This window comes from Clostridium intestinale (assembly GCF_035905475.1).
Lineage (GTDB): Bacteria > Bacillota > Clostridia > Clostridiales > Clostridiaceae > Clostridium_T > Clostridium_T intestinale.
In genome coordinates, this window is record NZ_CP121166.1 from 2,188,569 (window position 1) to 2,246,239 (window position 57,671).

Sequence of the window (57,671 nt, forward strand, 5' to 3'; positions counted from 1 at the left end):
GAGTGATGTCATTACTCTTAACTTCAACATATTTGTACACGCTAAAATAATCATCATACTTACTTGTAAGAATTTCTCCACTTATATTTTTGTATACAACAAGCGCTATCATTGGATAATCTTCTTCACAAGTTATCTTATCACTTTTACCATGTATAACATCATACATATCTATAAATCTTTGAATAACATTGCTATCCTCACTCTTATGTAAAATATAACTTGCTAAAGCTAAATAAGAACTTTCCCTAAAATTCTTAGATACTAACTCCTGCTCTATCTCTATAATCTTCTCCATTTTTTCATCTAAATCCTCTTCAAAAGAAAGGATTATTGATATTGTATAAAGTCCTGTCCCTCTAAAAGATGAATGCCACGCTGTTCTATCTGAAAAAAATCTTCTTATATATTTTATTTTATCATAATTAATTATATTTTTATTAACAGTAGAAAGTATTGAAGCAAAATAATTTAAATATTCTCCATCAAATCTTAAGTTATTTTTGATCTTGTTATATGTATTTATAATATTCTCTATCTTACTCATCTTATCCCATCCCAGTTAATCATATTATTTTAAAGGTTATCTTATACCTCATATTATGCCATAATTCCTACTTTTGGTCAATGTATAAACTATTAACTTCTAGTGTGAACTTAATGGGATAATATAAAAACTGCTACTACAACAAAATTCTATGAAGTATTATTAGGTTGAATTATTGAAAGCTTAGGAGTATACTGCTGTATATACACTAATAAAATATTTAGTTAGGAGTTTAACTTATGAATCTAGTAGATGAAATTAAAAATCTTAAAAAAGAAAAAAATGCTTTGATTTTAGCCCATTATTATCAAAGGGATGAGGTTCAAGATATAGCTGATTATGTAGGTGATTCATATTATTTAAGTAAGATAGCTATGAACAGTCCTGAGCAAGTTATAATTTTTTGTGGCGTAAAGTTTATGGCTGAAAGTGCTAAAATTTTATCTCCAAATAAAAAAGTATATTTACCAAACTCAGATGCTGGTTGTCCTATGGCTGACATGGCAGATGTTCAAAGCTTAGCTAAACTAAAAGAGAAACATCCTAATGCTTTAGTTGTAAGCTACATCAATTCAAATACAGATGTTAAGGCATTGTGTGATGTTTGTGTTACTTCATCTTCTGCACTAAACATCATGAGAAACATACCTAATGAAGAAATTATTTTTCTACCTGACAAAAATCTTGGAGAATATATCGCAGAACAGTTTCCAAATAAAAAGTTCTATCTTTGGGATGGTTATTGCATCACTCATAAGAAAGTAAAAAAAGAAACTGTACAAGCCTTGAAAGATTTACGTCCTCTTGCAGAAGTATTAGTTCATCCAGAGTGTGAAAAAGAAATAAGGGATATGGCTGACTTTTTAGGAAGTACAGGTGAAATTATAGATTATTCAGTAAGCTCCCCTAAAGATGAATTTATAGTGTTAACTGAATCTGGAGTTCTTCATGAAATGAAAAAAAGAAGTCCTCATAAAAAATTTTATGTTCCTGGAACTACTATGACTTGTATTAATATGAAGAAAACCACATTAGAAGATATCTATATTACATTAAAAGATGAAACCAATGAAATAACTTTAGATGAAGATATAAGAATGAAGGCTTATAAAGCGCTAGAAAACATGCACAAATTGTCTTAAGTTCCTTACACCTATTATCTTAAATTAAATTCATTACACCTATTGTCTTAAGTTCATTACACCTATTATCTTAAATTCAATACACAAATTATCTAAAAGAAGGGATTAATATGGAGTTATTCACTGATGTTTTAATAGTTGGTAGTGGAATTTCAGGGCTTTATCTTACTTTAAATTTAAGAAAAGATTTAAATATAACTATTGTATCAAAAGAAAGTATAACAGATACAAACAGTTTTTTAGCCCAAGGAGGAATTTCCACTGCCTTATCTAAGAAAGATATACCTTTATTTATTAAGGATACCCTAAAAGCTGGACAATATAAAAACAATACAGAAGCCGTGAAGGTTTTAGCAGAAGAATCCATGGAAAACATTCATAAGCTAACATCTTTAGGAGTTCCTTTTGACCTTAAGGAGGATTCTTCTTTTGAATTCACAAAGGAAGGAGCTCATAGTGTTAATAGAATAGTACATGTAAAAGATACTACAGGTAAATCAGTTCAAGAAACATTAATCAATAAGGTAAAAGCCTTAAGTAATGTCACTATCTTAGAAAAAACTACTCTTATAGATTTAATCGAAAATGAAGAAACTTGTATAGGTGGCATTTTTCTAAAGGATAATTCTCAATTGTTTATTCATTCAAAGATTGTGATTTTAGCTACTGGTGGTATAGGTGGTTTATTTGTAAATTCCACAAATCAACGTGCATTAACTGGAGATTCTATAAGCATAGCTTTAAAACACAATATAAAACTTAAAGATCTAGAATATATCCAGATCCACCCCACAGCTTTATATGAAAAGAATGCCTCTCGAAGAAGATTTTTAATCTCTGAATCGGTGCGCGGAGAAGGAGGAATCTTACTAAACTCTAAAAGAGACCGATTTGTAAATGAACTTTTACCTAGAGATGTGGTATCAAAAGCTATATATGAGGAAATGAAGAAGACAAATAGTTCTCATGTGTATTTGGATATATCTTTTTTAAACAGCAATTACTTAATAAATAGATTCCCAGCTATCTATGAAAATTGTTTAAATAAAGGAATAGATATTACTAAAGAACCAATACCAGTATCTCCAGCACAGCATTACTTTATGGGAGGAATAAAGGTTGATTTAAATTCCCATACTTCTCTTAAAAATCTATATGCTGTAGGGGAAACCAGTTGTACAGGAGTTCATGGTGCAAACAGGCTTGCTTCAAACTCTATTCTTGAAGCACTTGTGTTTTCTAGAAGAGCTGCTAACTCAATTAATCTTTCAATAGATAGTATGTCTCTTATAAATTTCAATCCACCTAAAATAAAAGGTACACCTATGGAAATATTATCAAGAAACCGAATAAGTACAATTGAGGAATTTAAAAGAAAGGCAGGAAATATAAATGTTGAATTTGCTTACACTGGATAAAATAATAAAGGATGCTTTAATAGAAGATATTCCTAATGGAGATATTTCTACAGAAGCTATTATACCCCTTGAATCAAAAAGCAAAGTTGATTTAATTGCAAAAGAAGATGGGGTCTTAGCTGGACTTGAGGTTTTTAAAAGAGTATTTGAACTTCTTTCTGTAAACTCTAAATTTTCAGTTAAAGTTGATTTATATAAAAAAGATGGAGATAAGGTCTATAATAAAGAAAAAATAGGTGAACTTACTGGAAGCACACGAATTATTTTATCTGGTGAAAGAGTTGCTTTAAATTTCTTAGGAAGAATGAGCGGTATATCAACTTATACCGATAAAGTTGTATCCTTAATAAAAGATTCAAAAACAAAGATATTAGATACAAGAAAAACCACTCCTAATCTAAGGGCCTTAGAAAAATATTCTGTAAAAATTGGAGGTGGACAAAATCATAGATTCAATTTATCTGATGGAATACTTTTAAAAGACAATCATGTTGCTTTTGCTGGGGGAGTTAAAGCTGCTGTAACTAAAGCTCGTGAAAATTCTTCTTTTGTTAGAAAAGTTGAAGTTGAGGTTGAAACCTTAGATATGGTAAAAGAGGCCTTAGAAGCAAGAGCAGATATTATAATGCTAGATAATATGTCCCCTGATAACATAAACGAAGCCTTGAACTTAATTAAGGACAAGGCTCTAGTTGAATGTTCTGGGAATATAACCTTAGATAATATTTCTAGATACGCTTCTTTAGGAGTGGATTTTATATCCTTAGGCGCACTTACTCATTCTGCTCCATGTTTAGATATAAGCATGAAAAATCTTGTTCCATTTAGTTAACTTTAAAATATCTATAACTTTTTAATCATTGATTTTATCCTGATGCATGAGGCAGTTTCATAGCCATGTCTTAAAATCAACTTAAATTCTTCAGAAGTTGGAGCTACTAGAGTTGTAGGATAATTCATTGCAAGTATTACTCTCTCATGAGAGAGAGATGTTTCACCAAGTTTTATTTTGATTTTGTGGGCAATAGGTAGCTTCTTTAGAATATCCAAAACAAAAGTACCTGTTTTTAAATAAGCGCCTTTCCCCTTATTTATTACATCTCTAAATAAGCTTCTAACTACTAATTCATTTAACTTTTTAACACTGATATCCCAAATACGTTGAAGATTTTCCAATCTACTCTCCTTAGAGTATTCTTGTTCATAAATTGGAGAAGATGCATCACTTACAATTAAAAAATCAATTCCTTTCTTAAGTCCAAATCCTGGCCTATATAATACTTCAAGACCAAGATTATCATAAACACCACCATCCCACAAATTGCAAAAATCCCTTGGATCAGTTAAAGGAGTATTTCCTAAAGCATCTTTATACCACTTATATAAACTCATATCTAATCTATATGTTCCTATAATCTCTGGAAAAGCCGCTGAAGCAGCAACAGCATTTGAAATTAGAAAATCTGGATTCATTGTATAACCCAATAAAGGATCTCCCATACATCTTTTGCTAAACCTAAAATTTTTTGTAGTTTCAAAAGTAGCACAATTAATTTCCCAATTAAGTGAAGAAGGGATAACTTGCAAATCTCCATGCACTCCCCACTCTTCTTCTAATGCCTTTGCCAATAGCATTACTGTATCATACTCAGGATACTTCTCCTTAAGCCTCATCATTCCACTAGTAATATCATTATTAAGAACTATAGCTTCACATTTTGGCAAAACCTTTTCTAAATATTCCTTGCTGGTTGGCCACTTGTAATCATTTATAGATAATATAAGCCCTATACAAATGCTTCCACCAGATACTGTAGAAATTGTCTTAACATTTTCAAGATCATCATTTTCAGCCAAAAACTTTAAAATACCCAAATGAAAAATAAGAGCACGAATACCTCCCCCAGAAAGAGCTAATCCAATTCTTGTTTCTTTTTTAAACACTTTTTTCTCCAAACAAATTAATTTATTATCATATATAATATGCTATCTTTATTTTTCTGTTTTATAAATGTAGAATTTGTTTAGAACTTTTCTAAAAACTTCTCTAGAGCTACAGCTAATACTTTTCCATGATCTCCTGCCATATTATCATTTTTTATCTGTGTATATTTCTTTTTTGCTATATATTTACCTTTAGATTCACTTACTTTAATTTCTGGATTTAATTCTAAGTCATCACTTTTAAGTCTTATATCTAATATGTATTCTCCTGAGTTCTCTATGTCTATTTTTTCATAATCAAGAGAAAACCATTTTGCATCCCCAGCATCATCCCCTGCTACTGCTTTCTTTTTTTCCTCAATTACAGCAAAATAAACTACAGTAATTATCCTGTCTCTCTTATCTCTATCTACATCTCCAAAAGTATGTAACTGTTCAAACTCAATTCCTTCTAAATTTGTTTCTTCTTTTAACTCTCTAAGGGCTGCAACTTCAAGATTCTCATCCATCTCTATAAATCCACCTGGAAATGCCCACTTATTTATATCTGGATGATTTCCTCTTTTAATTAATAAAACCTCTATATTATTTTCTTTTACATAAAATATTACGTTATCCGTAGTTACTGATGGCTTTTTATACTTTGAACTATCATATTCTTTTAAAAACTCTTCTTCCGTTTGCCCTAAGCTATTCCTTGCTCCCATTTAATCACCTGTTTCTAAATTATTTTAATCTTATTTTACTACAGTAAAGGTATTTTATGAAGCCTTAAGAGAAGCTTCCACATAATAGTAGTAAAAGTCTTTAATTTAAAGTTAACAAATAATAACTATTGACTGATATCAACTCTCACTTTATAATTGCTTTATATTAACTTTAATTTATGGAGGATTTATAAATGGCACTACATTTTTGTGAAAACAATGAATATACAGATGCAGTAATAGAGGTATTAAAAAAGGATATACCTGAAAGCGATATTAATGTTGAAGGATGCCTTGGAAGATGTGGAGAATGTTTCTGTAGTGGAATAGCGATCGTAAATGGTAATGATGCTACTGGAGATTCTTTAGATGAGCTTCTAGAAGATATTAGAAAAAACTTAAACTAATTAAAAAATCACCTGCTTTCGGGTGATTTTTTTAATTAAATCAGTCCTACTAAAAATTTTATTTGAATAGATATGTTATTATGTTATAATTAATTTGTATTTTTACGTTTAATCAATATATGTCATAATATTATAAATACAAAGGAGTTATAATTATGGGTTTTAAAGAAAAGATTTCAAAATATTATACTGATTCTTACATAAAGAAATATGGCGATAGAATGACGCAGTTTCAAGGTAGCGTTTTATCATCTAAGATAGAAACAAAAACTATTCTTTGGATTTTTCACAAGATCACTGCAACTTTAATAGTTAAACCTGATGCAGGTAAAATGGTTATTAAATGCGTTTATAAGAAAAATTCTTGGTTTAAGAAACCTTCTTTTATTCAAGTTAATCAAGGACATAAAGTTATTGTTATGGGTCTTAAAGGTGATAAAGAAAAGAATGAACACATCTCTATCATGAATGTATTAAATCTGACTAATAAAACAGATTTAGTTCCAATAGACCATTCTCAATTAAAGAAAATGAAGCAACCTACTCCTAAGAGTAGAGGATAAAATTTAAGAAGCTATCTCAAAATATTTTGAGATAGCTTCTTTTTTAATTTAGCTTCTTTGTTCAATCATAGCCTTAACCTTCATAAGTCTAGTTAAAGCTCCTCTTTCATTTTCATCAAGCTTCATTCTAATATACTTTATAGTCTCTTGAAGTTGAGGAATTGTCATATATTCTAATGCATTAACTCTTCTTCTAGTTTTCTCAATTTCGTCAGCCATGAGTTGACAACTCTTTTCAACTTCAGCTAACTCTAGAAGTTTTGGTAGTATCTCATACAATCCTTTTATAGAGTCATCTAGCTCTGAGGAAGTGTTTGCAAACCCATAAGGGTATATACTTCCTGTATCACCCTCAAGTTTCCTTTTAAACGTCATAAGTGGTACATTAACACTCATTATGTTTTTGTTTCCTACTTCCACAGATATACTTTCTTTTGGATAGACAATAGCTTCTTCTAAAAACTCAGAACTCATTAATGCTCTTGCCATAACAAAGTCTTTCAATGAACCATGAAGTTTATCTTCTACATCTTTTCTTAAATCATTGTTATATTTCACAAGACTTATAAATTGCCTCATTAATTCATCTTGTTTATCTTTTAAGAGCTTATGACCTCTAACAGCAGTGGTTAATCTCTTCTTAAGTTTTGTTAACTCCATTCTTGTAGGATTAACATTTAACTTTGCCATATGCTATACTTCCTCTCTAGCTTGCATATACTTTTCAAGGAATTCATCTCTGATTCTCTTAAGTTCTGTTTTTGGTAGTATTTTTAGAAGCTTCCATCCTAAATTTAGTGTTTCTTCTATGGATCTATTAGTAGTGAAACCTTGATTAACATACTGTTTTTCAAAAGCTTCAGCAAACTCAGCATATTTTTTGTCTGCATCTGATAGAGCTGATTCTCCTAATATAGCTGCTAATTCTTTTGCCTGTTTTCCCTGTGCATAGGCAGAGAATAATTGGTTCATAGTATCAGCATGATCTTCTCTTGTTTTACCTTTACCAATACCCTTATCTTTAAGTCTTGATAGAGATGGCAGTACATCTATTGGAGGAGTGATACCTTTTTTGTATAACTCTCTAGATAATATTATCTGCCCTTCTGTTATATATCCAGTTAAGTCAGGAATAGGATGAGTTTTATCCTCTTCTGGCATAGTTAATATAGGAATTTGTGTTATTGAACCTTCTTTTCCTTTTAGTCTTCCTGCTCTTTCATATAAAGTTGAAAGGTCAGTATACAAGTAGCCTGGATATCCTCTTCTTCCTGGAATTTCTTTTCTAGCTGCAGAAACTTCTCTTAAAGCTTCACAATAGTTAGTTATATCTGTCATTATAACAAGTACATGCATTCCTTTTTCATAAGCTAAAAACTCTGCTGTAGTTAAAGCCATTCTAGGTGTTGCAATTCTTTCTATTGCAGGGTCTGATGCAAGATTCATAAATAGAACTGCTCTATCTATTGCTCCTGTTTTAGTAAACTCCTCTACGAAGAATTCAGCTTCTTCGAAAGTTATTCCTATAGCGGCAAATACAACCGCAAACTTTGAATCAGAATTTAAAACTTTTGCCTGTCTTGCTATTTGAGCTGCAAGTTCAGCATGAGGAAGTCCTGAAGCTGAGAATACTGGAAGCTTCTGTCCTCTAACTAACGTATTTAATCCATCTATAGCGGATATACCAGTTTGAATAAACTCTGATGGGTAGTTTCTTGCTACTGGGTTTATAGCCTCACCATTAATATCATTTCTTTTTTCAGGAAGTATTTTAGGACCATTATCTTTAGCTCTTCCCATTCCATCAAATACTCTACCTAACATATCCTCAGATACTCCAAGTTCAAGAGGTCTACCTAAAAATTTAGCTTTAGTTCCCTTTAGGTTTATTCCTGAAGATCCTTCAAAAAGCTGTACCATAGCTTTTTCTCCATTAACTTCAAGAACCTTTCCTCTTCTTTTTTCACCTGTTTGCATCTCTATTTCAACTAGTTCATCATACTTGACTCCACTTACACCATCAACAACCATAAGTGGTCCTACTACTTCTCTAACTGTTCTATATTCCTTAAGCATTTAGAACCCCTCCTTCGTTGATTAAATCAGTTACTGCTTTATTTAACTCGTTAGAAATATCATCTATTTTTGCTATTTCATCTTCTGCTATATACTTACTTCTTGCTATTTTGTCTCTTACTTCTAGAGCAAGTATTTTATCTAAATAAACTCCAACTTCTAAAGCTCTATTTGCTTCGTCATAAAACTTAAGTATAAGTTTTAACATCTTATATTGCTTACCTAATGAAGCATAAGTATCTACTTCATGGAAAGCATTTTGTTGCAAGTAATCTTCTCTAATAGACTTTGCAACTTCAAGTTTTAATCTATCTTTCTCTGAAAGGGCATCTATTCCTATAAGTCTTACTATTTCATCTAAACTTGCTTCTTCTTGTAGAAGTGCCATAGCATCAGTTCTAAGTGCTGACCAATCTGGTGCAACATTATCATTCATCCATACTCCCATCTTTTCTAAATATAAGGAATATGAACTTAGCCAGTTAACTGATGGGAAATGTCTTCTATATGCAAGTTGTGCATCTAGTCCCCAGAATACTTTAACTATTCTTAAAGTAGATTGTGTAACTGGTTCAGATATATCTCCACCTGGAGGGGAAACTGCTCCTATTGCTGTAATAGCACCTTGTCTCCCCTCATTACCTAGACATACAACCTTACCTGCTCTTTCATAATAATCAGCAAGTCTTGATCCTAAGTAAGCTGGGTAACCTTCATCACCAGGCATTTCTTCAAGTCTACCTGACATTTCTCTTAAAGCTTCTGCCCATCTTGATGTAGAGTCAGCCATTATAGCTACAGAATATCCCATATCTCTAAAATATTCAGCTATAGTTATTCCTGTATATATAGAAGCCTCTCTAGCTGCAACAGGCATGTTTGATGTGTTAGCTATAAGTACTGTTCTCTTCATTAAGCTTTCACCAGTTCTTGGATCTTTAAGCTCTGGGAACTCATTAAGAACATCTGTCATTTCATTACCACGTTCTCCACATCCAACATAAACAACAATTTCGGTATCTCCCCACTTTGCTATTTGATGTTGAACTACAGTTTTACCTGCTCCGAATGGTCCTGGAACAGCAGCTGCTCCACCTTTTGCTACAGGGAAAAATGTATCTACAACACGTTGTCCTGTAACCATTGGTTCTATTGGATTTAGCTTTCTCGCATAAGGCCTTCCTTTTCTTACTGGCCATTTTTGTAACATTGAAACTTCTTTATCACCTTTTTCAGTTTCAAGAACACAAACAACATCAGTAATAGTGAATTCCCCTTCTTTTATTTCTTTAACTTTACCTTTAAGTCCATATGGAACCATTATTTTATGAAGTACTACAGGAGACTCTTGAACTGTTCCTATAACATCTCCAGCGTGAACTTCATCTCCTACGTTTACTTTAGGATTAAAGCCCCAAACTTTTTCTCTATTTAAACTTGGTATTGAAACACCTTTAACCAAAAATGATGAGTTCGCAGCTTCCATGAATGCATCAAGAGGTCTTTGTATTCCATCGAACATTGACTCTATTAATCCTGGTGCAAGTTCAACTGAAAGAGGTTCTCCGGTAGTTATTACTGGATCCCCTGGCCCTATTCCTGACGTTTCTTCATATACCTGTATAGATGCCTTATCTCCTCTCATTTCAATGATTTCTCCGATAAGGCCTTTTGCTCCAACTTTACATACATCATATACATTAGCTTCATCCATTCCTTCAGCAACTACTAAAGGACCTGAAACTTTTATAATACTTCCAGTTTTCACCTTCTAAAACCTACCTTCCTATAAAATATTAACGCCAACTGCTTTTTCTACGTTGTCACTTATTCTTTGAATTCCTATATTTAATGATCCTTGATTACTTGGAATTAATATTACAGCAGGTAGAAGCATTCTGTTATATCTTTCAATAGTTTCTTGAATATCCTTTGCAACCTGCTCCGTTACAAATATAACTGCGTAATCAGTCATAGCTAACCTATCGATAGTTTTTCTAGCTTCTTCTTTTTCGACAACAGGAAAAACTTCAATTCCTAACGCCTTGAATGCTAAAACTGAATCTTTATCTCCAACTACTCCTATCTTCTTATACATAACTATCACGCAGCCTTTCTCTTATTACTTCACTAGCAATATTATTAAGCTTGCCAACCATAATAATTCTAAGCAACTTTATTTCTGTTTCTTTAGCATAAACATACGCTAAAATAGGTTCTACTCCAAAACTTACATATTTAGCATTTTTCATAAGCTTCATAATATAGTCTTCACTTAATTTTTCAAAAAGTGCAGAAGAACCATTTTTAACATAGGCCTCAATTCCAATCTTTAAAATCTCACTATAATCTGTGTAGGAAAGTTTTGAGCTTATATTTTCAGCAGAATCATTTAATAAAGCAAATAATTTATCTTTATCAATAGTTCCCCCTAAAACTAATACTTCACTAAAGAATTCTCTTCCCTTACCTTGTTTTTTAACTCTAAGCAAAGTCTTTAAGTTAGTTGTATCAATTAGCGTAGTTATATATTTGTGTAAAAACTTATCTTCTATTTCTTTATCTAAAATAAGAAGTTCTTCAAACATACCTTTATCTAATATAATATCTATTCTCTGAGGATCTTTTGTGTTTTCGTAATCTTTAAAAACCTCTTCTATATATTTTCTCATTACAGAATTTAAGTCTCTATAATAATCATTATCTATAGCATTTTTAAGTTTAGAAATATCAACTTTTCCTACTGGAACTAACATATTTGAAAAATCTTTATTTAATATCTTTTCTTTAATAAGCACCTTAATGTTATGGTAATCATATTTTATACTCATAACATCTACTACAGATTTTATAGGAGATATTTCATATAGAAGTTTATAAACTCTCTTTAACTCTGAGCTTAATATTTCTTCATAATCTTCTATTCTTTTGACATTTCCCATAACGTTAGAGTACTCAGTTTCACCAAGTATTTTTAAAGCTTCTTCCCCTGAACTTGAATCTATAATTCTTTCAAGTTTAGTTTTATCAAGAAGTTTAGTCTCTAACACCCTAATTCTAGGTATAACTTGGGTAAATACCATTGAATCCATACGCTAAACCTCCTTAATTAAATAATGCTTTAGATACTTCATACTCTAGTTCATCTTTCATAGAGTCCATTAGAGATTCAAAAGTGCTATTTATTTCAACTCCATTTTTCTCTACAATAAATCCACCTTTAAAGTTTCCATTTTCTTCTCTAACCTTTAACTCTCCTTTTTTATTTCTAGCAAGGAAAATAAAGTTTAAATCTTCTACAAATTTATCATCAACTTTTGATTTTCCATCTTCATTGAGAATTATTGTTTCATCACCCTCTATGTCTAAATCTAAAATTGTATGTTTTATGAAGTTTTTTAATTTGCTAGAATTCATTGAACAAAGTTCTTCTAATGCCTTATCAAAAACTTCACTAATAAGCTTTTGTTTAATTTCAAGTTTTTCATTTCTTACCTTTAAAGTTGTGCTAGATATAATTCTTTCTTTTTTAGTTTTAGCCTCTTCTTCTGCTTTTAAAAGAATTAATTTTCTTTCATCTTCAGCTTCCTTTATCTTTGAAGAAAGAATTTTTTCTTTTTCACTTTCTGCATAAGCAGCTATTTCTTTTTCTTTATGCTTTGCTTCTTCCAGAATCTTTTCTGTAAGATTTTTAATATTAGACATTTGCCATCACTCCAAACTATTTTATGAATAGTACCATGAATAATGAAGCAACGAATCCTAAAACTGCATATGTTTCAACCATAACAGCATATATAACACCCTTCATTACATCATTTGGTCTTTTAGCTAATATTTGAATACCTGCTGCTGCAACTTTTCCTTGAGCTATAGCTGATTGCCATCCTGCTAATGCTACTGGAAGACAAGCCATTAAGTATTTTAATCCTAATTCAAAAGTTGGTGCATCCCCACCAAATATTCCTATTTTAGTGAATAATAGAAGTGCTATAACGAATCCGTATAACCCTTGAGTACCAGGTAATGCAACTAATATAAATGTACTACCAAACTTTTCTGGTTCTTCAGTCATTAACCCTGAAGCAGCTTCTCCAGCTATGCCTATACCTTTAGCTGATCCTATACCTGATAAACCTACTGCCAATGCAGCTCCTAATAATGCAAAAACTAATCCACCTTTATCAATAAAAAATTCTATCCAAGTCATGTTTTAAATCCTCCTAATTATTTAGTTATTTTAATAAAAATATCGCTTAATTTAAATGGAGTGAACTTTCGTCCCCCACCTTCATAAAATTTACTAAAGAACTCTAGATACTGCAATCTAGCTGCATGTACGTATGATCCTAATGCATTTATAAGTAGATTAAATAAATGTAATCCTACAAATAAAATTGGTGATAATATATAGCTAACTGGAGATGGGATTAAATCAACAATTAGATTCAATGCATTTGCTATAAATCCTGTAGCAAGTCCTAAAGCTAAAAGTCTAGAATATGAAACAATATCACCTAAATATCCAGTTATTCCATATACTCCATAAACTCCTCCACCTATTTTACCACCTATACTTTCTGATGCTCTTCCTTGGGTTAACAATAAAGCTATTAATCCACCAAAAAGAAGAACCTTACCTAATACTCCTCCAATACCAAGAAGCATAAGCACAGCTCCAATTAGCGTTGAATACCAAGTTAAAACATCATATACCATATCCTTTATAGCACCTGCACGAATAAGTATATATGCTTTTATACCTAATCCTACAAATACATGCACAAACCCAAAAACTAAGGACATTATGAAAATCTCCATTATTCCAGTTGTTGGATTTAATAAATATGGAACATTTATTCCAAAGTATTCTGGGAATAAATCACCAAACCAAGAACCATATATTGCTCCCCAAATCACCGTAGAAATACCTGCAAATAAAAACAACTTAAAAGTTTTTCTCTTTTCTGGATCTTTAACCTTCCATAACGCATATGAAGTTGCACAAACTATAATTAATCCATATCCAGCATCTGAAAGCATCATCCCATAAAATAGAAAGTAAAAGATTGATAATATTGGAGTTGGGTCAACTTCTGAATATTTAGGTAAACTATACATTTCAACTAAACCTTCAAAATTTGATGAAAATGTCCCATTTTTAAGTTTAATAGGAACTTTTTCAATTTCCTTATCCTCAACTTCACTAAACTTAATATAATAACTATTATTTAATGTGCTTTTAGCTGTTTTATCTAATGTTTCATTAACTTCTTCTTTAATCCAACCAGATATAGCAATTATTTTATTAGTCTTTAAGAAATTATTAGATGCTAATTCCCTAACTATTAAACTATTAAAAAATTCAAAAGCTATTTCTAATTCTTCAATTTTATTATTATAAGCTATTAATGATTCTTTAATACGCTTTTCCTCATCTAAGAGGTTTTTATGATTACTATTTAAACTATTTATCTTTTCTGAAGCAGTTTCATCATAGATTACTGGGAAAGCTGAAAATCCTACTTGCTTTAACTCTTCTGAGATGTTTTCTCTATTTTCAGCATTAGTTATAACTAATATTGAAACATCCGAATTATTTTTACTTATTACTTCGTAATAATTTGGATATTCAGACTTATTAAGTTTATCAATTAATTCCTCTTCATATTGTTTAGGAAATGACCCTAAAAAATATGCACTTTTTAAATTCTTTAGAAGTTTAAAAGGTGCATCAAAATTAATCCAAGCTTTTAATAAATCTATTTCAGACTCAATTTTAGTTAATTCATTATTAATTGAATTTAACCTTTCTTCTTTTCCCTTTATTTCATTATAAATTACTTTCCATGAGCTATTAGTCATATATTTATTAATTTCCTCATAAGACATCAGCTTTTTATCTGAAAGCATCTCTCCAAGTCCAGATTTTTTTGAAATATATGGCTTAAGGAATTCCATAGTGAATTTAATCTTTGATAAATCTTCTTCAAACTTTGCATAACTAGAATCTAATGAAACTTTATCTAACCCAACAAAATCTTCTTGATCTTCAAGTACGTCTTGTGATTGAAGGTTTATAAATTGTACCTCCTCAAGTTTCTGAAGTTCTTCTAATAGTTTTTTTCTATCAGATTCAAAGGCCAGCAAAGTAAATTTATTCATTTTAACTATTGCCATGAATATTCACTATCCTCTCAATTACTAAATTTATAGCCTTCCCTTTTTCTTCTTCAGAAATATTTAAAATTTCATCGATTTCTTTTTTACCCAGTTCTAGGATAGGCATAGCTCTTTTATTTGCCTCATTTGTAGAAGTTTCAATTAATTTATCCGCATCATCTTTAGCTAAATTTATGATTTCATCATACTTTTCTTTTGCCTCTTTTTGAGCTTTTAAAATAATATCCTTTTTTCTAACTTCTGCATCTTTAATAACTTTTTCTGCTTTTTCTTCAGCTTCCTTAATTTCTTTTAATGCTTCTAATGCCACGTTATCACCACCTTTAATAGTTCTCGAAGCTATTTTTTAATGTTTTATATAGTATTTATTACTTGTTATTATCTTCTATTATGTGAATTTTGTCAATATTCTACAAATTATTTGTTAACAATGTTTACACTTTAACATACTTTAGATTTCTCCTTTTTTCTAAGTTTTTATTCTATTTTTATTTTCGTAAAAAATTCAAAAAAATTTAATAATTTGGATAAAAAATAACAGAATATCGATAAAGCTGATACTCTGTTACTAATTAACTGTATTACGAATTACTAGCTATTACGCTTTCTGCTATATTCGTTGCATGATCCCCTATTCTCTCAAAGTTACTTAATACCTCTAAAAAGAACGCACTAGAATATGCATTACATTGTCCTCTATTTAATCTTTTAATATGGTTATCTCTATATTCTTTTTCGTATGAATCAATTTTAGATTCATATTCCATTATGGTTGAAGCTTTTTCTATATCTCTAGTTGCATAACTCTCTATTGCAATATCTAATGCAAGTAGTGTGTAATTATACATATTTTGAAGTTCTTCTATTGCTTCGTCAGTGTATTTTAATTTTTTATGTATTTTTTGGCTAGCTAAATCCGCTATGTTTTCAGCATGATCTCCAATTCTCTCTATGTCATTTATTACATGATAGGTTGCCGCCAAAAGATTTTTTTCTTTATCTGACAACTCAATTTTTGATAATTTAACTAAATAAGAAGTTATAGCTTCTTCTAATACATTTATTATATTTTCATTTTCCATAACCTTTGATATTAATTTTTCATCATCTTTTAATAAAGCATCCATAGAAATTTCTAAGTTTTTTCTAGCCTTATTAGCCATTCTTAATGTTTCTTTTGCAACTTGACCAGCTGCTATAACTGGAGTTTCTAAAAGTCTATCATCAAGATATTTAGGTGCTGCCTTTTCTATTTCATCTTCACCTGGAATAATCTTATTTACTATCATTATTAACAGTCCAGTAAGAGGCAACATTATAAAGGTATTTATAATATTAAATATAGTATGTGCATTTGCAATTTGTCTTTTTATATCTCCTGGTGTTAACCCAGTAACTACATCCCCTAATATAGTTATAAAAGGAATAAATATTAGAGTTCCAAAAGTATTAAATATTAAATGTATAAGAGCTGCCTTACGTGCCGTTTTATTAGTTCCTATAGATGCTAATAACGCTGTAACACATGTACCTATATTACATCCAAATAATACTGGAATAGCTAATTTTATATCTATTGCTCCTGTTGTTGCTAAAGCTATAAGTATTCCTGTCGTAGCAGAGGAACTTTGTATTATTCCTGTCATTAATAATCCTGCTAATATTCCTATATACCATCTATCACCTATTGCTAAAATTAATTGTCCAAAAGCTGGTGAATCTGATAAAGGCTCTAATGCAGAACTCATTATTCCCATACCCATAAATAGTATACCGAATCCAAGTATTATGTTTCCTATTTCTCTTCTTTTTTTACCTTTAGCAAACATAACTACAGCTGTACCTATACCAACAAATACTGGCGCTATTGTATCTAATTTAAATGCAACTAATTGAGCTGTTACTGTTGTACCTATATTAGCTCCCATTATAATACCAGTTGCTTGAATTAAATTCATTAATCCTGCATTTACAAAACCAACTACCATTACTGTAGTTGCGGATGAACTTTGAATTACTGCGGTAACAGCTGTACCTACTAATACTGCTATTATTTTATTAGAAGTAACTTTTTCTAAGATACTTTTTAATCCTTCTCCTGCAGCATTTTCTAATCCATCTCCCATAAGTTTCATACCATAAATAAATAAACCTAATCCACCTATTACAGATACAATGATTTCTACACTACTCAAGTTAATCTCCTCCGAAAAAAATATTTTTTTGCCCATTGATTAGCTTACTATATTTATTAACAATTGTTAATAGACTTTCAACATTTTTTACACATTCTTAACATAAACCATAAAAACAACAAAAAAAGATTCCTCCATAACCGGAAGAATCTTTTATTATATATGTTATTTATTAAACTGTGGCAAATAATTTTTATGAGCTTCTATTAGTTCGTCTACTAACATTTTTGCTGCTTTGTCATCAGCTACTAATGGATTTATTGTTAAAGCTAGTACAGCTTTATCATAACTTCCTTCAACAGCTGCTTCCACTACAGTTCTTTCAAAAGATTTAATCTGTTGTATTAATCCATTTACCGCTACTGGTAAATGTCCCATGTTTATTGGTTTAGGGCCATCTTTAGTAATTATACAACTTATCTCAACTGCTGAATCTTGTGGTAAATCTGCAATTGCACCGTTGTTTCTGGTATTTACAGGTTGTATATCTCCCGTATCATTGTATATAGATGTAATTAAACGACAAGCTGCATCGCTGTAATAAGCTCCTCCTCTTTTTTCAAGTTGAGGTGGTTTAATATCAAGATTAGGATCTTTATAAAGTTCAAATAAAGAATCTTCTAATCTCTTAACAACTTCTGCTCTTGTTTCACCCTTCTCAAATTCCTTTAGTTCTTCTTCAAGCATCTTTTTGTTTTGGAAATAATATCTATGGTAGGCACAAGGCATTACTCCTAAAGCTTTAATAAACTCTGGAGTCCATGGCATATCTTTAATGTTTTTAGCTATACCACCTGGATTCCCATTTACCATGGATTCTATTATTTCATCTGTAACATTTCTTCCATCTAGATATATGTTTAGTCCAAATACCATATGATTTAAACCAGCAAAGTCCATTCTCACTCTGCTATGTTCAACTTCAAGCATGTTAGCAACAGCCATCTCCATACCTATAGGACCATTACATAGACCTATTATTTTTTTATTTTTTCCATGTCTAAGAAGTGCTTCCGTAACTATACCTGCTGGATTTGTGAAGTTTATAAGCCAAGCATTAGGACAAAGTTCTGACATATCTTTATCAATGTCTAATAATACAGGAATTGTTCTTAATGCTTTAAACATTCCACCTGCACCATTTGTTTCTTGTCCTATAAAACCGTGACTAAGTGGTATTCGTTCATCTTTTATTCTAGCATCCAATAAGCCAACTCTTAATTGAGTTGTTACGAAGTCGGCACTCTTCAAAGCTTCTCGTCTGTCTAGAGTTGTATGAACTTCTATTGGAAGACCTGCCTTCTTAACCATTCTCTTAGCTAAGTCTCCAACAATTTTTAGTTTTTCTTCACCTTCTTTTATGTCCACAAGCCATAATTCTCTTACAGGTAATTGTGAATATCTTTTGATAAACCCTTCAATCAATTCAGGTGTATAACTTGATCCTCCACCTATAGTAACTATTTTTATACCATCCATAGCTTACCCTCCTTGCATGGTTTTAGTGTACAATTTAATAATATCTCAGTAGGATAATGTTTTCAATTATGATAAAATGGAACTGTACCAGTACAGTTCTTATTCTTTAATAATGGTAACCTTTGTGGAATAGGCTGTTCGTATCCCTTTACATTTTTATAATCATGGAGGAAATTATGGACATATATAAACAGATAGCTTTAGATATAAAGTCTGATATTTATAATAAAAAATACACCTCATCTAAAAAACTTCCTTCTATAAGAAGTTTGTGTAGTGAATATTCCTGCAGTAAAAGTACTGCTATAAAAGCTTATGAAAGTTTAATTAATGAGCACTTAATATATTCAATACCCCAAAGCGGATATTATGTAGTTGAGGAACACTTAAATAATTTATCCTATCCTAATATTATAGACTTTTCTAATGGTAATCTTAATATGGGCAGGATTTTAACGCCTGATTTAAAACATTGTTTAGATAGGGCTGTTGATATATATGGTAATCAACCTGTAGACTTTCATCTTATGGGAATTGATTCTCTAAAGTCTCTACTTCCAAACTATTTGTCAAACTTTCAAGTTTTTGTACCTAAAGAAAATATCTTTATCAATTTAGGAATACAACAGATATTAAGTTTACTTACAAACATGCCTTTTCCTAATGGAAAAACAAAAATTTTACTTGAAAACCCAACTTATAAATACTTTTTAGACTTCTTGAAATACTCTAAGATAGACTTTCTTTCTATAGATAGAACTCCTAGTGGAATTGATTTAAATGAACTAGAGAATTTATTTAAAACTGGAGATATAAAGTTTTTTTATACTACTCCTAGAAATCACAATCCTTTAGGAACTAAGTATTCAAAAACTCAAAGAAAGGCTATAGCTGAGTTAGCTATAAAGTATGATGTGTACATAGTTGAAGATGACTACTTTGGAGATATAGAATTTGATTCTAAGTTTGATCCTATATATGCTTATGGGGATCACTCTCACTTCATATATTTAAAAAGTTTTACTAAGATAATCCCTTGGATAAAGATAGGGTTAGCTGTTATTCCAACTGAACTTATAGATGAATTTAATAAACAAGCTAGTTATTCTTATTATTATTCATACTTTGTTCCATCTCTAATCTCTCAAGCTACTTTAGAAATATATCTTAAAAGCAATATTTTATCTAAACATGTTAAACTAATTAAAAAACAACAAAAGTCTAGATTAAAAGCTTTTAGTGATGAACTTAAAACTCTAACTAACACAAAAGTTAAAGTTTCTTCTTTAGATACATCTTTATATAGCTACATCTATTTACCTGAAGAAGTAAGTGAAAGTTCTTTAGTCTACTCCTTAAAAACTAAGGGAGTTTTGGTTTCAGCAGGATATAACTACTTCTCTTCTAATCTCAACTATAAAAAAGGGGTTAGAGTTAGTATAGCTAGAACTGATGAAAATCAGATTAGAGCAGGTATGAGAATATTGATTGATGAACTTAACAAAGTTTAGCTAAGTTTCTCTAAGTTTGACAAACTTCAATTAAGTTGCTTAAAGTTTAACAGAGTTAGAGAACCTAGTTTTAAGTAAGTCAGCAAAACTAATTAAGAGTTAGCAGTTAAATAAGAAACTCAGCAAAATTGAGTAAATTCTTCTCTAACTTACTAACTCTTATGTTTTAACTCTAAACTACTCTCACTATCTTGTTTTAAAATAGAGGAATACTGAGTTTATAGTAGCTATTATTCCTGAGAAAAACATTACTATCCCCCACTCTAATAAGTTTAGAGCTTGAGTTTGAAATACACCTTGTAAAAATGGTATATACATTATACTCATTATCATAGTTATAGAAACTAGAACTGCACCTACTAAGTAAGGATTACTTAGTAGTTTAATCTCTATTATAGAGTGTCTTTCTGATCTACATTCAAATACGTGAATCAATTGTGACATTACTAAAGTTGCTAAAGCTATTGTTCTAGAAGTCTTTAAATTAAACCCAAAGTACTGACCAACTATAAATGAAGTCAAAGTACATATACCTATTAAAGTACCTCTTACTAAAATCTTTTCAGTTAACCCTCTTGCAAATATACTTTCGTCTTTTTTTCTTGGTTTTTGTGACATTATATCTTTGTCAGCTGGGTCTACCCCTAAAGCTATTGCAGGAAGACCATCTGTAGCTAGGTTTACAAAAAGTATTTGAATAGGTGTAAGTGGGTTTGGAAGGTAAAAAAGTGATGCTAGGAACATAGTTAATACTTCTCCTAGGTTACAAGAAAGAAGATATCTTATAAACTTTCTTATATTATCATATATTACTCTTCCCTCTTCTACAGCAGCCACTATAGTTGCGAAGTTATCATCCATTAATATCATTGAAGAGGCTTCTTTAGTAACATCTGTACCTGATATCCCCATTGAAACTCCAATATCTGCTTCTTTAATTGCAGGAGCATCATTAACCCCATCTCCTGTCATAGCAACTATATTACCATTTTTCTTTAATGCCTTTACAATTCTGAGTTTATGGTTAGGACTTACTCTTGCAAATACCTTTGCTTTTTTAACTTCTCTCTCTAAATCTTTGTCAGTTAATCTTTCTAAATCTTCTCCAGTTAAGACTATATCATTAGAATTACATATACTTAATGATTTTGCTATAGCAAAGGCTGTATTTTTATGATCTCCAGTTATCATAATAGGTCTAATTCCTGCAAGCTTACATTGTAATACTGCATCTCTTGCTTCATCTCTTGGAGGATCTATGCTACCAACTATACCAATAAAGGTTAAACCCTTTTCTAAACTTTCATCCTTTACTAAATAGCCTTCCTTGTAAGCTGCCCCTAAACATCTTAGCGCTCTATTAGACATGCCATCAACTATCATTAAGATTTCCTTTTTCTTAGTTTGAGTTAATGGCTTTATTTTTCCATCCTCTAATATGTGGCTACATCTATCCATAATTCTTTCTGGTGCACCTTTTACATAGCAGGTTTCCTTACCATTTTCACTAACTATTACAGACATCATCTTTCTATTAGAATCAAACGGTAAGTCAAAAACTCTTTTATGGAAACTCAAAAAGTTTTTAAGGGCTTTTACATCTTTAAAAAGTCCTTTAACTAATGCTGTTTCTGTTGGATCTCCATGAAGAACTTTATCCATGTTTTTTTCTGAAAAATTATAATTACAATCGTTGCAATAAACTAATGACTTCGTTAGTACAATATTATTCGGTGGATTATCTTTATCTAAATTATATACCTTATTATCAATATAGATTTCCTTTAGTGTCATTTTATTTTGTGTTAAGGTACCAGTTTTATCTGAACATATAACTGAGGTACATCCTAAGGTTTCTACAGCAGGAAGCTTTCTTACCAAGGCATTTCTTTTTATCATTCTCGATACGCCTAAAGCTAAGGCTACTGTAACTATCGCTGGAAGTCCTTCTGGTATAGCAGCAACTGCTAAGCTTACTCCAAGTAAAAACATTTCCCCTATATCATTACCTCTAGCAACTCCTACAACTGTTACTATTGCACATATACCTAAACATAAAAATACTAAAACCTTTCCTAAAGATTCTAGTTTCTGCTTTAACGGTGTTTTTTCTTCTTCAATATTTTGAAGCAAGTTAGCTATCTTACCCATTTCTGTAGCCATTCCTATTGCAGTTACCTTCATGGTTCCTTTCCCTTTTAATATAGTAGTCCCCATAAATACTGAAGAGTGTCCTTGTCTAGTATCTTTATTTACCCCTACAGATTCCCCTGTTAATAGAGATTCATCTATAGTTAGTCCACTACCTCCACTCAAGGTTCCATCAGCTGGAATTCTATCTCCTGCTTCTAAAACAACTAGGTCTCCAATAGTTAAATCTACGGCATTTATAACTTTCATATCTCCATCTCTTATTACCTTACAAGTTGGAGCAGCAAGATTTTTTAATGCTTCTAAAGACTTTTCAGTTCTAAACTCCTGAACAAATCCCAAAATTGCGTTAACAACAACTATTATAACAATAGTTATGGCATCTGCAATATCTCCCATTAAAGCGGAAACAACAGTTGATGCTAAAAGCACCCAAATCATTAGATCATTAAATTGAGAGATAAATACCATAAATGCTGATTTCTTTTTTTCTTTTATAAGTTCATTGCTTCCAAATTTCTTTTTTCTATTTTCAGCTTCTCTACTACTTAATCCTAAAGTAACTACTTTCTCCTCTATCAATTGAGTTCCTCCTTTTATATTGTCTCTATCCTAATATATGTAACTCTACCTATAAATTATGAAATAAATTTACAATAATAATATTAATAATTGTGTAAACATTTAAAATATTAACTAGCTCTTTACAATTAGGGCTTTTAAAATTAGAATATTACTAGGAACAAAGACAATAAAGGAGGCCATTTAATGAAAGATGTTATTTATGTTACTGGACATAAAAATCCTGACTCAGATTCCATATGTGCAGCTTTAGCTTATGCGGAATTTAAAAATAAAACAGGCACTATACCAGCTATTCCAGTAAGACTAGGAAATGTAAATCAAGAAACTCAATTTATATTAGATTATTTTAAAGTTGAAAAGCCAATGTACTTAGAGACAGTAAAGTTAAAGGTTGGAGATCTTGCCTTTGATAAAATTACTCCTCTTGCAGCTGATATATCTTTAAAAACTGCTTGGAATTTAATGAAAGAAAAGAACATTAAATCTATTCCAGTAGTTGATGGAAATACTCACTTAATAGGAGTTTTATCTATTTCAAACATAGTATCTAGCTATATGGATATTTGGGATAACAAAATATTATCAAAAAGCAAAACTACCATTGACAATATAGTTGACACTTTGTCTGCAAAATCAATTTACATAAATGAAGCCCTTAATATATTTCCTGGGAAAATAATGGTGGCTGCTATGCAACCAGAAGGTTTAAAGGAATATATTGATGAAGGAGATATTGTTATTGTAGGTGGAGATAGAGCTGATGCTCAAGAAACCATTATGGATGCTAAAGTATCTCTAATGATTTTGACAGGTTCACATACACTAAGTGATACTTTATTAGAAAAAGCTCGTGAACTTGGTATAACTGTGATATCTACTCCTCATGATTCATTTACAGCTTCTAGATTAATAGTTCAATCTATTCCTGTAGAGTATGTAATGGTTAAAGATAACTTGATTGCTTTCTCTACTGAAGACTTAGTAGATGACTTAAAGAGTATCATGGTTGAAACTAGATTCAGAAACTACCCAGTTTTAGATTCTAGTAACAAAGTTGTTGGTACTTTCTCAAGATATCACATGATTTCTAACTACAAAAAGAAAGTTATTCAAGTTGACCACAACGAAAGAGGTCAATCAGTAAATGGACTTGAAGATGCTGAAATTCTTGAGATAATAGATCACCATAGAGTTGCAGACATTCAAACTGGCAACCCTATTTACTTTAGAAATGAGCCTATAGGTTCAACTTCTTCAATAGTTGCTAAGAGATTCTTCGAAAATGGCATAAGACCATCTAGAGAAGCTGCTGGACTTTTATGTGGTGCTATCATTTCTGATACATTATTATTCAGAAGTCCAACTTGTACTGAAGAAGATAAAAATATCTGTAAGAGACTTGCAAATATAGCTGAAATAAATATTGAAGAGTTTGCAAAAGAAATGTTTAAAGCAGGTACATCTTTAAAAGGTAAATCTGTAGAGCAAATCTTTAATCAAGACTTCAAACCTTTCACTATAGAAAACACTAAAATAGGTGTTGCTCAAGTTAATACTATGGATATTGAAGGCTTTATGCCATTAAAAGACTCAATGCTTGAGTATATGAGCAAAAAAGCTATAGATAATGGTTTAGAGGTTGTAGTTCTTCTATTAACTGATATATTAAATGAAGGTTCTCAAGTACTAGTTGCTGGTGGCAGACCAGAAATAGTTGAGAATGCATTTAAGGTTAGCTTAGTTGATCACACTGCTTTCTTACCTGGAGTTTTATCTAGAAAGAAGCAAGTTATACCACCTTTAACTAATACAATAACTTCAATGTAAAATAAAAGCTTTGGCATTTCGCCAAAGCTTTTTTATTCTTTATTAAATTTACACATTATTGCTGTAAAAACGTTTTTCAGCTTAACAAAATTCATTTACTATGCTACTCCTAAAGAATAAAAAACAAGAGAATTGAGCGCCTGCCAATTTTTCCTCACATGCGTTTGGAAAGGCAGATGCGCAAAAAAAATCTACGGCTCATAGTCGCCTTGGTGATTTTTTTATCTACTTCTCATATTATTAACCATTCCCCACATCTCATCTGCAGTGGTTATTCCTTTAGATGCAAGTTGAAATGCTCTTTGCGTAATTATCATCTCTGAAAACTCTTGAGCCATATCTACATTTGATCCTTCTAAGAAACCTTGGTATATATCTGCATTAGTTTCTTCATTAACTTGTACTCCTTCTGCTGGAACATAAAGATTAGAGCCAGCTGAAATAAAAGCATTATCTCCAACTGCATTATATAGAGGAATATTTCCTATCCTATTATATGTACTTCCATTTTGTATATATATACTACCGTCTGTATCGATCTTAGTCGTGTTAGCTGTAAGTGCTGGATTACCTTCTCCATATCCATTTGCATATTGAATAGATAATTTATCCCCTTGAGCTGTTACTAAAGTTCCTGAAGCATCAATCTTAAAACTTCCATCTCTAGTATAAGCATAACTTCCATCAGCTTTGGTAACTCTAAAATAACCTTGTCCATCTATTGCTATATCAGTTGGTTGTTTTGTTTCCATTAAGTTTCCTTGTTTGCCGTTTCTAGTCCACTCTGTAGTTTTTACTCCAGTTCCCGTATAGGAATCTTTGTCGTAAATAGGATAACCTAATCTATCAAAGGACTCAGATAACAAGTCTTTAAAAGCTGTTTCTGTTTTCTTATATCCTGTAGTATTAACATTAGCTAAGTTATTAGAAATGCTGTCAAGTTTTTCTTGGTTAGCATTCATTGCACTTTTAGCCGTCCATAATATTCTCATCATAAAGCTTTCCCCTCCTTATTATCTTACTGCACCTATTTCACTAGCTGCTTTTCCTAAAGTCTCATCTAAAGTTTGTACAACTTTTTGATTAGTTTCAAAACTTCTCATAATTGTCATCATATTAACCATTTCATTTATTATATTAACATTACTTTTTTCTAATACACCTTGCTGAACAGAAACTTCTCCACCATAGTTAGGATTTTGTCCTTCATAAAGGTTGTCTCCAACTTTTTTAAGTGAATTATAATCTTCAAAATCAGCTGTTGCAAATTTATATGTACTTACTCCATTAATAAACAAATTACCATTTGCATCTAACTCTGGTTCGTTGTTTCCTATGTATATGGGTTCCCTTGCACCTGTAGCATTGTTTACTCCTAATACACTATCACCAGTATTAGTAACTAAATAACCTTGAGTATTTACTCTAAAGTTACCGTCTCTTGTATAATATTCTTTTACACCTTCAGCAGTATTTTTTCTAACTGTAAAAAATCCACTTCCTTGTATTCCAAAGTCTGTCTTTTTTTCAGTTTCATTTAAAGTTCCTTGAGTCCAAAGAGTATTAGTTTCGTCTATCTTAGCTCCTAAGTTTAACTTTCCTAAAGTATTTTTAACTGTATTTCCATTTGCAAGTTTCTCTTTATTAGCTAAAAGTACATCTTCAAAGCTCTTTATAGATAAGTTATCACCTTTAAATCCAGTTGTATTAGCATTTGCTATATTGTTAGTAATTACATCTTGTTTAGCCTCTAAAGTAACTAAACCTGTTACTGCCGTGTATAAACCTCTTATCATTTCTCCACATCCTCTTTATCAAAAATAACTTTTACTTCATCTGGATATTTCATACCATATTCTCTGGCTTTTTCTTCAATCCTTGCTTGTGAAAGTTGCTGATTAGAATTATATCCAAGCATTAAAATAGTAGCTAAAATTAATCCTATTCCCATACCAATTAATAATTTTCTATCATTTAAAAAATTGATTAAATTTTTGATTGTTTTAATAAACTTTTTATTAATAGTACTTCCCCCTTTCCCATTGAAAGGCTTTCACATATATCTTCATCAGTATATCCTTTATCTATAAGGTCTTTAATTACATTCATTCTACTAATTACTTGATTTTCTGTTTCATTCTCTTCTTCAGCTATATCAATTTCATCATCTGTAAGTGTATCTATTTTAGTATAGTTTTCATCATTAGTGTTATCCTCTAACTGATAACTATTGTCCTTTGGATAATTATACTGCTTTACTTCTTTTAATTCAATAATCTCTTTTTGGAGTTCTAGGATAGTTTCGGAAAATTCTCTTCTAAGCTTTCCTATTTCTAAATCAGTATCTGAAATATTCTCTTCTTCATTATGTAATATACTCAAAAAACTCTTATCCTCTTTTTTTAAACCTTTATAGTTAAAATAAATCAAGAGCACTCCTGCTAAAATAATAAGTATCGGCATATAATCCCTCTTTATGTATAATGTAATTTTTTCATATTGGTTCTTAAATTTCTAATTGCTCTACTATGTAATTGGCAGATTCTTGACTCAGATACCTCAAGGATCTTACCTATTTCTTTCAATGTTAATCCTTCATAATAATATAAACTTAATATCATTTTATCTTTTTCATTTAAAAGTTCTATAGCTTTTTCAAGCATCTCAAGTTCTTCTTTTTCTTCTAGAGTTTTTTCAGGGGAAGGACTATTCTTATCTTCTATTATTCCCTTTATAGACATATCCTCATCATCTGAAAATATTACGTCATCTAAAGACTGAATAGATATATAGTTTATATAGTTCTCAACCTCCGCAACTTCTTTTATTGTAACTCCAAGCTCCTTAGCTACCTCATCAGTAGATGGTTCTCTAAGAAGAGTTCTTTGAAGCTGCTCTACTGCATCATTAAATCTATTCAATTTATCAATTGCACCTTTGGTAATAGGAGAGTTTTTTCTAATCTCATCTATCATCGATCCTCTTATTCTAATAGATGCATAGGTTGAGAATTTCATTCCCTTTTCATAATCAAATTTATTAATAGCATCCATGAGACCAACCATGCCATAGCCTAATAAATCATCGTATTCAACATACTTTGTTTTACCTAATATTACTCTCGATGCTATATACTTTACTAATGGTATATATTTTTCTGCTAGCTGTTCTTTAGATGGTCTAGCATTGGCTATTGTCATGACTTTGTCCCCCTTATTTTATATTACACTTCTTTGTCTTCTAATTATAGTAAATACTATCTTAATTATCTTATCTCGTTCTCTTTCCAAAAGATTTGAAAAAGAAACTCCATAAATATATTCGCTATCTTCTGTTTTATCAACTCTTACTATTTTCCCTTTAATTAAAACTTCTTCTTCCTCATACTTAAGCTTTAATGCAATTTTCTCTGAAAGCTCTATTCTTTCTTTAGATTTAAATCTTAAACCTCCGCCACTTAAATCTAGTAGAGTTGCTGTTTTAAAATTACTAAATACAGTTTGAGTATCAACTGTAAAAATTGAGTATTCTATTGGATACATAGTTGTTACTCTAACATAATTTCTTCTTTGTACCTTAGTATATTTCTCTGGAATAGTTAAAACATACATAGGTATATTATTTTCAATTTTTCTTTTTATAATCATAGTTGTAAATTTATATACTATTCCATTTTCTTCATGAAAGGTTGCTGAAATCCATTCTCCTTCTTTTATAAAAAGGTAATTTCCTTCTGCAACAGGTATAGTTATAGAAAAGGTTTCTTTGTCCTCATCTTGAACTGTTGCCTTATAAACTTTTTTATCTTCCCAAAATATAGATATAATTCTGTTTAGCCCTATTTCTAATGTTTCCATTTTTCCCCCTATGAAAAAATACTAAATATTTTCTTAAACAGCCCCTGCACACCTACCCCTTCGTTTCTAACTTCTTGTCCTTGAAGTTTAGTTGCTATTTCCTTTATACATTTTGAAGCATCACTATTAGGATAAGCTAAAGTAAATGGTTTTTGTTCTCTTACTGATTGCACTAGTTTTCTATCCTCTAGAACTGTTCCTAAATGGGCTAGTTCTAGTCCTAAAAATTTATCAACTGCACTTTTAAATTTAGAGAATGTATCTACTCCTTCTTTTAAAGTAAATGCTTTATTTACAATTATATTCGCTTTACTTTTAATTTTAAAGTGTTTTGTTGCTTTAAGCAAGCTATATGCATCGGTTAAAGAGGTAGGTTCTGGAGTAGTAACCACTATTAATTCCTCGCAGCAGGATATAAAAGCTAATACACTTCTATTTATGCCGGCTCCAGTGTCTATTAATATATAATCATAATCTTCTAGGGTTTGAATTTTTTCTAGAAACTTATTTCTCTCTCTCTCTGTAAGGTCTTCTACCTTATTGATTCCTGATCCCCCTGAAAGAAGTTTTACTCCTAAGGGGCCATCAGCTAACACCTCATGTATATCTTTACTGTCATCTAAAATATCAAACAAATTATGTTTTGGAAAAACTCCCATCAAAACATCATCGTTTCCCATTCCTATATCCGCATCAAAAACCAAAACTCTTTTTCCTTGTTCTCTAAGAGATATTGCCAAGTTAACTACTATATTACTTTTTCCAACTCCACCTTTTCCAGAGGTAATAGTAATGATTTTGCATCTAGGTTTATTTCCACCATTTGAAGCTAATTCTCTTAACTTAACAGCTTGATCTAGCATACACTATCCTCCCCTAGAATAAGTTCTAATAGTTCTCTTTTTGTTGGCTTTTTAATATCTTCTGGAACAGACTGTCCTGTAGTTACGTAAACTATTGGTTTGTTTGACTCCTTTATTATCTTAACTAATCCTCCATAAACTGAAGTTTCATCAAGTTTTGTTATTATTATTCCATCATAATTCAAAAGTTTATAACCTTCTAAAATTATATCAATATCTTTATTTTTTATAATTGAAGACATCACTAAATATATTGAATCTGGAGAGGCTTTTTCAACAAATGCTCTAAGTTCTGAAATCTGCATTGTATTTTTAGAGCTTCTTCCTGTGGTATCTACTAATATGGTGTCACAGTATTTTAACTTCTCAATAGCTTCTTCCATTTCCTTTAAAGTTATTACAACTTCTAAAGCTATTCCCATTATTTCTGCATAGGTTTTTAATTGTTCAACAGCACCTATTCTATATGTATCTATAGTTATTAGTCCAACTTTTCTCTTTTCAACTAAAGCAAGTTTTCCAGCTATTTTAGCTATTGTTGTAGTTTTACCAACCCCTGTAGGTCCTGCAAAAACCACTGTTCCATTTAAATTGTTTGTATCTATTTTTATTAAATTACTTAAATAATTCCTTAAAATCTCTTTTTTCTCTTCAAAAGCTGGAGTTGCCTTTATGTCTCTAATAATGTCTTTTATGAATACTTCTTCTATATCTCTGTCTTTTAGAAAAGAAATGAATTTATCTTCTTCTATTATTTCTTCCTTTTCTAAAACCTTAGATAAAAGATCTTTAATTTCTCCCATTTCTTTTTTCAATTCATTATCTGAAGAAGCTGACACAGCTGTTTCTCTTGGAGTATCAGCTTTAACATCCATTTTAGTACTTTTATTCTTTAATTCTTGTTCCATAAGTTTTTTTATAGAATCTATAGAACTTTCAAATTCATTAGCTTTTTTAACTTCATTTTTAGGTTCTGCCATTTTTTCTACAGCAGCAGTTACTTCTATAAGCTTAGGAGAAAAAAATCCTTTAAAGCCTGGTCTTTTTATTTTTCTTTGACTAAGTATAACTGCATCTTTTCCAAGTTCATATCTAATTCTAGTCATAGCTTCATTCATGCTACTCACTATGTACTTTTTTATAACCATCTATACTGTCACTACTCCTTCAGTTCTTATTTCCACATCATTAGGTATTTCATTTAAAGAAACTACCATAATATGAGGGTACACCATTTCAATAAGTTTTCTAAAAACCGGTCTTATCTTTGGTGATACTAAAACAACTGGTTGATTATTATAGAAATAAACTCTTTCTACTACATCCCTAATTCCATTAAATATCCTTGTTGTAGTATCAGGATCGATTGCGGGGAATGAACCTTGTATTGATTTTTGTGTATTATTTGCAATTAAATCTTCTATTTGTGGGTCTAAAGTTACAACTGTTATTGCTCTATTTTCATCTATAAGTCCATTACATATAGTTCTTGCTAAAGAGAATCTTACATACTCAGTTAAAAGTTCAACATCTTTTGTATTTCTTGAGTTATCAGCTAAAGATTCTAATATTGTAACCATATCTTTTATTGGAACTTTCTCCTTTAAAAGATTTTGTAGTATCTTTTGAAGTTCTCCTATAGTCATTAAATCTGGTATAAGTTCGTCAACAACTGCAGAGTATCTTTCTCTAGTATTATCAACTATCATCTTAACTTCTTGTCTTCCTAAAAGTTCATAACCATGAGCTTTTATAGTTTCAGTTAAGTGAGTAACCATAACAGTTGTAGGATCAACTACAGTAAGTCCTCTTATTTCAGCTTCTTCCCTTTGATCCTTATTAATCCACACAGCTGGAAGTCCAAATGTTGGCTCCATAGTTTTAATTCCTGGTATATCAGTTGTATCCCCTGAAGGATCCATACATAAAAGCATGTTAGGCATTAAGTCTGATGAGTTTATTACAGTTCCTCTTATTTTTATAACATACTCATTAGTTTTAAGTTGAAGATTATCTCTTATTCTTATAGGTTGAACTATTATACCCATTTCTATAGCACATTGTCTTCTAACAGAGGCTATTCTTTGAAGTAAATCTCCACCTATAGATTCATCTGCTAAAGGAATAAGACCATAACCTATTTCAACTTCCATAGGTTCCACAGAAATTAAATTCATAACATTCTCTGGTTCCTTTTTTTCTATCTCCATAAGTTCTTCTTCTTCTCTTGTAAACTCTTGCTCTATCTGCTCATTTTGATCTTTAATTAAGAAATATGATGCAGAACCTAAAGCAGCTCCTGCCACTAAAAACGGTATCTTAGGAAATCCTGGTATAATTGCCATCATACCTGATATTACTCCAGCCATTCCTAATACCACTGGGAAAGCAGTTATCTGTTTACCTAAAGTTTCTCCAAAGTTAGTAGCATTTCCTGAACGAGTAACTAAAATACCTGAAGCTGTTGATATAAGAAGTGCAGGTATCTGAGAAACAAGACCATCTCCAACTGTCAATTTTGTATATATTGCTGCTGCTTGAGCAGCATCTAAATTTCTTTGAAGAATTCCTATAACTATTCCAGCTAAAATATTGATTATAGTAATTACTATTCCGGCTATAGCATCTCCTTTAACGAACTTTGAAGCTCCATCCATTGCTCCATAAAAATCTGCTTCAGCCTGAAGATCTTCTCTTCTTTTTTTAGCTCCAGTTTCGTCTATAAGCCCTGCATTTAAATCTGCATCTATACTCATTTGTTTTCCTGGCATAGCATCTAATGTAAATCTAGCTGAAACTTCTGAAACTCTTCCAGCTCCATTAGTTATAACTATAAACTGAATAAGAACAATTATAACAAATAAAATAATTCCTACTGCATAATTACCTCCTACAACGAAGGTACCAAAGGCCTCTATTACATTCCCTGCATCTCCTTGAGACAATATAAGCCTTGTTGATGATATATTTAATCCTAACCTAAATAGCGTTGTTACAAGTAATAATGTTGGAAATACAGAAAATTGTAAAACGTTTGTTGTAAACATAGTAATTAATAAAATTACTATAGATAAGGTTATATTAAAAGCTAAAAATACATCTAACAGCCATGTTGGTAAAGGAATAATTATCATCATTACTATTCCTATTACTCCAAAAGCTACTAATATATCAAAATTCTTTTTAAAATTTCTTTTGCCTAAGACCTCCATATGTACTCATCCATCCTTTTTATTTCTGCTTCTTCATCTTAAAAACTAAAGCAAGAATCTCTGCAATAGCTTGATACATTTCTCCTGGTATCTCTGAACCTATATCTAGAGTGTCGTATATAGCCCTTGCCAAGGGTTTATTTTCTATTATAGGTATGTCATTATCTTTTGCAATTTCTTTAATCTTTATAGCAATATTATCTGCACCTATGGCTGTAACTTTTGGTACATTCATTCCACCCTCTTCATACTTTAATGCTACCGCTATATGTGTTGGGTTTGTGATTACAACCGTTGCATCTGGTACAGCCTGCATCATTCTTCTTGTTGCCATTTCTCTTTGCTTTTGCTTTATTTTACCTTTAACTTGAGGATCTCCTTCCATTTGTTTAAACTCTTCTTTAACCTCTTGTTTACTCATCCTCATTTCTTTACTAAAAATTCTTCGTTGAAGCACATAATCTATTATAGCTAAGACAATCATTAACATGGTTATCTTAGTAAATATACCCATAACTAAATTTTTAATTTCTAAACCCAAACTTGGAAAATATACATTTCCCATAGATAAGATACTTTTATAGTTGGCCATTACAAAGTCATACGCTAGATATCCTATAATGCTTATGACAATTAGATTTTTTACAAGTTCTAAAAGACTTCTTTTAGAAAACATATTTTTTATACCTTTTAGAGGGTTTAACTTTCCTAAAGATGGTTTAAGAGGTTCCCCTGTAAGCAAAAATCCTGTTTGCATTAAAGATGCAACCACTCCTCCTACCATTATAGGTATTACCACAGGAAAGATTCCCATAGCCATTCTAAGCATTACAAACATTCCATAATTTTTAGCTGAAATATCGGTAATCTCTTGCTTAAAATCTGAAGATAAAAAATATATCATGTCACTTTTAAAATTGCCTGCAATAAATCCACTAAATAGAGATATTACTAATGTACATATAAGTAAAGTAAAAGCTAAACCTACATCCTTACTTCTTGGAAGTTGACCTTTTTTTCTTGATTCACTTTTTTTCTTTGGTGTAGCTTCTTCAGTTTTATCATCTGCAAAGATAAAAACCAAAGGTATAGCTCCATAAATACCTCTAAATATTTCTGGTATTAAATTGAATGCACTTATTATAAACTTTACTAATATAGGCATTGCTATTATTATACATAAAAATCCAACTAAAATCTTAAGAGGCATTCCTAAAATCATTACATTTAACTGTGGAACAGATCTAGAAACTAACCCCATGCAGACATCTGCTATTATAATAATCAATACTATTGGTATTGCTATTTTCAAACCTATTATAAAATACTGTGAAATACTTAAAAAAACTTGATTTATTGTTTCTTGATAGATTATAGTTGTTCCTAATGATACAACTTGAAAACTTTCTATTAAAGATTTAATTAGCATATAGTGTCCATCTATAAGGAAAAATACCATTATGCCAATCCAATGAAATATATTACTTAAAAGAGTTGATGTACTTTGAGATGAAGCATCAAAAAGACTTATCATACTAAGCCCTATATGGGTATCCATCCATGCTCCTGCAAATTTAATGAAGTCAAAACATATGTTGACTATCATAGCTAAAATTATTCCTGTCATTACTTCATTTACACAATAAAACATAAGAAGAAAATTATTATCTATACTATTTACTACAGAGTAGTCAATTCCTCCTACTATCATATAAGAAAGAATAAAAGCAAAAAATGCTTTTACAGTTCCTGGAGTTCCTGAAGGGAAAAAAATTCTTCCAAGCATTAGAAAGGCACCTACTCTAAGGAAAATCAAGAAAATTGCTAAAAAATAATCTATGTTAATCAAGATTTTTCCTCCTACTTGGTTATATTAGCTATTATTTGAAAAATTCTTTCTGTAAATCCTAATAACTTATGAAACATCCAGCTACCTAGTAATAACCCTACTACCGCTACTCCTATAAGCTTCGGAACAAAGGTAAGGGTTTGTTCTTGTATCTGTGTGGTTGCCTGTATTATACTTATAATTAAACCTAAAACCAATGCAACAACTAAAAATGGCGCTGCAACTGTTAATGAAGTTACTATAGCATCTTTAACTATACCTAAAACCATATTTTCACTCATCTAATCACCTCACGCAAAACTCATAATAAGAGATTTTACTATTAAATACCAACCATCTACCATAGCAAATAAAAGTAATTTAAATGGAAGAGATACCATGACAGGAGGAAGCATAAACATACCCATAGACATAAGTACAGAGGCTACAACCATATCAATTATTAAAAATGGTAAAAATATTAAAAATCCTATAGTAAAAGCTGTTTTTAATTCACTTATGACAAAAGCTGGTACTACAACATATAAAGGAACATTCTCCTCTGTTAAATCAGTTGTATCTATTTTAGACGTTTCTACAAAAAGCTGTAAATCCTTGTCTCTTGTTTGCTTTATCATAAACTCTCTTAAAGGTTTTGATCCCGCCTCTATGGCTTGTTCTTGTGTTATTTTATTTTCCATATAAGGCTGAAGAGCATTTGTATTTATTTCATTATAAACGGGTTGCATTATAAAAAGGGTTAGAAATAAACTTAATCCAACCATAACCTGAGATGGTATTGCCTGCTGAGCTCCTATAGCATTTTTAAGAAAGGATAAAACTACAGCTATTCTAGTGAAAGAAGTTACCATCACTATAAAGGAAGGCAGCAAAGTTAAAATGGTTAAAAATATCAATAATTTTATATTTGTTACATAGTCTGTAGGCGTATCTCCACCATCTAAAGAAACGCTTAAATTAGGTGCTGCAAAAGCCTTCTGACTAATTGTAAAAAATATTGCTAAAAACATAATTGTATATATAATTACTCTTTTTTTCTTCATTACTTCTTTCCTCTATACTTAATCTTATCTAAATATTTTTGATAACTTTCTACTAGCTCTTTTCTATGTTCTTCTTTATTGTCTAATATAGTTTGTAACTCATCTTTAGATAACTTTCTTAAAGTTTCTACCCCTCCAGAAGTTATTGCTACAACTAAAGCATCTTCCCCTGTTTTTATAATAGCTAAAGTACACTCTTTCGTAAGTTGAATTTTTTCAATTACATTTAAATAATTAGCCTTAGCTAAGGATACAGATTTATTATTTAAAAACCTTAAAGTTAATATTAGTAGAAAAATAATTATAGGTAAAACAATTATAAATCTAAATATTAGATCCACACTTTCCATATACTCATCCTTACTGAACTGTAAAATCAGAAAAAACCACTTCTAATATCTGACCTTTTTTAAGTTCTGAATTTATACTATCCATTATCTCTTTTTGGATAGCAACTTTATTTCCTAATGCTTCATCAGCAGTTTTTGCATTAAATGTAGTAATTATTCTATCTCTTATTAATGAAAGACTAGTTTCGAGTTCCTCTTTAAGTCCCTTAACTGAAGAATCATAACCTAACGTCACCTTGACTTTAACGTATCTTTTGCCACCTGCATCTTTAAGGTTTACTAAAAGTGCTTCTTCTCCTGCAACAAAATAAGCTTTTTCCACATGTTTTTGTACAGTAGAATTTTTAGCCTGCATATAGAAGTAAACTCCAGCGAAGGTTCCTCCTCCTCCAAAAACAATAAGTAGCAATATTATTATTAGAAATTTACCTTTACCGCCTTTTTTCTCTTTTTTGTCTTTATTCTCCGCCATTCTCTTTACTCTCCTTTTCCGTAGCTACAATTAATATATTAACTCTTCTATTTTTCGCCCTATTTTCCTCTGTTGAATTATCCACTAAAGGTTTAAACTCGCCATAAGCTGCTGAATTAAACTTATTAACATCAAGTCCCTTTACTTGAGTAAAGTATCTAATTACACTATTAGCTCTTGAAGAGGATAAATCCCAATTATCATTAAACCTATAATTATTAATAGGTACATTATCTGTATGACCTTCAACTATAAAAGTGTTATCTAAAGTTCCTAACAATCCGCTTATTTTATCAAGTACTCCCCTACTTTCTGGAATCAATTCTGACTTTCCAGATTCAAAAAGTATTTTATCATTAAGCTCTATTATTACTCCTCTATCATCAGTTTTTATTTGTGCAATATCTTTTAACCCATTATTTTCAAGAAATTCACTTACCTTTGTAAAAGTTGAATTTTGCATTCCAACATCTTCTGGAACCACCTCTTCTAATATCCCGTTTCCACCATCTAAAATTGATTCTCCTGAAGTTCCTCCTCCTAGTAAGCTTGTTAACGCAGCACTTATTTCTTTTAGTTTTTTTTCATTTACACTGGAAAAAGAATATAATAGTACAAAAAATGTCAATACTAAGGTAACCATATCACCGTAAGTTGCCAGCCATGCATCAGTTTTAACTTCCTTTTTAGGCTTTTTTTCTCTTGCCATTACTCAGCAACTCCTTCACTAGAATTTATGGATTTTTGCAAATAATCTAGTCTCTCCTTAGGTGTAAGATATGTATTTAACTTTTCTTCTATTATTCTAGGATTTACTCCTGATTGAATTGCTAAAACTCCTTCAATCATCATCTCTCTAAAAGATGACTCCTCTCCACTTCTTGTACTTAACTTATTAGCTATAGGTACTAAGAAAATATTAGCCAAAACTGATCCATAAAATGTTGTTATTAATGCCTTTGCCATACCTGAAGCTATGTTTGAAGGATCATCTAGAGCCGCAAGCATCTGAATAAGTCCTATTAATGTTCCTATCATACCAAAAGCTGGAGCATAGGCCGCCCATTGTTGTAATATAGTTATACCTTTTTCATGTCTAGTTTCCATTTCACCTATTTCAAGTTCCATGATTTCTTTTATAACTTCTGGTTCTATTCCATCTACAACCATCTGAAGTCCTTTTTTAAGAAAATCATCTTCTACTTGGCTTATCTCATCTTCAAGAGATAGCAATCCCTCTCTTCTAGCCTTCTTAGAAAGACCAGAAAATCTAGAAATCAAATCTACTCTCGATTCTTTAGAATACTTAAAACTTTGCATAAAAACCTTAGGTAAGTTTTTAAAATCTTCCGAAGATACAGTAATTACTACTGTTGCGAAGGATCCACCAACTGTAATAGCAACTGATGCAGCATCCCAGAATATTAACAACCTGGTTCCTCCCATAGCCATTCCCCATATAGTTAAAACTACAGCAGCCACTAGTCCTGCTATAGTTAATATATCTGTCCTCTTCATTGTGTTCCTCCTACAGCTTCATATTAAAAATTCTATTCTTATATCTGATTACTCTATCCACTACCTCTTCTGGTGTTTCTAAAACAATGTACTTCTTCCCATTAGTTAGAGTAATTATAGTTTCTGGAACTTCTTCAATCTTCTCTATGTGTTCTGCATTTAGTATAAGTTCTTTTCCATTCATACCTGTTAAATTAACCATATACGCCTCCAAATTAGTTAAGTTGAGAGTGTATAGTGGAGAGTTGAGAGTTCTATTCTAATTTCTTCATCAACTCTCAACCCTCAACTCTCAACTAATTAATTATCTTTTTAGATTTATTATATCTTGAAGAATTTCATCTCCAGTTGTTATCATCTTTCCACTTGCTTGGAAAGCTCTGTTTGTTACTATCATATCTGTGAATTGTTCTGCAAGGTCAACATTTGACATTTCAAGCATCCCTTGAACATTGTCTCCATAACCTTTAGAGTTATCTTCTCCAGTAGTTTCAAGCCCGCTCTTTATAGTAGCTCCACCTGAGTTTGCTGAAGCTTCATAAAGGTTTTTACCTAAAGAAGTTAGCCCTTCTGGATTTCTGAAACTTGCCATAGCAATTTGTCCTAAAGCTGCAACTGAACCATCTTCTAAAATTGCACTTATTACTCCAGTTTTATCAATAGTGTAAGACTTAACCTTTAATTCTTGATCAGTTCCTGGAACTACAACTGTTTCTGGAATTTTCAAAGATTTTAAAGCTCCATCATAGGATTTTAAGTCTTTAGTAGCATCAACAAATGATATTGTTCCATCAGCATTTAAACTTTGTACTGGTGTTCCACCTGTAATGTCAGTTGCTGTTATAGCTTCTGATATAGTTTTAGGTGCATTAGCTACAGTAACTAATTGAGTTATTCCTTTATCAGTAAGTGATTTACGGATTGAATTTTGTACTTTAGTATTGTCTATTGTAGATGGAGTTGTTGTAAAATCTCCATTTATTGTTATTGTTTTTGATTTTTCATCTACCACAGTTGAAAGTTCTGTACCCTTAGTTATTTTTCCTATTTGAATCTTATACCCATTTAAAGATCCACCTTCTGCAAAAGTAAACTTCATACCAAAAGCTTCTTGATCAGATGGTTTACTATCTTTTGCTCCACCTTGTATATTAGTACTATCTAATCCTGTTAAAGCTTTCCCATTTCCAGTAACTGTGCTTCCTGGTAAAACAGCTGCAATCGCTGCTTGAAGATCAGCGGCTAAGGTAGTTGAAGGTGTTAAAAAGTCTCCATTTATAACTATTTTGTGATTAGTTGCATCTACTGTTGCTGTAGCTGGAGTAGGTCCATTTACTTTATTTATTGAAATCTTATAATCAGTTAAGGTTCCAGTAGGTAAAGTTATATTTAATCCTTGAATTGTTGCTGTTGGAGCTGTTGTAGCTGTTGCTCCAGCTGCTGTAACCTCTGTACCTGATATTGGTGAAACAACCCCTGTTCCTGATTTAAGCCTTTGTGCAAATAATGCAGTTGTTTCTGGGTTGGTTGTAGCACTTAACTGTGCATTAATAGCATTAACTATATCTTCTGGTTTTGCACTAGATAGATCAGTTGAAATTGTAATAGTTTTGTTAGTTGTATTTATTGCAGCTGTAGTTGTGCCGCCATTAGCTATTTCGTCAATCTTGAAAGAGTATCCATTAAGTTCTTCACCTTTTTCAAAGTTTAGCTGAACCCCTACTAGTCTTACTGAATCTGGAGCTGTAGCATCTGAACCACCTTCTATAGCTTTAGTTCCTATAGATGCATAAGCTGGTATTTCACCTGAAGCTTTTACTCTTTGAGATATTCCTGCTGATGATACAGCTTTATTAACTGCTGACTCCACTTGAGCAGTAGTTAAAGTTGAAGTTTCTGAAAAATCTCCATTTATAACTATTACTTTATTTGTTTTATCAACTTCTGCTGAGGCAACTGTTCCTGGTGAAATCTTTCCAAATGCTATCTTATAACCATTTAGCTGTGATCCTGGGCCAAAGCTGAAATTTATACTTGATAAATTCATTCCATCTGGAGATATAGCTGTAGCAGCTTGAGCATTATCATCATTAGTTAATGTATATCCTAACACTCTATATCCATCTGAAGTTAATAGATTTCCACTTTCATCTAATGTAAATGCACCATCTCTTGAGTACATTATTTTAGATCCTGAACTTGATAATGATTGATCAGTTATGTTGTGTGAACCAGCAGTATGTGAAACTTCTAAAGTATTATCACCTAAAACAGCTGGACCACTACTTACCATAAAGTATCCATTACCATCTATTGCAACATCTAGTGCTCTATTAGTAGGCTGCATCATACCTTGTGTCATTATTCTATCAATACTTGAAAGTTGAACTCCAAGTCCTACTTGCTTAGCGTTAACTCCACCTTGATTTGTTGAAGGAGTCATAGCATCTTTAACATTTTGATATAACATATCTTGAAACTTAGCTCTTGAAGCTTTAAATGAAGTTGTTCCAACGTTTGATATATTATTACCTATAACATCTAATTTAGTTTGATTTGCTTTCATTCCAGATATTCCAGAATACATTGATCTTAACATATTTTCTTACCTCCAAATTTTTTTATTCTCCCGCATCCATCATTCAGCAGGTGAAGGCTTCCTTATTTAAGGTCCAGCCTATAAAATTACTACGCTATCTACGTTTGTAAATACATTTTCTTTTGATCTTTCTTTATCAACAGCAGTTATTACGGTGTTATTTTGAACTGACGCTATTATAGCAACATCTTTATAAAGCATAAGAGTATTTTTTGAGCCTTTTTCTCTAGCCTTACCTAATCCTCTTTCTATTTCCTTGTAATCATCTTTTGTAAAATTAAGATTGTCCAATCTTTCTGCGGCATGTTTGGAAAGTGTAAACCCTCCACTAGTTTTTTCTATTTGTCTATCTAAAACTTCTTTAAAAGTTTCTCCAGTTACCTTACTACTTTTAGTAACAGGATCCTTATACTCCGGGAAATTTCCTACAGGATAGGCTCTGCCATTAATTATTCTATAGCCCATCTTTAATCACTTCTATTCCTTATTTTCTACTTTGCTTACTTTATCAACACTTACTGTCAATATTTCATCACTGCCATCTACTTTTAGCTTTATATTTACAACTCCATTGTCTTTACTTACACCAATAACTGTTCCTTTAATATTTTTATCGCTGCTATCTTTTTCAGTTAACTCAACATTTTTACCTATAAAACCTGATGCTAATAAGAAGCTCATGTTTCCATTTAAATTAGTAAGAACAGGTAATGAGTAGTCTGGTACATTTACAACACTTACCACTGTGTTTAAATCAAAATTCTTTTCAACATTAGTTCCTTTTTCATTTACTGTTACAGACAATGTTGTAGAGCCATTTTGAGTCGTAACCGCATTAACAACTCCTGTATAAGGATTACCTTCACTATCTAATACATTTACTGTTACACCTTTTCCAACTAATGATTGATTAGCAAAGCCTGACATTGTAGTATTAAGATTTGCCATCTGCTCCATTGATGTAAACTGAGCCATTTGAGATATGTATTGAGTTGAGTCTACATTAGCTGTTGGATCTTGATTGGATAACTCTGCTGCTAATATCTTTAAAAATGAGTTTTTATTTAAATCACTACCAGCTTTTACTATCTTAGTTCCTCTATCAGTTGCAGTGGCGGATCCATTATATCCAATTGCACTTGTTGAAGCCATTCTTTTCCCTCCTATGCTAAAATATTTAAATTATTTAAAGTTTCTAAATTATCTTCTGCATCTGTAGCTTCTATACTATCTTTAGCAGTGTATTTAGCAGTGTTTTGCGAACTGTTCCTTTCTTCTCTAGAAAAATTACCTTCTCCGGATTGGAATGATTGAAAACTATCATTAAAATCTATATTTACATCTTCAATTTTGATGTTTTGAGTATTTAATGCATGTTTTATCTCTGGAACTTTGGAACTTAATAAATCATAGGTTTCCTTATTAGATGCATTTATGCTAGCTTTCATAATTTCACCTTGAGTTATTAGCTTTATAGTTATTTCTCCTAATTCTTTAGGTTTAATCTTAACAGTAAGTTCTTTTAAACTATTGTCTTCCATGTACTTAAAAGTCTTTATTACATCTTGTACAACTGTATTTTTAGATACTACAGGTGTTTCATTTGATACATTGCTTACAGTAGTTGTACTGTTAAGTGGTGTAAACTGAATTACTTTTGGTAAAGTTTTTTCATCTTTACTATTATCACTAAGAAGTCCACTTAAAAACTTATCTTCTTTAGCAGTAGTTTCTGACTTTGTGTAACTAACTTTATCTTCTTGGCTAACTTTAACTGAGTTTGAGTTAGTTTCAGTATTTCTATATTGAACTTTTGGTTCTAATACATCAAAATCACTTTTTTTAGGTTGTTCATTTAACAAACTTTGAAGTTCATTTGTTTTAGTATTAGTTTCAACTTTATTTACAGGTACTTCTAACTCTTTACTAATTAGTGTAGTTAACTTTTCTAATACTGTTGGTTTTTGATCTAAGTTTTTAACCATCTTATTAGTTGAAGCATTATCCAAAACTTCTGAAACCTTAGCTACTAAATTATTCACTATAGTTTTTATATCACTTGTTTTAACTTCATCAGTTAATTCTAAGTTAAAAAGTTTCATAACTTCTTGACCTAACTTCCCATCTTTTTCATTAAGTAGTTTGTCAAAGTCGTTAGTTTTTAGAACTTCTTTTAAATCTGATGATAGTTTTGGATTAGATAACATGTCCTTTAAAGTTACTTCGCCTTTTACTAACTTAGTTACTAAACTGCTTAACTCTGTAGAAACTTCACCAGACTTTACTTCCGAAGTAGTAATTTGATTTTTAATTGTATTAAATAGGTTCAATAGACTACTCAAAGTAGATATAACAGTCTCATCAAATTCTTCATCTTTATTTCCCAGGAAATCTGATTTAACTTCTTCTTTTGATACCTTATCTGATTCTGAAGTTTCTGTTGATTTTTCATTTGACGTTTTTTCAACTTTGTTTTCTACTTTAGTTTCATCGTTTTTAACTACTTCTTTTTTAACTTCATTTGTATTTTCAATATCTTTAGGTTTACTTGATTCATTATTTTCAACCTTCTTAGTAGTTTTATCTACACCTGTGCTTTTATCTAAAGTATCCTTAAAACTCTTTTTGTCACTACTTTCAGTAGTTGCTTTATAAGAAGTATTATCAACTTTAAAGTCTGGCGCATAGTTTATTTGACTAATATTCACTTATTTCTCACCCCCTTTCACTATTTCTAAAATATGAATATAGAGCGAACTCATCATTACTAACTCTCTCTACCCTATCTTGCTCTTGTTTAAAGGCTTGAAACTTTTTATCCTTTAGTAGTTCTACAGTTTTTCTATCTACCGTCTTTTGTTTTACTATCTCTCTTTTGTAGTCAACTTGTTTGCTTTTATCAACTAACTCTTTTTCAGTTTGGTCTATTCCTTGAGTAAGTGCTATTAGATAATTTCTTTTTATCTTTTGGTAAACTACACTTTCACCCTTTTTAATTCCCTTATGTTTTTCATAATCATCTTTGAGAGAAGTTAGATGATCTTCAACAATCTTCTTTTGTCTTGTTACCTCTTGAAACTCTCTTATAGACTCTTCTTCTTTTTTAACCCTTATGTCTAACAATTTTTCTAGACCAAAAACAAATCTATCAGCCATCTTTCCTCCATCTAGAACATTGATGTTAATGTTCTAACACTTTCATCAAACCCACATTTTTCTTTTATTCCTTGCTTTAAGAACTTCTCAATATAAGGATTATATTGAACTGCTATGTCAATTTTTTTGTTACTTCCACTGACATAGGCACCTATATTGATTAAATCTTCTGCTTCCTTATAAGTAGCTAACAAATCCCTAGCCTTTGATGCAGCATCTTTATGATTATCCTCTGCAATAGATGGCATAAGTCTTGAAACTGAGTTAAGAATATCAATAGCCGGGTAGTGATTTTTATGAGCTAAAGCTCTAGATAAAACTATATGTCCATCCAATATACCTCTTACCGCATCGGCAATAGGTTCATTAAAATCATCACCATCAACCAAAACTGTATAAAAAGCTGTTATAGAGCCCTTATCTGAAGTTCCTGATCTCTCCATAAGTATAGGAAGTTTAGCAAAAACTGAAGGAGTATAGCCTTTAGTTGCTGGAGGTTCTCCTATAGCTAGTCCTACCTCTCTTTGAGCCATGGCAAATCTAGTAACAGAGTCCATCATAAGGATAACCTTTTTACCTTGATCCCTGAAATATTCAGCTATTGCTGTAGCTGTAAGTGCTCCTTTTAATCTTATAAGTGCAGGTTTATCTGAGGTTGCACAAACTACTACTGACTTTTTCATTCCTTCTTCTCCAAGGTCAGCTTGAATAAAGTCTAAAACCTCTCTACCTCTTTCTCCGATTAATGCTATAACATTCACATCTGCCTTAGCTTCTCTAGCTATCATACCTAAGGTTGTACTTTTACCAACTCCACTACCTGCAAATATTCCAATTCTTTGACCTTCTCCGCAAGTTAAGAATCCATCTATAGCTCTAACTCCAGTTGGAAGAACATCCTTGATTCTTCTTCTTTTTAATGGATCTGGTGGAGAATTATCTAAAGGATAATCTTCTCCAAAACCTATTTCATCTTCATTTAGAGGATTTCCTAATCCATCTAATACCTTACCTAAAAGATTGTCGCTACACTTTACGCTAAGAGGTTTTCTTTCTGGAACCACTTTACAACCTGGTGATATCCCACTAAGTTCTCCAAGTGGCATAAGTATAACTTCATTATCCTTAAATCCTACAACTTCACACTTTATAGGAATATTTCTCTCATTATAGATTGTACAAAGTTCACCTACAAAGGCTTTAATGCCCTCAACTTCAACTGTTAATCCTATAATCTTTTTAACTTTTCCTTCTATGTATGTAGGGGATAATCCCTTAACTTTTTTATTTAAAAGCTCAAAATCTATTGAAATCATATATTCACCTACCCAATTAAAGCATCTCTAATCTTTTCCATACCTATATCAATTCCAACTATACATTTACCGTTATCTTTATGTATCTCAGCATTTCCTTCTGGAATACTTTCATCTTCAATTAGATGAATTTCTTCAATACCATAATAACTTTTCCACTCTTGAACATGAGCTTTTATACTTTCACTATGTTTTTTATTACACTTTATTAAAAAGACTTTATTTCCTTTTGAAGCTTCTATGTATTCTTTGACTAATTCATCTATACCACTTTCTTTTCCTAACTCTCTTTTTAAAACTGACTCTGCAATATTTATAGCAAGATTGACTATTTCTTTTTTCTTATCTTCCAAATACTTTGTATAAACATCATTAGACTTTAAAAGAACTTCATTAGCTTCACTTATTAATCTGTTTGCCTCTTCTTGTGCCTTTACTATAGTTCCATCATAAGCTTCTCTATAGCCCTTTTCGTGACCATCTTCATAGCCATTACTTTCGCCTTGTGCATATCCTTTTTCATAAGCTTCTTTTTCTATAGTTTTTGCCTCTTCCATAACCTTATATAAAATATTGTCTCTTTCTCTTCTAGCATTTTTTACAATATTCTCACCTATGGAATTGAAGCTTTGCATTATGTCATCTCTATTGTCCGCTCCAGAGCCATCCTCACTAAAGGAAGCTCTGGAAACAGAAGTATAGCTAGTTGTTATTACTTTTTGTTCACCTGATTTTAAGTTATCTTTTTTTATTACACTATAAGATGAGCGCATCTTCTCCACCTCTTGAAATTATTATTTCTCCGGCTTCATCTAGTCTTCTAATTACTGAAACGATCTTTTGTTGAGCCTTTTCAACATCCATAAGTCTTACTGGTCCTAAGAATTCCATATCTTCTTTCAATGAAGCAGCGGCTCTCTTAGATTGATTTCTAAATATAGCTTCCGCAACACTTTCTGAACATCCTTTAAGAGCAAGTGCAAGTTCTTTAGCATCTGTTTCTCTAAGAACTCTTTGAATAGATACATCATCAAGAGTAATGATATCTTCAAATACAAACATAGAACTCTTAATTCTATCAGCTAACTCTGCATCTTCTCTCTCTAAGCTTTCTGTAATATTCTTTTCAGTTGTTCTATCAACTTGGTTTAATATATCAACAAGGGTATCTACTCCACCTAAGGTAGTCATTTCTGTTCTAATTACAGATGACAACTTACCTTCTAGAACCTTTTCGATTTCTTTAATTACCATTGGAGAAGTATTACTCATTGTAGCTATTCTTAGCGCAACCTCTGACTGCATCTCTTCTGGTAGTTCAGCTAAAACTTGAGCTGACTTATCAGCTTGAAGATAACATAGTATTAAAGCTATAGTTTGAGGATGCTCATTGATTATTACATTTAAAAGTTGTTGTGAATCTGCTTTTCTTGCTATCGCAAAAGGTCTATATTGAGCTGTAGCATCAGAAACCTTCTCTAATATCTCCTCAGCTCTTTGAGCTCCTAAAGCTTTAGATAGTAATACTCTAGCATAATCCATACCGCCTTCTAAAAGGTAGTCTCTAGCTTTATTCATCTCTACAAATTCATCTAATATACCTTGTCTTTGTTCAGATGTAACAGAGGTTATGTTAGCTATTTCATAAGTTATTTTTTGAATTTCACTTTCTGGCAGCTTTTTTATTATGGATGAGGATGCCTCTGGTCCTAATGTAATAAAAAGAATTGCCGCCTTTTGAATTCCAGTTAGTTTAGCATCTTTAGCCACTCAATCACCTCTCTCTTTCATTAAGCCAAGATTTAAGTATTTCAACTACTTGTTCTGGTTTTTCCTTTGCATATTTTTTAACTTCACTTTCTATATGGCTAGTTTCATCATTAGGTTCAAAATCTATTGGGTCATAAACCACAGGTTCCTTAGGTTTTATTTGTTCTCCAACAACTATATCTAAGATATGTGGCTCTTCTGCCTCGTCTTTCTTTCTTCTCTTTCTAAAGAATATAATAGCAGCTACTATTGCTACAATTCCTATACCTGCACCTATTGCTATATTTCTTATTAGAGTCATCCTTTCTTGCTTAGCTATCTCTTCTTGCATAGCATCCAATTGAGCTTTTGCTTCTTTATTTGCTGCAGGGTCAAATGTCATACCTACAACAGATATTTCATCTCCTCTATCTGCTTTAAGCCCTATAGCGTTAGCTATAGATTTACTCATCTGCTCTTGAGTAGCTGCATCTAAGTTTCCATCTATCATAACGGATGCTGTAACTCTTCTTATTCCACCTTCCGCTTTTATTGTTTTAGTTTCTGTTCTACCTGATTCATAATTAGTAGTTTGTTTTTCACTTGATGAAGTACCTGAACCATTATTTGTATCAATTGTATTGCTCGAATTATTATCAACTGGACTTGCTCCATTTGTTGTTGTTCCATTTTGATTAACATCTTTAGATGTTTCTTGACTTACTATAACTTTGTTAGGGTCTATAACAAGTTGTGTTTGAGAAGTTGAATCAAAATCTAAATCAGCATTTACTTGAGCTGATATTTTCCCTTTACCTAAAACCGGTTCATATAAATCTATAATTGCTTGTTGTAATTCCTTTTCAAACTGCTTTTCAGCTGCTCTTTGTTTGTCTACTGAGGTTGAACTTGCAACTCCATTATCATCAAACAAGCCTTTAGATAAAAGATTCATATCTGAATCCATAACTTCAACATTTTCATTTGGAATATTTTCTGTACTTCCTGAAACTAATGCTACTATACTTTTCACTTGATCATTTTCTAAGGTTTTTCCTGCTTTTAACTGTATATAAACAGCAGCCTTGCCAGGTGTTTTATCCTTAACAAATACTGAACTTTGTGCGGGGGTTATATGTACTCTTGCAGCTTCAATCTGAGAAAAACTTTTTATAGTTTTTTCTAATTCCCCTTGAAGCATTCGTATTTTCTTTACTTGAAATTCCTCATCTGTCATACCAAAAGAACTGCTCCCGTCCATAAGTTCATAGCCTTTACTTCCGGACTTAATTTCTGTTGCTAATTCTAATCTAAGTTCGCTTACCTTCTCTTTTGGTACTAAAATGCTTTGCCCGTCTATCTTCATATCAACCTTTGCTTCTTTAAGCTTAGCTGTTATAGTTTGTGCATCACTTGCTTCCAAATCGCTAAATAAAATACCATACTTATTTTTACTAGAGTAAAAACTAAAGCTTATAATACCAACTACTAATGCAACTAGGGCAATAATCAGAGAAATTTTAACTCCTTTTGAAAGAGACTTAAATTTCTCTTGGAACTTCTTTATAATCTCTTTTATTTTCTCCATTATTAACTCCTCACTGTTATCACTATATCTGCATTCTATTTATTTCTTGGATAGCCTCAACTATTTTATTTCTAACTTGTACTGCTAGTTGTAGAGAAGTTTGAGCTTCTGCTGCTGCAAGCATAACATCGTGTACTTCAACATCTTCACCTTGAATCATCTTGGTTGTCATTTCATCAGCATTAACCTGCTGTTCATTTACTTCGTTTAGCTTGTCCTTTAATATCTTAAAGAAATCACTTCCACCAGCTTCACTTATTTTGTTATTTTTATTTTCATTACTTGTGTTAAAAATCTGTTCATTTGGAATGAATGAATTTATCTTCACGTATTATACCTACCTTCCTATTTCTAGTGCTTTCATAAACATACTTTTATTTGCATTTAATGTATCTATGTTTGCTTCATAAGATCTTGAAGCTGAAATCATATCCGCCATTTCATTTAATATATTCACATTTGGAAGTGTTACGTAACCTTCTTCATCAGCATCTGGGTGTGAAGGGTCATACTCTTTTCTTAATGGAGATGGATCATCAACTATCTTCTCAGCCTTTACCCCTGCTCCACCTGTTTTATTATCTAAAATTTCTTTAAATACAGCTATTTTTCTTACATAAGGTTTTCCATCTTCACCTCTAGTAGTGTTTACATTAGCTATATTTGATGAAATTGTATCCATTCTAAGTCTTTCAGCGGTCAATCCAGAAGAACTTATCTTTAATGCATTAAACATGCTCATAATTATTTACCTCCACCTGTTATAACATATCTTAAATTGCTTATCTTTCCATTAGCTGAAGTAACTAAGGCATTATAAAGCATAGTGTTAGCTGCCTGATTAGTTTTTTCAAGTTCTAAGTCTACATTGTTTCCATCTGTCCTCATGCTTGTACTTTCATCTTTTAAGACTTTAGCAGCACCAGTATTTGCGTTATCACTTATATGTTTGTTTTTAGTTACTTTTAATGATAATTCACTTGAACTCTTTTTAAATTGCTCTTCAAAAGACACATAGCTTCTTTTAAAATTTGCTGTATTAATGTTAGATATATTATTCGATATAATTTCTCCTCTTAATGAAGAAGCATTTAATCCACTTTTGATTAAATTATATGTTGATTCTGAAATATTCGCCATAGATTTTCTCATATCCTCTCTTTATATATTTAAATTCTTACATCATTCTTACTAAAACCCTAAAATCCAACAAACAATTTAATATAATTATAATTTATATTTAAAGATATTTCTACATAATTTTTCAAGTTTTCATGTCTTTAATTGTATTTTTAATTAATTTTAATCTTTGTTAATAACTTTTAACTTATCAAAACCTGCTTTTCACATTGAATTTTCTGAATTTTCCAACTATTGATAATCATTACTCATTAGATATATGATATCTTATTCTATAAAATAAAAAAAGAGTTTTCAGAATAATTTTTTATTCTAAAAACTCCATTTTCTACTTTAACATACATTTAATATCAAAAAAAGGTACAATCATACAACAAATTTCGACTATTTTATTCTTTCTAATATCTGAAGAACGTCTTGTGGTAACTTATTTGTTTGAACCATCATGGCTATAGAAGAGTTTACTAATATAGATTCTCTTGAATAGTTCATCATTTCTTCAGCTATATCAGCATCTCTTAAACTACTATCTGCATTTTCTACAGCTTGAGATATTTCTCCTAAACCCTGAGATAAGGATTCAAACTTGTTTTGTATAGCTCCATATTTACTTCTAATAGAATTCACACTATTTACAGCTGAATCAAGAATTTCAAGATTTTTATTACGCATAGTTGGATCAAGAACATTGATTTCCTCTAAATAACCTACTCCATCTTTGCCTAGATTTGTTGTACTTGTATTAAATGTAGGAATTTTTGCAAGTTCTCCTACATTCGCTCCAATGGTTGTATTTATAAATCCAGGTTTATTATTATCAGTTACGTTTTGGTCATTTAACAACTTTACTCCATTAAATTCAGTATCCTTAGTTACTGAGTTTATATGTTCCTTTAATTGGCTTACTTCTTGTTGAATAATAGCTTTATCTTCATCATTTAAAGAATCTGAGTTAGCTTGAACAATTAATTCTTTCATTCTAGATAAACTTTCAGAAACTGAATTTAAAGCTCCATCAAAGGTTTGAAGCATAGATGCTCCATCTTGTAGATTTCTTCCCGCTGCTTGAAGTCCTCTTATTTGAAGTCTTAACATCTCAGACTGTCCTAAATTATTAGGATCATCTTTCGCCGAGTTAATCTTTAATCCAGTAGATATTCTGTTGAAAGCAGTTTCTTGAGTTTTAAGTGCCTTTGTATATCCTTTATAAACATTAAGAGACATTAAGTTAGTGTTTAATCTCACATTCATCACTCCAATAAATTTCTATATATAAGTTATATCGAAGATAAACTTTAAAAACTTTATAGGTGAATTTAAAAGAGTCTGTAATTAAAACAGACTCAGTTCAGTTTATATACTTCTAATAAGTTCCTCCACAACATAATAAGCATCTTCAATACTCAAACTTGAATAGATTGGTAAACTAATTTCATTTTCATATTGAGAAAGGGCATTTGGATAATCATCAATCTTATATCCTAGCTTCTTATATAAAGTAAATAAAGGCAGCGGCTTAAAGTGAACATTAGTTGCTATTCCTTTTTTAGCTAAGTTCTCAATAAGTTTATTTCTCTTCTCTTCTTTAAATCCTCTAATTCTTAAAGGATATAAATGATAGGAAGTTTCTGTTCCTAAATCATCTTTTTCAAAAGGAACTATAGCCCAATCATAGTCTTTAAGCAAACTTGTATAAACATTAAAAATCTTCTTCCTTTTTTCTAACATGTCAGGATATCTTTTTAGTTGTACTAATCCAATAGCCGCACTTATATCTGTCATATTACATTTAAGCCCATCAGTTATAATATCATACTCCCATGCCCCTGCTTTTGTCTTAGAAAGTGCATCTTTGGTTTGTCCCTGTAAAGATGCAATTTTAAACTCTCTGTATAGATCTTTTCCTCTTAGCATGGTATCCTCATTATAGGTAATAGCTCCACCTTCTGAGGTAGTTAGATTTTTAACTGCGTGAAAGGAAAAACTATGAAAGTCACACTGAGCTCCTACAACTTCACCCTTATATTTTCCCCCAAAGGAATGAGCAGAGTCACATAGTATAATTATATCTTCTCTATTTTTAGCTTTTAAAACTTCCTTAATACAATCATAGTCACAAGGAACTCCTCCAAAATCTACAGGCATTATCATTTTAGTATTACTATTTATAGCACTCTCTAGTTTATTTAAATCCATAAAAAAAGAATCTTTCTCTAAGTCTATTAAAGTTGGTTTAATTCCCTTATGCAAAGCAACACTTGAGGTTGCTGAATAGGTATAAGGAGTTGTTATTATCTCATCTTTTCCTTTTATATTAAGAACCCTTAACACTAACTCCATAGCCTCCGTTGCAGAATTAACTGCTACAGCTTTGTCAACTGAACAATATTCTTTAACCTTGTCCTCAAATTCTACTACCTTAGGCCCAGAAGTTATCCATCCTGATTTCAAAACCTTAGTTACCTCTTCTATTTCCTCCTCTGTTATATCTGGAGGAGAAAAAGAAATTTTTCTTTCGTCTTTCATATTACTTCCCCTTAACTTAGTTAATCTTTTCTCTACTATTATATGAAGCTTCAACTTACTATCTACTACAAAAGCAAAAAAACACTTCCAAGTATTCTACTGTGTTTAATAAAATACTTGGAAGTGTTTAAAGTTTATTTAATTACTAATTAGTCATCATTGTATATATCTCAAAATCTCTAGCAGCTTCTGCATCATCAATCTTTCCATCACTAAGTTTTCTATAAAGCATATATAATTTAAAACTTAATTCAGGGTCTGTGCTTTCAGTTTTAGTCATCTTATCTTTAATCTTATCTTTGATGTTTACTTCATCAAACTTAAGATTATCCTCAATTACTTCAGACATCTCATTTATAATCCTTAAGGCATCTCTATTATCAATCATTACTTTAAGTACTTTTATATCAGTTCTTAGTTTTTCTAAGCTTTCTCTTTTTACAACTAGTTTATCATTAATACTCATAACTATTCACCCTACCCAATCCATCTTATTACAATTATACGATAATCTTTATATAAAAATCAAACTATTCTACTTTATAAGTCTGTATTTCTGATTTCTGATATTTGGCCTTACTGCAGTACTCTCAATATATTTTTTATCTAATAACGAGTCAAATGAACTTTTAACACCTCCTGACATAATCTTATACCCAAAGTAATTTGCAATCTCTTTTTTAGTTAAAGGTCCATCTTTTAAAAGTTCAAGAATATTTTTCTCAATTAGATTTACATCATCATAATCTTCTTGTTCTTGATTTTCACCTACTTGTTTCTCATCTAAAAAAGTTTTATTTACATTTAACCTTACTAAGAAGTAATCCCTATTTTCATTGGTTTTAAATATTGGTTTCGATGAATTATTAATGTGCATAGCTTTTATCATTTTGCCTAATCCAGTAGAGTTTCCCGTTGTAAATACTAGACTTTGTAAAAACTCTCCAATCCTTAGATTTCTATATATTCTAGCACAAACTTCACCCTCATTTATTTCATTTTCATCTACAATTTTATCTGCTCCAGGATAACTTATAATTACAAACTTAGTCCTATCTATTCTAATCTCTATAGGCATATGCAGCTTATAGTTTTTATGATAAACAGCATTTACAACAGCTTCTTTTATAGCATCTATTGGATAGTTACACACATCCCCGCTCTCCAGTTTATTTATTTTAAGTACATAAGTTTTTACATATCTTAAAACCCCTCTTATTTGTTCATGGATAGGCCCATCAAAAACCGTCATTATATGCTTCTTATCGGCAGATGAATTTTCAAAGTGCACAAGGTTTATATAACTTCCTGGAATAAACTCTTTTGGTCTTTCAGTAAACATCAAAACCCCAATATTTTTAACTTTTAAAGTTCCTGATGACTCTTTAATTATATCTAGCTTTTTCCCAATATCCTCGATTGAGATTTTTAAAGCATCTTGGTATCGATCACCTTTAATATCATAAAGATATTGTTTTATTAAGGTCAATCTTAAATCTTCAAGCTTACATTCTAAGTTTATATCATCATCAAAAGAAGTTTGATAATTATTATTTATAGGTAAGATTACCTCTTCTTTAATTTCCTTTTTATCTTTATTAAAGAAAATTTCTCTCTCAACCTCTCCTTGAACCTCCTCTCCATCAGTCCAAACCGAGTGGCTTAAATACTCATCTTTATCATCTCTTCCAAACTCACTTACCGTAATTTCCTTCATGAAACTTTCTCCTAATAAAATTATTCCCTTTATACTATGTAAAAGTTAGAAAAAGATTTCTATATATCTCTAAAACTCTCTGGTATAGCCACTATTCTACATTTTGCATTAAATATTGACACAATTTTAACTTATCAACATATTATATTAGTACATTGAATTTTAGGGAAGGAGGTGATTTATTATGAATGTAAATGAAGATTTACAAACAGTCACTTTAGCCATAGAAATCCACAATGGAACTAAACCTTCAGGTGAAGTAACCTATAAAAAAAGAAGTTTTTCAGGAATAAGGCTTGATTCTCCAACTGAAAATATTCTAAATGTTGCTAAAGCCATAGCTTCAGTATTAAACACTCAAACTGGAGACTATTTACTAACTAAAGTAAGTAAAATTTCAGAAACTGAAGGAGAATAGTATTATGAATTTTGAAAAAACATTAGCTAGCACTGGAGGTGAGATATATGGATCATTCACTTTCCCTAGTCTTTATCACCAGCAATGGTAGTAAAGCCTCTATAACTATTCCTGATGTTAGAGAAGGATTAACTAATGAAGAAGTTGAGGAATTGATGCAGGTTATTATAGAAAACAATACTTTTCTAACTAAGAACGGAACTCTTGTAACACCTTACTCCGCTAAGATTGTTAGTAAGAGCAGTACAGTTATTGAGTTAAAGAAATAAAAAATTTAGCCCACTTGCTATGGAATCTTAAATTCTATAGCAAGTGGGCTTTATTAATTACAGCTTTCTTAGATTATATACCAAACTCTACAGGTTTTAAGCATACATAAAAATTTAATCAGTAAATCCTCTGTTTCTTTACTCATCTTCATTGTCGAAATCACTAAAGTATTCATTATAAACTTCACTCATATTATCACCAAATTCCCAATCTACCCCTACTACATCTTCTCGTATATGATTCATTCTGTCTTTACATTTCTCCTCTAGACCATTCTTAAAGATATAATCTAACGCATTAATATAAGATCTTAGTATATTATTATAAAGCCTTTCATCTACATCTCCATATTCAATCATAAATTCTACTCCAAGTTCTGAGTAACTAATCATAAGTTCGGCAATCAACTTTGAATTTTTAGATATTTTTTTAAAATCTCTAATGGCTTTGCTAATATTTGAATATTTAAGCTTCCCAAAACCTTTATAATGAAAAAATTCATCTTGAATAATTTTTTTGTACTTTTCAAAGATTTCTATTTCAAAATCTGGATCTACTTTAGTTCTGTAATACTCTTTGACTACAGGAAATTGTTTTGCTAATTCAACTATTTCTTTTATGAGTTCCTGATTACTTTTATTTTTTAAATATGATCTTAAATCATTGATTTTTAACATAGACATGATATTTCTCCTAATAGTATTAATCATAACTTTACTATATACTATACTTTCTTAACTATTAATGGACTATTATTTAAGAAATCAAATTATAAATATTAATATCGTTTCTTCTTAGAGAAGTTTTTTAAATATACTTTAACCCGTCTGGATATTCATATTTTGCTTTAATGCTTATCTTTTCTTCTAATAACTCTCTAAAAGCTTTTTTATCTTCGGAAGTTTTAAATGAATCTAGAGGGATTGTAAAATACTGTTTTCTAGAAAGAATGATGAACATATAATTTTCAGAAATATTTATACTACTTATTGATGAGTAACTGATTTCTCTTTTTTCTATTGAATTAATAATATAAAAATGTTCTTCTAATATACCAATCTCCATCATATCAAACATACCTGATTTTTTAAAATCATCATACTTTTTATTAAATATATATCCAAAAGATTTTCTTGTTATTATTTTAAAGAATATAACAGTAGTTAAACTTGCAAAAATTGCCTCTATCCTAAATCCCTTATCATCTGTTATCCTCCATACCAAAAATATTATACTCAAAACAAAAAGCACTAAAAGCCCTCTACCTACCTTAAAAGTCATTGTTTCTATAATATTTCTAGCATAAAAGTCTGAAAGATTTTCTTTATCTAATTTAAATCCTATAGTCATATATCAAATCACCTCATATATTATTTATATAATAAAAATTGTGGATATAAATTGCTTACTGTTTTATTTGTTTTTTCTTTAAGTAAATTTGTAAAATCATATTCCTCTGGAGTATCTTTAAAAGCTGCTTTAGGTATATAAATATACTCATTATTTCCAAAGATAATTATTAAATAATTATCTACCATATATAAAGCTCTTATAACATTAAAATAAATCAGTCTTTTTTCTCTAAAGTTCTCTACATACAATCCTTCTTCCTCACTTAATGTCACTTCCATATCTTTAAACATATAGGCAGATTCTTTTCTATTTAACCCTGCTATTATCATATTTTTATAAAACACTTTCATAAAAAACTTTATAAAAATAGAAACTAAAATAGCTATTATTAAAGCAATTACTCTAAATTTATTTTCACTCGAAACTAAAATAACAAATGCAACTATAAGCAAAATAAATAGCCAAGTATATTTTACTATTTTATTAAACCTTTCTGTTTTATAAGTAACACTGGTATAAAAGTTTAAAAAATCTTTATACTCTATTTTAAATTTTATATTCATAATTCCACCTTTTATATATTTATTTACATAACATATTATATATGGTAATAGCAGTTTTTGAAATAAAAAGATGGATTATATTTCAAATCCATCTTAGTTACAGTCTACTTTCCTCATCTAATGCCTTTATCTGAGTAGCTAGTTTATCTATATTCATTTGTATACTTTTTAAGTCTTAATAATAAATATTATCTTTCTTATAACTAACCGCCAATTCTAACATTTTAGATTCTTAAGTTATGTTTAGACTTACATTTATATATCCTTCTCATAACTTCTCAAATAAAAAGTTGTTCAATTGATATTTCTAATTTGACAAATCATATCTTTGGGATAAAATCATATCCAACTCTCTGCTATTTGATACTCTTTTCCATGTATCAGTCTCAGTATCAAAAGTTTTTATTACTTTAGCTGGATTTCCAACAGCAACACAATAATCAGGTATATCTTTTGTTACAACTGAATTAGACCCTATAACACAGTGTTTCCCTATTTTAACATTTCCAATAATTACACTATTAGCACCTATCCATGTTTCATCTCCAATGTTTATACAATTTTTCATTGAATCTATTCCTTGATAAATTATAGGAATATTAGTATCTCTATATTCATGATTATGATCTGAGATTAAAACATTAGGTCCTAATAAAACATTTTTACCAAAAATAATTTTATTTGAAGCCGATATCGTACTTCTTCTTCCTATATTTGACCCTTCACCAAATTCTATCATATATTGTTCTGTATTTATGTACGCTATATTTATCCAACAATCTTTTTGAATAACTACATTGTTATCAAATTTTATTTTCTCTATTCCTCTAACATCACAACTTGGATCTATAAAATAATTACATTTATTTTCTTTACTACAATTATCTTCAATATCCTTATCGCTTTTATTCCTATTCACAACATTAACATTATATTCTTTATTTTCTTTATTAGTTATTTTATTCAACCTTTCAGCAACAATTAAGTATTGATATGCATCGTATTGTTGTAACATCTCTTCACTTGATATTTCAGCTAATTTATTCATAAACTCCTTATCTTCTTTACTAACATTAACGGTAGTCTTTTGGTGGGCTATTGTAAAATATCCGCACCTATTAAACATATCTACTATTTCATTAAACGTAAAAAATCTCATATGAGTTTTATCCAGAATTCCTGATTCTCTATATGTCCAATTTCCATTTATTAAATCTCTTATTACACTATAATGCATTACGTTAGGTATGCTAGCTATTATTTTACCGTTATCTTTTAAATATCTTTTTATGTTCTTTAATACAAGCCAAGGATCATATAGATGCTCTAAAACATCTGCAAAAATTATATAGTCAAAATAATTCTCTTCATAACTTA

The 57,671-nt window shown here is 30.7% G+C and carries 61 protein-coding genes (2 of these 61 cut by a window edge); 9 read left to right on the plus strand and 52 right to left on the minus strand.

Going from position 1 to position 57,671, the window contains the following annotated elements:
* Positions 1–547, minus strand: the 5' portion of a protein-coding gene (locus P8F83_RS11370) for a DUF4003 family protein (protein WP_326514676.1). The gene continues 341 nt to the left of window position 1, outside the view; only the first 547 of its 888 coding nucleotides appear in the window; its start codon is at positions 545–547; the stop codon falls past the left edge of the window.
* 239 nt (positions 548–786) lie between these two features.
* On the opposite strand from P8F83_RS11370, the gene nadA reads away from it, so the two are divergent.
* The 3 genes from nadA to nadC all read left to right on the plus strand — a co-directional run bounded on the left by nadA (position 787) and on the right by nadC (position 3,939).
* Positions 787–1,689: a quinolinate synthase NadA gene (nadA, locus tag P8F83_RS11375; protein WP_326514677.1), complete on the plus strand. Its 903-nt coding sequence runs from the start codon at positions 787–789 to the stop codon at positions 1,687–1,689.
* 110 nt (positions 1,690–1,799) lie between these two features.
* A complete protein-coding gene (locus P8F83_RS11380) occupies positions 1,800–3,107 on the plus strand; it encodes an L-aspartate oxidase (protein ID WP_326514678.1) in 1,308 nt (435 codons plus the stop codon).
* Positions 3,082–3,939: a carboxylating nicotinate-nucleotide diphosphorylase gene (gene nadC / locus P8F83_RS11385; RefSeq protein ID WP_326514679.1), complete on the plus strand. Its 858-nt coding sequence runs from the start codon at positions 3,082–3,084 to the stop codon at positions 3,937–3,939. Before P8F83_RS11380 ends, nadC begins: the two co-directional genes overlap by 26 nt.
* Before the next feature lie 11 nt (positions 3,940–3,950).
* On the opposite strand, the gene P8F83_RS11390 is transcribed toward nadC, so the two are convergent.
* Positions 3,951–5,051 (minus strand): patatin-like phospholipase family protein, encoded by a 1,101-nt coding sequence (locus tag P8F83_RS11390; protein WP_326514680.1) that lies wholly within the window; start codon positions 5,049–5,051, stop codon positions 3,951–3,953.
* Between the two features lie 80 nt (positions 5,052–5,131).
* Positions 5,132–5,758 carry an NUDIX hydrolase gene (locus P8F83_RS11395; protein ID WP_326514681.1) on the minus strand — a complete coding sequence of 209 codons (627 nt, stop codon included), beginning with the start codon at positions 5,756–5,758 and terminating at the stop codon, positions 5,132–5,134.
* A 194-nt stretch (positions 5,759–5,952) separates the two neighbouring features.
* Between P8F83_RS11395 and P8F83_RS11400 the strand changes: the two genes are divergently transcribed.
* Together P8F83_RS11400 and P8F83_RS11405 are read left to right on the plus strand one after the other, a co-directional pair.
* Positions 5,953–6,165, plus strand: coding sequence for a DUF1450 domain-containing protein (locus P8F83_RS11400; protein WP_326514682.1), 213 nt, complete (start codon positions 5,953–5,955; stop codon positions 6,163–6,165).
* A gap of 155 nt (positions 6,166–6,320) precedes the next feature.
* The gene (locus tag P8F83_RS11405; RefSeq protein ID WP_021800973.1) at positions 6,321–6,728 is read left to right on the plus strand and encodes a hypothetical protein; all 408 of its coding nucleotides are present in this window, start codon (positions 6,321–6,323) and stop codon (positions 6,726–6,728) included.
* A 48-nt stretch (positions 6,729–6,776) separates the two neighbouring features.
* Here P8F83_RS11405 and P8F83_RS11410 read toward each other — a convergent pair whose 3' ends face one another.
* The 11 genes from P8F83_RS11410 to P8F83_RS11460 form a co-directional block, all read right to left on the minus strand.
* On the minus strand, positions 6,777–7,418 hold the full coding sequence (locus P8F83_RS11410; protein WP_021800972.1) for a V-type ATP synthase subunit D: 642 nt from the start codon (positions 7,416–7,418) through the stop codon (positions 6,777–6,779).
* A gap of 3 nt (positions 7,419–7,421) precedes the next feature.
* Positions 7,422–8,804, minus strand: a complete 1,383-nt coding sequence (locus tag P8F83_RS11415) for a V-type ATP synthase subunit B (RefSeq protein WP_326514683.1) — start codon at positions 8,802–8,804, stop codon at positions 7,422–7,424.
* Complete coding sequence (locus P8F83_RS11420; RefSeq protein WP_326514684.1) at positions 8,797–10,572, minus strand: V-type ATP synthase subunit A; 1,776 nt, start codon at positions 10,570–10,572, stop codon at positions 8,797–8,799. Before P8F83_RS11420 ends, P8F83_RS11415 begins: the two co-directional genes overlap by 8 nt.
* 18 nt (positions 10,573–10,590) lie before the next feature.
* Complete coding sequence (locus P8F83_RS11425; protein WP_073018928.1) at positions 10,591–10,902, minus strand: V-type ATP synthase subunit F; 312 nt, start codon at positions 10,900–10,902, stop codon at positions 10,591–10,593.
* Positions 10,895–11,896 (minus strand): V-type ATP synthase subunit C, encoded by a 1,002-nt coding sequence (locus P8F83_RS11430; protein ID WP_326514685.1) that lies wholly within the window; start codon positions 11,894–11,896, stop codon positions 10,895–10,897. Before P8F83_RS11430 ends, P8F83_RS11425 begins: the two co-directional genes overlap by 8 nt.
* 13 nt (positions 11,897–11,909) lie before the next feature.
* The gene (locus tag P8F83_RS11435) at positions 11,910–12,509 is read right to left on the minus strand and encodes a V-type ATP synthase subunit E (protein WP_326514686.1); all 600 of its coding nucleotides are present in this window, start codon (positions 12,507–12,509) and stop codon (positions 11,910–11,912) included.
* A gap of 16 nt (positions 12,510–12,525) precedes the next feature.
* Complete coding sequence (locus tag P8F83_RS11440) at positions 12,526–13,014, minus strand: V-type ATP synthase subunit K (protein WP_326514687.1); 489 nt, start codon at positions 13,012–13,014, stop codon at positions 12,526–12,528.
* A 17-nt stretch (positions 13,015–13,031) separates the two neighbouring features.
* On the minus strand, positions 13,032–14,969 hold the full coding sequence (locus P8F83_RS11445; protein ID WP_326514688.1) for a V-type ATP synthase subunit I: 1,938 nt from the start codon (positions 14,967–14,969) through the stop codon (positions 13,032–13,034).
* A gap of 1 nt (position 14,970) precedes the next feature.
* Positions 14,971–15,297: an ATPase gene (locus P8F83_RS11450; RefSeq protein ID WP_326514689.1), complete on the minus strand. Its 327-nt coding sequence runs from the start codon at positions 15,295–15,297 to the stop codon at positions 14,971–14,973.
* Positions 15,298–15,568: 271 nt separating this feature from the next.
* Entirely contained in the window at positions 15,569–17,218 is a 1,650-nt protein-coding gene (locus tag P8F83_RS11455) for a Na/Pi cotransporter family protein (RefSeq protein WP_326514690.1), read from the minus strand.
* Between the two features lie 129 nt (positions 17,219–17,347).
* Positions 17,348–18,661 carry a 6-phospho-beta-glucosidase gene (locus P8F83_RS11460; RefSeq protein WP_238902554.1) on the minus strand — a complete coding sequence of 438 codons (1,314 nt, stop codon included), beginning with the start codon at positions 18,659–18,661 and terminating at the stop codon, positions 17,348–17,350.
* A gap of 176 nt (positions 18,662–18,837) precedes the next feature.
* Here P8F83_RS11460 and P8F83_RS11465 point away from each other — a divergent pair, with 176 nt between their 5' ends.
* On the plus strand, positions 18,838–20,172 hold the full coding sequence (locus P8F83_RS11465) for an aminotransferase-like domain-containing protein (protein ID WP_326514691.1): 1,335 nt from the start codon (positions 18,838–18,840) through the stop codon (positions 20,170–20,172).
* A 186-nt stretch (positions 20,173–20,358) separates the two neighbouring features.
* Here the strand turns inward: P8F83_RS11465 and P8F83_RS11470 are convergent, their stop codons facing one another.
* On the minus strand, positions 20,359–22,905 hold the full coding sequence (locus P8F83_RS11470; protein WP_326514692.1) for a calcium-translocating P-type ATPase, SERCA-type: 2,547 nt from the start codon (positions 22,903–22,905) through the stop codon (positions 20,359–20,361).
* Between the two features lie 186 nt (positions 22,906–23,091).
* On the opposite strand from P8F83_RS11470, the gene P8F83_RS11475 reads away from it, so the two are divergent.
* Positions 23,092–24,735: a putative manganese-dependent inorganic diphosphatase gene (locus P8F83_RS11475; protein WP_326514693.1), complete on the plus strand. Its 1,644-nt coding sequence runs from the start codon at positions 23,092–23,094 to the stop codon at positions 24,733–24,735.
* A 221-nt stretch (positions 24,736–24,956) separates the two neighbouring features.
* Here P8F83_RS11475 and P8F83_RS11480 read toward each other — a convergent pair whose 3' ends face one another.
* The 33 genes from P8F83_RS11480 to P8F83_RS11645 all read right to left on the minus strand — a co-directional run bounded on the left by P8F83_RS11480 (position 24,957) and on the right by P8F83_RS11645 (position 53,690).
* Positions 24,957–25,730 carry a flagellar hook-basal body complex protein gene (locus P8F83_RS11480; protein ID WP_326514694.1) on the minus strand — a complete coding sequence of 258 codons (774 nt, stop codon included), beginning with the start codon at positions 25,728–25,730 and terminating at the stop codon, positions 24,957–24,959.
* An 18-nt stretch (positions 25,731–25,748) separates the two neighbouring features.
* Positions 25,749–26,531: a flagellar hook-basal body complex protein gene (locus P8F83_RS11485; protein WP_326514695.1), complete on the minus strand. Its 783-nt coding sequence runs from the start codon at positions 26,529–26,531 to the stop codon at positions 25,749–25,751.
* A complete protein-coding gene (locus tag P8F83_RS11490) occupies positions 26,528–26,686 on the minus strand; it encodes a hypothetical protein (protein ID WP_021800952.1) in 159 nt (52 codons plus the stop codon). The genes P8F83_RS11485 and P8F83_RS11490 overlap by 4 nt, the downstream gene beginning before the upstream one ends.
* Positions 26,687–26,721: 35 nt before the next feature.
* Positions 26,722–27,198 carry a hypothetical protein gene (locus tag P8F83_RS11495; RefSeq protein ID WP_326514696.1) on the minus strand — a complete coding sequence of 159 codons (477 nt, stop codon included), beginning with the start codon at positions 27,196–27,198 and terminating at the stop codon, positions 26,722–26,724.
* A gap of 11 nt (positions 27,199–27,209) precedes the next feature.
* A complete protein-coding gene (locus P8F83_RS11500; RefSeq protein WP_326514697.1) occupies positions 27,210–27,935 on the minus strand; it encodes a FliA/WhiG family RNA polymerase sigma factor in 726 nt (241 codons plus the stop codon).
* Positions 27,936–27,953: 18 nt separating this feature from the next.
* On the minus strand, positions 27,954–28,592 hold the full coding sequence (locus tag P8F83_RS11505; protein ID WP_326514698.1) for a flagellar brake protein: 639 nt from the start codon (positions 28,590–28,592) through the stop codon (positions 27,954–27,956).
* An 8-nt stretch (positions 28,593–28,600) separates the two neighbouring features.
* Positions 28,601–29,455 (minus strand): MinD/ParA family protein, encoded by an 855-nt coding sequence (locus P8F83_RS11510; protein WP_326514699.1) that lies wholly within the window; start codon positions 29,453–29,455, stop codon positions 28,601–28,603.
* Positions 29,449–30,603, minus strand: a complete 1,155-nt coding sequence (gene flhF / locus P8F83_RS11515; RefSeq protein WP_326514700.1) for a flagellar biosynthesis GTPase FlhF — start codon at positions 30,601–30,603, stop codon at positions 29,449–29,451. The genes P8F83_RS11510 and flhF overlap by 7 nt, the downstream gene beginning before the upstream one ends.
* Positions 30,604–32,667, minus strand: coding sequence for a flagellar biosynthesis protein FlhA (gene flhA, locus P8F83_RS11520; protein WP_326514701.1), 2,064 nt, complete (start codon positions 32,665–32,667; stop codon positions 30,604–30,606). It abuts the gene before it with no gap.
* A 19-nt stretch (positions 32,668–32,686) separates the two neighbouring features.
* Positions 32,687–34,516, minus strand: a complete 1,830-nt coding sequence (locus tag P8F83_RS11525) for a fused FliR family export protein/FlhB family type III secretion system protein (protein WP_326514702.1) — start codon at positions 34,514–34,516, stop codon at positions 32,687–32,689.
* 11 nt (positions 34,517–34,527) lie between these two features.
* Complete coding sequence (gene fliQ, locus P8F83_RS11530; protein ID WP_326514703.1) at positions 34,528–34,797, minus strand: flagellar biosynthesis protein FliQ; 270 nt, start codon at positions 34,795–34,797, stop codon at positions 34,528–34,530.
* 9 nt (positions 34,798–34,806) lie between these two features.
* Positions 34,807–35,559, minus strand: coding sequence for a flagellar type III secretion system pore protein FliP (fliP, locus tag P8F83_RS11535; protein ID WP_326514704.1), 753 nt, complete (start codon positions 35,557–35,559; stop codon positions 34,807–34,809).
* Positions 35,559–35,909: a flagellar biosynthetic protein FliO gene (locus P8F83_RS11540; protein ID WP_021800942.1), complete on the minus strand. Its 351-nt coding sequence runs from the start codon at positions 35,907–35,909 to the stop codon at positions 35,559–35,561. The genes fliP and P8F83_RS11540 overlap by 1 nt, the downstream gene beginning before the upstream one ends.
* 10 nt (positions 35,910–35,919) lie before the next feature.
* Complete coding sequence (locus tag P8F83_RS11545; protein WP_326514705.1) at positions 35,920–36,381, minus strand: flagellar basal body-associated FliL family protein; 462 nt, start codon at positions 36,379–36,381, stop codon at positions 35,920–35,922.
* Positions 36,368–37,090, minus strand: coding sequence for an OmpA family protein (locus P8F83_RS11550; protein WP_326514706.1), 723 nt, complete (start codon positions 37,088–37,090; stop codon positions 36,368–36,370). The genes P8F83_RS11545 and P8F83_RS11550 overlap by 14 nt, the downstream gene beginning before the upstream one ends.
* Complete coding sequence (locus P8F83_RS11555; protein ID WP_326514707.1) at positions 37,090–37,899, minus strand: motility protein A; 810 nt, start codon at positions 37,897–37,899, stop codon at positions 37,090–37,092. The genes P8F83_RS11550 and P8F83_RS11555 overlap by 1 nt, the downstream gene beginning before the upstream one ends.
* A 10-nt stretch (positions 37,900–37,909) precedes the next feature.
* A complete protein-coding gene (locus tag P8F83_RS11560) occupies positions 37,910–38,101 on the minus strand; it encodes a flagellar FlbD family protein (RefSeq protein ID WP_021800938.1) in 192 nt (63 codons plus the stop codon).
* Between the two features lie 102 nt (positions 38,102–38,203).
* Positions 38,204–40,498, minus strand: a complete 2,295-nt coding sequence (locus tag P8F83_RS11565) for a flagellar hook-basal body complex protein (protein WP_420022612.1) — start codon at positions 40,496–40,498, stop codon at positions 38,204–38,206.
* A gap of 78 nt (positions 40,499–40,576) precedes the next feature.
* Entirely contained in the window at positions 40,577–40,963 is a 387-nt protein-coding gene (locus P8F83_RS11575) for a TIGR02530 family flagellar biosynthesis protein (protein WP_073018663.1), read from the minus strand.
* A gap of 12 nt (positions 40,964–40,975) precedes the next feature.
* On the minus strand, positions 40,976–41,650 hold the full coding sequence (locus P8F83_RS11580) for a flagellar hook assembly protein FlgD (RefSeq protein ID WP_073018661.1): 675 nt from the start codon (positions 41,648–41,650) through the stop codon (positions 40,976–40,978).
* An 11-nt stretch (positions 41,651–41,661) separates the two neighbouring features.
* Entirely contained in the window at positions 41,662–43,206 is a 1,545-nt protein-coding gene (locus P8F83_RS11585; protein ID WP_326514708.1) for a flagellar hook-length control protein FliK, read from the minus strand.
* Between the two features lie 7 nt (positions 43,207–43,213).
* Positions 43,214–43,654 carry a flagellar export protein FliJ gene (fliJ, locus tag P8F83_RS11590; protein ID WP_326514709.1) on the minus strand — a complete coding sequence of 147 codons (441 nt, stop codon included), beginning with the start codon at positions 43,652–43,654 and terminating at the stop codon, positions 43,214–43,216.
* Between the two features lie 11 nt (positions 43,655–43,665).
* Positions 43,666–44,970: a flagellar protein export ATPase FliI gene (fliI, locus tag P8F83_RS11595; RefSeq protein ID WP_315112747.1), complete on the minus strand. Its 1,305-nt coding sequence runs from the start codon at positions 44,968–44,970 to the stop codon at positions 43,666–43,668.
* Between the two features lie 8 nt (positions 44,971–44,978).
* Complete coding sequence (locus tag P8F83_RS11600; RefSeq protein ID WP_326514710.1) at positions 44,979–45,743, minus strand: FliH/SctL family protein; 765 nt, start codon at positions 45,741–45,743, stop codon at positions 44,979–44,981.
* Positions 45,727–46,740, minus strand: coding sequence for a flagellar motor switch protein FliG (gene fliG, locus P8F83_RS11605; protein WP_326514711.1), 1,014 nt, complete (start codon positions 46,738–46,740; stop codon positions 45,727–45,729). Before fliG ends, P8F83_RS11600 begins: the two co-directional genes overlap by 17 nt.
* Positions 46,741–46,744: 4 nt before the next feature.
* Positions 46,745–48,307 carry a flagellar basal-body MS-ring/collar protein FliF gene (gene fliF / locus P8F83_RS11610; RefSeq protein ID WP_326514712.1) on the minus strand — a complete coding sequence of 521 codons (1,563 nt, stop codon included), beginning with the start codon at positions 48,305–48,307 and terminating at the stop codon, positions 46,745–46,747.
* Between the two features lie 22 nt (positions 48,308–48,329).
* Positions 48,330–48,635 (minus strand): flagellar hook-basal body complex protein FliE, encoded by a 306-nt coding sequence (fliE, locus tag P8F83_RS11615; RefSeq protein WP_021800929.1) that lies wholly within the window; start codon positions 48,633–48,635, stop codon positions 48,330–48,332.
* 9 nt (positions 48,636–48,644) lie between these two features.
* Entirely contained in the window at positions 48,645–49,049 is a 405-nt protein-coding gene (gene flgC, locus P8F83_RS11620; RefSeq protein ID WP_021800928.1) for a flagellar basal body rod protein FlgC, read from the minus strand.
* 2 nt (positions 49,050–49,051) lie between these two features.
* Positions 49,052–49,447: a flagellar basal body rod protein FlgB gene (gene flgB / locus P8F83_RS11625; protein ID WP_326514713.1), complete on the minus strand. Its 396-nt coding sequence runs from the start codon at positions 49,445–49,447 to the stop codon at positions 49,052–49,054.
* A 384-nt stretch (positions 49,448–49,831) separates the two neighbouring features.
* Positions 49,832–50,692, minus strand: a complete 861-nt coding sequence (locus P8F83_RS11630; RefSeq protein WP_238902579.1) for a flagellin — start codon at positions 50,690–50,692, stop codon at positions 49,832–49,834.
* 108 nt (positions 50,693–50,800) lie between these two features.
* A complete protein-coding gene (locus P8F83_RS11635; RefSeq protein WP_326514714.1) occupies positions 50,801–51,973 on the minus strand; it encodes a DegT/DnrJ/EryC1/StrS family aminotransferase in 1,173 nt (390 codons plus the stop codon).
* Positions 51,974–52,118: 145 nt separating this feature from the next.
* Entirely contained in the window at positions 52,119–52,439 is a 321-nt protein-coding gene (locus P8F83_RS11640) for a hypothetical protein (protein ID WP_181601041.1), read from the minus strand.
* Between the two features lie 69 nt (positions 52,440–52,508).
* Positions 52,509–53,690, minus strand: a complete 1,182-nt coding sequence (locus tag P8F83_RS11645) for a hypothetical protein (protein ID WP_326514715.1) — start codon at positions 53,688–53,690, stop codon at positions 52,509–52,511.
* Positions 53,691–53,874: 184 nt separating this feature from the next.
* On the opposite strand from P8F83_RS11645, the gene P8F83_RS11650 reads away from it, so the two are divergent.
* Positions 53,875–54,108 (plus strand): DUF1659 domain-containing protein, encoded by a 234-nt coding sequence (locus tag P8F83_RS11650; protein ID WP_326514716.1) that lies wholly within the window; start codon positions 53,875–53,877, stop codon positions 54,106–54,108.
* Positions 54,109–54,155: 47 nt separating this feature from the next.
* Complete coding sequence (locus tag P8F83_RS11655) at positions 54,156–54,377, plus strand: DUF2922 domain-containing protein (protein ID WP_021800908.1); 222 nt, start codon at positions 54,156–54,158, stop codon at positions 54,375–54,377.
* Between the two features lie 138 nt (positions 54,378–54,515).
* On the opposite strand, the gene P8F83_RS11660 is transcribed toward P8F83_RS11655, so the two are convergent.
* From P8F83_RS11660 to P8F83_RS11675, 4 genes are all read right to left on the minus strand, one after another.
* Positions 54,516–55,061, minus strand: coding sequence for a DUF6155 family protein (locus tag P8F83_RS11660; RefSeq protein ID WP_326514717.1), 546 nt, complete (start codon positions 55,059–55,061; stop codon positions 54,516–54,518).
* A 124-nt stretch (positions 55,062–55,185) separates the two neighbouring features.
* The gene (locus tag P8F83_RS11665) at positions 55,186–55,728 is read right to left on the minus strand and encodes a YcxB family protein (protein ID WP_326514718.1); all 543 of its coding nucleotides are present in this window, start codon (positions 55,726–55,728) and stop codon (positions 55,186–55,188) included.
* Positions 55,729–55,748: 20 nt separating this feature from the next.
* Entirely contained in the window at positions 55,749–56,294 is a 546-nt protein-coding gene (locus P8F83_RS11670; RefSeq protein WP_326514719.1) for a YcxB family protein, read from the minus strand.
* Positions 56,295–56,601: 307 nt separating this feature from the next.
* Positions 56,602–57,671, minus strand: partial view of a glycosyltransferase gene (locus P8F83_RS11675; protein ID WP_326514720.1) — the final stretch only. 1,381 nt of this gene lie beyond the right edge of the window; 1,070 of the gene's 2,451 nt are visible here — the last part of the coding sequence; its start codon lies off the right edge, out of view — the gene reads right to left on this strand; the stop codon is at positions 56,602–56,604.

Bases quoted from the DNA above. Each gene is read 5' to 3' on its own strand.
- P8F83_RS11435 (WP_326514686.1), bottom strand. From the start codon at position 12,509: ATGTCTAATATTAAAAATCTTACAGAAAAGATTCTGGAAGAAGCAAAG.
- P8F83_RS11425 (WP_073018928.1), bottom strand. From the start codon at position 10,902: ATGTATAAGAAGATAGGAGTAGTTGGAGATAAAGATTCAGTTTTAGCA.
- flgB (WP_326514713.1), bottom strand. From the start codon at position 49,447: ATGGCGAATATTTCAGAATCAACATATAATTTAATCAAAAGTGGATTA.
- P8F83_RS11415 (WP_326514683.1), bottom strand. From the start codon at position 8,804: ATGCTTAAGGAATATAGAACAGTTAGAGAAGTAGTAGGACCACTTATG.
- P8F83_RS11485 (WP_326514695.1), bottom strand. From the start codon at position 26,531: ATGATAAGAGGTTTATACACGGCAGTAACAGGTTTAGTTACTTTAGAG.
- P8F83_RS11460 (WP_238902554.1), bottom strand. From the start codon at position 18,661: ATGGATGGTATAAAAATAGTTACTATAGGTGGAGGATCAAGTTATACA.
- P8F83_RS11500 (WP_326514697.1), bottom strand. From the start codon at position 27,935: ATGACAATAGCCAATGCTAGACCATCTAAAGAACAGCTAGCAGAAAAA.
- P8F83_RS11505 (WP_326514698.1), bottom strand. From the start codon at position 28,592: ATGGAAACATTAGAAATAGGGCTAAACAGAATTATATCTATATTTTGG.
- P8F83_RS11580 (WP_073018661.1), bottom strand. From the start codon at position 41,650: ATGGCTTCAACAAGTGCAATTGGATATAATGGATCCGCCACTGCAACT.
- P8F83_RS11665 (WP_326514718.1), bottom strand. From the start codon at position 55,728: ATGACTATAGGATTTAAATTAGATAAAGAAAATCTTTCAGACTTTTAT.
- P8F83_RS11480 (WP_326514694.1), bottom strand. From the start codon at position 25,730: ATGATGAGAATATTATGGACGGCTAAAAGTGCAATGAATGCTAACCAA.
- fliI (WP_315112747.1), bottom strand. From the start codon at position 44,970: ATGATTTCAATAGATTTTGAGCTTTTAAATAAAAAAGTTAAGGGATTA.
- P8F83_RS11400 (WP_326514682.1), top strand. From the start codon at position 5,953: ATGGCACTACATTTTTGTGAAAACAATGAATATACAGATGCAGTAATA.
- nadA (WP_326514677.1), top strand. From the start codon at position 787: ATGAATCTAGTAGATGAAATTAAAAATCTTAAAAAAGAAAAAAATGCT.
- P8F83_RS11645 (WP_326514715.1), bottom strand. From the start codon at position 53,690: ATGAAGGAAATTACGGTAAGTGAGTTTGGAAGAGATGATAAAGATGAG.
- fliP (WP_326514704.1), bottom strand. From the start codon at position 35,559: ATGAAGAAAAAAAGAGTAATTATATATACAATTATGTTTTTAGCAATA.
- P8F83_RS11565 (WP_420022612.1), bottom strand. From the start codon at position 40,498: ATGTTAAGATCAATGTATTCTGGAATATCTGGAATGAAAGCAAATCAA.
- P8F83_RS11405 (WP_021800973.1), top strand. From the start codon at position 6,321: ATGGGTTTTAAAGAAAAGATTTCAAAATATTATACTGATTCTTACATA.
- P8F83_RS11395 (WP_326514681.1), bottom strand. From the start codon at position 5,758: ATGGGAGCAAGGAATAGCTTAGGGCAAACGGAAGAAGAGTTTTTAAAA.
- fliF (WP_326514712.1), bottom strand. From the start codon at position 48,307: ATGGAGAAAATAAAAGAGATTATAAAGAAGTTCCAAGAGAAATTTAAG.
- P8F83_RS11475 (WP_326514693.1), top strand. From the start codon at position 23,092: ATGAAAGATGTTATTTATGTTACTGGACATAAAAATCCTGACTCAGAT.
- P8F83_RS11660 (WP_326514717.1), bottom strand. From the start codon at position 55,061: ATGTCTATGTTAAAAATCAATGATTTAAGATCATATTTAAAAAATAAA.
- P8F83_RS11490 (WP_021800952.1), bottom strand. From the start codon at position 26,686: ATGGGAATAGGATTAATTTTAGCTACTATTTTAATGCTTGGATATAAT.
- P8F83_RS11430 (WP_326514685.1), bottom strand. From the start codon at position 11,896: ATGGATTCAATGGTATTTACCCAAGTTATACCTAGAATTAGGGTGTTA.
- P8F83_RS11640 (WP_181601041.1), bottom strand. From the start codon at position 52,439: ATGAGTATTAATGATAAACTAGTTGTAAAAAGAGAAAGCTTAGAAAAA.
- nadC (WP_326514679.1), top strand. From the start codon at position 3,082: ATGTTGAATTTGCTTACACTGGATAAAATAATAAAGGATGCTTTAATA.
- P8F83_RS11670 (WP_326514719.1), bottom strand. From the start codon at position 56,294: ATGAATATAAAATTTAAAATAGAGTATAAAGATTTTTTAAACTTTTAT.
- P8F83_RS11545 (WP_326514705.1), bottom strand. From the start codon at position 36,381: ATGGCGGAGAATAAAGACAAAAAAGAGAAAAAAGGCGGTAAAGGTAAA.
- P8F83_RS11600 (WP_326514710.1), bottom strand. From the start codon at position 45,743: ATGCGCTCATCTTATAGTGTAATAAAAAAAGATAACTTAAAATCAGGT.
- P8F83_RS11380 (WP_326514678.1), top strand. From the start codon at position 1,800: ATGGAGTTATTCACTGATGTTTTAATAGTTGGTAGTGGAATTTCAGGG.
- flgC (WP_021800928.1), bottom strand. From the start codon at position 49,049: ATGAGCATGTTTAATGCATTAAAGATAAGTTCTTCTGGATTGACCGCT.
- fliQ (WP_326514703.1), bottom strand. From the start codon at position 34,797: ATGAGTGAAAATATGGTTTTAGGTATAGTTAAAGATGCTATAGTAACT.
- P8F83_RS11465 (WP_326514691.1), top strand. From the start codon at position 18,838: ATGGACATATATAAACAGATAGCTTTAGATATAAAGTCTGATATTTAT.
- P8F83_RS11650 (WP_326514716.1), top strand. From the start codon at position 53,875: ATGAATGTAAATGAAGATTTACAAACAGTCACTTTAGCCATAGAAATC.
- P8F83_RS11550 (WP_326514706.1), bottom strand. From the start codon at position 37,090: ATGGCAAGAGAAAAAAAGCCTAAAAAGGAAGTTAAAACTGATGCATGG.
- P8F83_RS11455 (WP_326514690.1), bottom strand. From the start codon at position 17,218: ATGGGCAAAAAAATATTTTTTTCGGAGGAGATTAACTTGAGTAGTGTA.
- P8F83_RS11655 (WP_021800908.1), top strand. From the start codon at position 54,156: ATGGATCATTCACTTTCCCTAGTCTTTATCACCAGCAATGGTAGTAAA.
- fliJ (WP_326514709.1), bottom strand. From the start codon at position 43,654: ATGGCTGATAGATTTGTTTTTGGTCTAGAAAAATTGTTAGACATAAGG.
- P8F83_RS11635 (WP_326514714.1), bottom strand. From the start codon at position 51,973: ATGAAAGACGAAAGAAAAATTTCTTTTTCTCCTCCAGATATAACAGAG.
- flhA (WP_326514701.1), bottom strand. From the start codon at position 32,667: ATGGAGGTCTTAGGCAAAAGAAATTTTAAAAAGAATTTTGATATATTA.
- P8F83_RS11510 (WP_326514699.1), bottom strand. From the start codon at position 29,455: ATGCTAGATCAAGCTGTTAAGTTAAGAGAATTAGCTTCAAATGGTGGA.
- P8F83_RS11440 (WP_326514687.1), bottom strand. From the start codon at position 13,014: ATGACTTGGATAGAATTTTTTATTGATAAAGGTGGATTAGTTTTTGCA.
- P8F83_RS11445 (WP_326514688.1), bottom strand. From the start codon at position 14,969: ATGAATAAATTTACTTTGCTGGCCTTTGAATCTGATAGAAAAAAACTA.
- flhF (WP_326514700.1), bottom strand. From the start codon at position 30,603: ATGGTTATAAAAAAGTACATAGTGAGTAGCATGAATGAAGCTATGACT.
- P8F83_RS11495 (WP_326514696.1), bottom strand. From the start codon at position 27,198: ATGCCGATACTTATTATTTTAGCAGGAGTGCTCTTGATTTATTTTAAC.
- P8F83_RS11540 (WP_021800942.1), bottom strand. From the start codon at position 35,909: ATGGAAAGTGTGGATCTAATATTTAGATTTATAATTGTTTTACCTATA.
- P8F83_RS11555 (WP_326514707.1), bottom strand. From the start codon at position 37,899: ATGAAGAGGACAGATATATTAACTATAGCAGGACTAGTGGCTGCTGTA.
- P8F83_RS11575 (WP_073018663.1), bottom strand. From the start codon at position 40,963: ATGGGCTATAGAATAATTAATGGCAGAGCCTATCCTGTAGGAAATTTC.
- P8F83_RS11560 (WP_021800938.1), bottom strand. From the start codon at position 38,101: ATGGTTAATTTAACAGGTATGAATGGAAAAGAACTTATACTAAATGCA.
- P8F83_RS11410 (WP_021800972.1), bottom strand. From the start codon at position 7,418: ATGGCAAAGTTAAATGTTAATCCTACAAGAATGGAGTTAACAAAACTT.